Origin of the sequence: Modestobacter sp. VKM Ac-2977 (assembly GCF_026968045.1) — a bacterium.
In the GTDB taxonomy this organism is placed as follows: Bacteria; Actinomycetota; Actinomycetes; order Mycobacteriales; family Geodermatophilaceae; genus Modestobacter.
On the sequence record NZ_JAPVBQ010000002.1, the window covers coordinates 221516 to 277311 of the forward strand.

General features: G+C 74.3%; 56 protein-coding genes and 1 riboswitch (2 of these 57 running past the window's edge). Of the genes, 27 read left to right on the plus strand and 29 right to left on the minus strand.

Annotated elements, in window-relative coordinates:
* From ggt to O2V63_RS08680, 3 genes are all read right to left on the minus strand, one after another.
* Window positions 1-1342, minus strand: partial view of a gamma-glutamyltransferase gene (gene ggt, locus O2V63_RS08670; RefSeq protein WP_269167137.1) — the 5' portion only. Its footprint begins 518 nt before the window's first position; only the first 1342 of its 1860 coding nucleotides appear in the window; it begins with the start codon at window positions 1340-1342; the stop codon falls past the left edge of the window.
* Between the two features lie 130 nt (window positions 1343-1472).
* Window positions 1473-2123, minus strand: coding sequence for a response regulator (locus tag O2V63_RS08675; protein WP_269167138.1), 651 nt, complete (start codon window positions 2121-2123; stop codon window positions 1473-1475).
* Complete coding sequence (locus tag O2V63_RS08680; protein WP_269167139.1) at window positions 2120-3400, minus strand: sensor histidine kinase; 1281 nt, start codon at window positions 3398-3400, stop codon at window positions 2120-2122. The genes O2V63_RS08675 and O2V63_RS08680 overlap by 4 nt, the downstream gene beginning before the upstream one ends.
* A 189-nt stretch (window positions 3401-3589) precedes the next feature.
* Here O2V63_RS08680 and O2V63_RS08685 point away from each other — a divergent pair, with 189 nt between their 5' ends.
* Together O2V63_RS08685 and O2V63_RS08690 are read left to right on the plus strand one after the other, a co-directional pair.
* Window positions 3590-4555 (plus strand): ABC transporter ATP-binding protein, encoded by a 966-nt coding sequence (locus O2V63_RS08685; protein ID WP_269167140.1) that lies wholly within the window; start codon window positions 3590-3592, stop codon window positions 4553-4555.
* Window positions 4552-5337, plus strand: a complete 786-nt coding sequence (locus tag O2V63_RS08690) for a hypothetical protein (RefSeq protein WP_269167141.1) — start codon at window positions 4552-4554, stop codon at window positions 5335-5337. The genes O2V63_RS08685 and O2V63_RS08690 overlap by 4 nt, the downstream gene beginning before the upstream one ends.
* Before the next feature lie 69 nt (window positions 5338-5406).
* On the opposite strand, the gene O2V63_RS08695 is transcribed toward O2V63_RS08690, so the two are convergent.
* From O2V63_RS08695 to O2V63_RS08725, 7 genes are all read right to left on the minus strand, one after another.
* Window positions 5407-5925, minus strand: a complete 519-nt coding sequence (locus O2V63_RS08695; protein WP_269167142.1) for a hypothetical protein — start codon at window positions 5923-5925, stop codon at window positions 5407-5409.
* Window positions 5926-6074: 149 nt separating this feature from the next.
* Window positions 6075-7064, minus strand: coding sequence for a Brp/Blh family beta-carotene 15,15'-dioxygenase (locus tag O2V63_RS08700; protein ID WP_269167143.1), 990 nt, complete (start codon window positions 7062-7064; stop codon window positions 6075-6077).
* 16 nt (window positions 7065-7080) lie between these two features.
* On the minus strand, window positions 7081-7920 hold the full coding sequence (locus tag O2V63_RS08705; RefSeq protein WP_269167144.1) for a bacteriorhodopsin: 840 nt from the start codon (window positions 7918-7920) through the stop codon (window positions 7081-7083).
* A 109-nt stretch (window positions 7921-8029) separates the two neighbouring features.
* On the minus strand, window positions 8030-8662 hold the full coding sequence (locus tag O2V63_RS08710) for a response regulator (RefSeq protein WP_036336101.1): 633 nt from the start codon (window positions 8660-8662) through the stop codon (window positions 8030-8032).
* Complete coding sequence (locus O2V63_RS08715; RefSeq protein ID WP_269167145.1) at window positions 8655-9914, minus strand: sensor histidine kinase; 1260 nt, start codon at window positions 9912-9914, stop codon at window positions 8655-8657. Before O2V63_RS08715 ends, O2V63_RS08710 begins: the two co-directional genes overlap by 8 nt.
* Before the next feature lie 48 nt (window positions 9915-9962).
* Entirely contained in the window at window positions 9963-10736 is a 774-nt protein-coding gene (locus tag O2V63_RS08720; protein ID WP_269167146.1) for an ABC transporter permease, read from the minus strand.
* On the minus strand, window positions 10733-11692 hold the full coding sequence (locus tag O2V63_RS08725) for an ABC transporter ATP-binding protein (RefSeq protein WP_269167147.1): 960 nt from the start codon (window positions 11690-11692) through the stop codon (window positions 10733-10735). The genes O2V63_RS08720 and O2V63_RS08725 overlap by 4 nt, the downstream gene beginning before the upstream one ends.
* Before the next feature lie 152 nt (window positions 11693-11844).
* On the opposite strand from O2V63_RS08725, the gene O2V63_RS08730 reads away from it, so the two are divergent.
* Window positions 11845-12576 (plus strand): hypothetical protein, encoded by a 732-nt coding sequence (locus O2V63_RS08730; protein ID WP_269167148.1) that lies wholly within the window; start codon window positions 11845-11847, stop codon window positions 12574-12576.
* A gap of 39 nt (window positions 12577-12615) precedes the next feature.
* Here the strand turns inward: O2V63_RS08730 and O2V63_RS08735 are convergent, their stop codons facing one another.
* Entirely contained in the window at window positions 12616-13050 is a 435-nt protein-coding gene (locus O2V63_RS08735; RefSeq protein WP_269167149.1) for a MarR family winged helix-turn-helix transcriptional regulator, read from the minus strand.
* 87 nt (window positions 13051-13137) lie between these two features.
* On the opposite strand from O2V63_RS08735, the gene O2V63_RS08740 reads away from it, so the two are divergent.
* Entirely contained in the window at window positions 13138-14007 is an 870-nt protein-coding gene (locus tag O2V63_RS08740; RefSeq protein WP_269167150.1) for a nucleoside-diphosphate sugar epimerase, read from the plus strand.
* 130 nt (window positions 14008-14137) lie between these two features.
* Window positions 14138-14809 (plus strand): class I SAM-dependent methyltransferase, encoded by a 672-nt coding sequence (locus O2V63_RS08745; RefSeq protein WP_269167151.1) that lies wholly within the window; start codon window positions 14138-14140, stop codon window positions 14807-14809.
* Between the two features lie 294 nt (window positions 14810-15103).
* Here the strand turns inward: O2V63_RS08745 and O2V63_RS08750 are convergent, their stop codons facing one another.
* Window positions 15104-16678 carry a phospholipase D-like domain-containing protein gene (locus O2V63_RS08750; protein ID WP_269167152.1) on the minus strand — a complete coding sequence of 525 codons (1575 nt, stop codon included), beginning with the start codon at window positions 16676-16678 and terminating at the stop codon, window positions 15104-15106.
* Window positions 16679-16868: 190 nt separating this feature from the next.
* On the opposite strand from O2V63_RS08750, the gene O2V63_RS08755 reads away from it, so the two are divergent.
* Window positions 16869-17258, plus strand: a complete 390-nt coding sequence (locus O2V63_RS08755) for a hypothetical protein (protein WP_269167153.1) — start codon at window positions 16869-16871, stop codon at window positions 17256-17258.
* 160 nt (window positions 17259-17418) lie between these two features.
* Here O2V63_RS08755 and O2V63_RS08760 read toward each other — a convergent pair whose 3' ends face one another.
* Window positions 17419-17997, minus strand: a complete 579-nt coding sequence (locus O2V63_RS08760) for a helix-turn-helix domain-containing protein (RefSeq protein WP_269167154.1) — start codon at window positions 17995-17997, stop codon at window positions 17419-17421.
* A 105-nt stretch (window positions 17998-18102) separates the two neighbouring features.
* On the opposite strand from O2V63_RS08760, the gene O2V63_RS08765 reads away from it, so the two are divergent.
* The 4 genes from O2V63_RS08765 (at window position 18103) to O2V63_RS08780 (ending at window position 23193) form a co-directional block, all read left to right on the plus strand.
* Window positions 18103-18750 (plus strand): trimeric intracellular cation channel family protein, encoded by a 648-nt coding sequence (locus O2V63_RS08765; RefSeq protein WP_269167155.1) that lies wholly within the window; start codon window positions 18103-18105, stop codon window positions 18748-18750.
* Window positions 18751-19027: 277 nt separating this feature from the next.
* Window positions 19028-20989, plus strand: a complete 1962-nt coding sequence (locus O2V63_RS08770; protein ID WP_269167156.1) for a primary-amine oxidase — start codon at window positions 19028-19030, stop codon at window positions 20987-20989.
* A complete protein-coding gene (locus tag O2V63_RS08775) occupies window positions 20982-22553 on the plus strand; it encodes an APC family permease (protein WP_269167157.1) in 1572 nt (523 codons plus the stop codon). Before O2V63_RS08770 ends, O2V63_RS08775 begins: the two co-directional genes overlap by 8 nt.
* A 40-nt stretch (window positions 22554-22593) precedes the next feature.
* Window positions 22594-23193, plus strand: a complete 600-nt coding sequence (locus O2V63_RS08780) for a TetR/AcrR family transcriptional regulator (protein WP_269163204.1) — start codon at window positions 22594-22596, stop codon at window positions 23191-23193.
* Window positions 23194-23229: 36 nt separating this feature from the next.
* On the opposite strand, the gene O2V63_RS08785 is transcribed toward O2V63_RS08780, so the two are convergent.
* Window positions 23230-23526, minus strand: coding sequence for a winged helix-turn-helix domain-containing protein (locus O2V63_RS08785; RefSeq protein WP_269167158.1), 297 nt, complete (start codon window positions 23524-23526; stop codon window positions 23230-23232).
* Window positions 23523-24563: a TerC family protein gene (locus tag O2V63_RS08790; RefSeq protein WP_269167159.1), complete on the minus strand. Its 1041-nt coding sequence runs from the start codon at window positions 24561-24563 to the stop codon at window positions 23523-23525. The genes O2V63_RS08785 and O2V63_RS08790 overlap by 4 nt, the downstream gene beginning before the upstream one ends.
* 313 nt (window positions 24564-24876) lie before the next feature.
* Here O2V63_RS08790 and O2V63_RS08795 point away from each other — a divergent pair, with 313 nt between their 5' ends.
* Window positions 24877-25512: a CBS domain-containing protein gene (locus O2V63_RS08795; protein WP_269167160.1), complete on the plus strand. Its 636-nt coding sequence runs from the start codon at window positions 24877-24879 to the stop codon at window positions 25510-25512.
* Window positions 25513-25637: 125 nt separating this feature from the next.
* On the opposite strand, the gene O2V63_RS08800 is transcribed toward O2V63_RS08795, so the two are convergent.
* Both O2V63_RS08800 and O2V63_RS08805 read right to left on the minus strand, forming a co-directional pair.
* Complete coding sequence (locus tag O2V63_RS08800) at window positions 25638-28229, minus strand: SpoIIE family protein phosphatase (RefSeq protein WP_269167161.1); 2592 nt, start codon at window positions 28227-28229, stop codon at window positions 25638-25640.
* A gap of 262 nt (window positions 28230-28491) precedes the next feature.
* Complete coding sequence (locus O2V63_RS08805; RefSeq protein WP_269167162.1) at window positions 28492-28941, minus strand: ATP-binding protein; 450 nt, start codon at window positions 28939-28941, stop codon at window positions 28492-28494.
* A 195-nt stretch (window positions 28942-29136) separates the two neighbouring features.
* On the opposite strand from O2V63_RS08805, the gene O2V63_RS08810 reads away from it, so the two are divergent.
* Window positions 29137-29301, plus strand: coding sequence for a hypothetical protein (locus tag O2V63_RS08810; protein WP_269167163.1), 165 nt, complete (start codon window positions 29137-29139; stop codon window positions 29299-29301).
* Between the two features lie 126 nt (window positions 29302-29427).
* Complete coding sequence (locus O2V63_RS08815; RefSeq protein WP_269167164.1) at window positions 29428-29985, plus strand: flavodoxin domain-containing protein; 558 nt, start codon at window positions 29428-29430, stop codon at window positions 29983-29985.
* Between the two features lie 101 nt (window positions 29986-30086).
* On the opposite strand, the gene O2V63_RS08820 is transcribed toward O2V63_RS08815, so the two are convergent.
* On the minus strand, window positions 30087-30761 hold the full coding sequence (locus tag O2V63_RS08820; RefSeq protein ID WP_269167165.1) for a universal stress protein: 675 nt from the start codon (window positions 30759-30761) through the stop codon (window positions 30087-30089).
* A gap of 189 nt (window positions 30762-30950) precedes the next feature.
* Here O2V63_RS08820 and adhP point away from each other — a divergent pair, with 189 nt between their 5' ends.
* A complete protein-coding gene (adhP, locus tag O2V63_RS08825; protein WP_269167166.1) occupies window positions 30951-31961 on the plus strand; it encodes an alcohol dehydrogenase AdhP in 1011 nt (336 codons plus the stop codon).
* A 48-nt stretch (window positions 31962-32009) separates the two neighbouring features.
* Here the strand turns inward: adhP and O2V63_RS08830 are convergent, their stop codons facing one another.
* Window positions 32010-32534, minus strand: a complete 525-nt coding sequence (locus O2V63_RS08830) for a helix-hairpin-helix domain-containing protein (protein WP_269167167.1) — start codon at window positions 32532-32534, stop codon at window positions 32010-32012.
* Between the two features lie 99 nt (window positions 32535-32633).
* Between O2V63_RS08830 and O2V63_RS08835 the strand changes: the two genes are divergently transcribed.
* Entirely contained in the window at window positions 32634-33341 is a 708-nt protein-coding gene (locus tag O2V63_RS08835; RefSeq protein WP_269167168.1) for a class I SAM-dependent methyltransferase, read from the plus strand.
* A 12-nt stretch (window positions 33342-33353) separates the two neighbouring features.
* On the opposite strand, the gene O2V63_RS08840 is transcribed toward O2V63_RS08835, so the two are convergent.
* Window positions 33354-34478 (minus strand): NAD(P)/FAD-dependent oxidoreductase, encoded by a 1125-nt coding sequence (locus O2V63_RS08840; RefSeq protein WP_269167169.1) that lies wholly within the window; start codon window positions 34476-34478, stop codon window positions 33354-33356.
* 67 nt (window positions 34479-34545) lie between these two features.
* Here O2V63_RS08840 and O2V63_RS08845 point away from each other — a divergent pair, with 67 nt between their 5' ends.
* The 8 genes from O2V63_RS08845 to O2V63_RS08880 all read left to right on the plus strand — a co-directional run bounded on the left by O2V63_RS08845 (window position 34546) and on the right by O2V63_RS08880 (window position 42075).
* Window positions 34546-35718 (plus strand): MFS transporter, encoded by a 1173-nt coding sequence (locus O2V63_RS08845; RefSeq protein ID WP_269167170.1) that lies wholly within the window; start codon window positions 34546-34548, stop codon window positions 35716-35718.
* Window positions 35719-35760: 42 nt separating this feature from the next.
* Window positions 35761-36519, plus strand: coding sequence for an alpha/beta fold hydrolase (locus tag O2V63_RS08850; protein WP_269167171.1), 759 nt, complete (start codon window positions 35761-35763; stop codon window positions 36517-36519).
* Window positions 36516-37820: a cytochrome P450 gene (locus O2V63_RS08855; RefSeq protein ID WP_269167172.1), complete on the plus strand. Its 1305-nt coding sequence runs from the start codon at window positions 36516-36518 to the stop codon at window positions 37818-37820. The genes O2V63_RS08850 and O2V63_RS08855 overlap by 4 nt, the downstream gene beginning before the upstream one ends.
* 150 nt (window positions 37821-37970) lie before the next feature.
* Window positions 37971-38489 (plus strand): sigma-70 family RNA polymerase sigma factor, encoded by a 519-nt coding sequence (locus O2V63_RS08860; RefSeq protein WP_269167173.1) that lies wholly within the window; start codon window positions 37971-37973, stop codon window positions 38487-38489.
* Entirely contained in the window at window positions 38473-39552 is a 1080-nt protein-coding gene (locus O2V63_RS08865; protein WP_269167174.1) for a hypothetical protein, read from the plus strand. The genes O2V63_RS08860 and O2V63_RS08865 overlap by 17 nt, the downstream gene beginning before the upstream one ends.
* Before the next feature lie 2 nt (window positions 39553-39554).
* Window positions 39555-40547 (plus strand): ABC transporter ATP-binding protein, encoded by a 993-nt coding sequence (locus O2V63_RS08870; RefSeq protein ID WP_269167175.1) that lies wholly within the window; start codon window positions 39555-39557, stop codon window positions 40545-40547.
* Window positions 40544-41398: an ABC transporter permease subunit gene (locus O2V63_RS08875; protein ID WP_269167176.1), complete on the plus strand. Its 855-nt coding sequence runs from the start codon at window positions 40544-40546 to the stop codon at window positions 41396-41398. Before O2V63_RS08870 ends, O2V63_RS08875 begins: the two co-directional genes overlap by 4 nt.
* On the plus strand, window positions 41398-42075 hold the full coding sequence (locus tag O2V63_RS08880; RefSeq protein ID WP_269167177.1) for a M23 family metallopeptidase: 678 nt from the start codon (window positions 41398-41400) through the stop codon (window positions 42073-42075). Before O2V63_RS08875 ends, O2V63_RS08880 begins: the two co-directional genes overlap by 1 nt.
* Window positions 42076-42082: 7 nt before the next feature.
* Here O2V63_RS08880 and O2V63_RS08885 read toward each other — a convergent pair whose 3' ends face one another.
* The gene (locus O2V63_RS08885) at window positions 42083-43852 is read right to left on the minus strand and encodes a DUF2207 domain-containing protein (protein WP_269167178.1); all 1770 of its coding nucleotides are present in this window, start codon (window positions 43850-43852) and stop codon (window positions 42083-42085) included.
* A 174-nt stretch (window positions 43853-44026) separates the two neighbouring features.
* On the opposite strand from O2V63_RS08885, the gene O2V63_RS08890 reads away from it, so the two are divergent.
* Entirely contained in the window at window positions 44027-44896 is an 870-nt protein-coding gene (locus O2V63_RS08890; RefSeq protein WP_269167179.1) for an NmrA family NAD(P)-binding protein, read from the plus strand.
* Between the two features lie 52 nt (window positions 44897-44948).
* Complete coding sequence (locus O2V63_RS08895) at window positions 44949-46421, plus strand: protein adenylyltransferase SelO (RefSeq protein WP_269167180.1); 1473 nt, start codon at window positions 44949-44951, stop codon at window positions 46419-46421.
* Window positions 46422-46453: 32 nt separating this feature from the next.
* On the opposite strand, the gene O2V63_RS08900 is transcribed toward O2V63_RS08895, so the two are convergent.
* The gene (locus O2V63_RS08900) at window positions 46454-47281 is read right to left on the minus strand and encodes an alpha/beta hydrolase (RefSeq protein WP_269167181.1); all 828 of its coding nucleotides are present in this window, start codon (window positions 47279-47281) and stop codon (window positions 46454-46456) included.
* 174 nt (window positions 47282-47455) lie between these two features.
* Window positions 47456-47941 carry a PH domain-containing protein gene (locus tag O2V63_RS08905; RefSeq protein ID WP_269167182.1) on the minus strand — a complete coding sequence of 162 codons (486 nt, stop codon included), beginning with the start codon at window positions 47939-47941 and terminating at the stop codon, window positions 47456-47458.
* 151 nt (window positions 47942-48092) lie between these two features.
* Here O2V63_RS08905 and O2V63_RS08910 point away from each other — a divergent pair, with 151 nt between their 5' ends.
* Window positions 48093-48710, plus strand: a complete 618-nt coding sequence (locus O2V63_RS08910) for a nucleotidyltransferase domain-containing protein (RefSeq protein ID WP_269167183.1) — start codon at window positions 48093-48095, stop codon at window positions 48708-48710.
* 35 nt (window positions 48711-48745) lie between these two features.
* Here O2V63_RS08910 and O2V63_RS08915 read toward each other — a convergent pair whose 3' ends face one another.
* From O2V63_RS08915 to O2V63_RS08940, 6 genes are all read right to left on the minus strand, one after another.
* Complete coding sequence (locus tag O2V63_RS08915; RefSeq protein ID WP_269167184.1) at window positions 48746-49648, minus strand: hypothetical protein; 903 nt, start codon at window positions 49646-49648, stop codon at window positions 48746-48748.
* Between the two features lie 21 nt (window positions 49649-49669).
* Window positions 49670-49821: riboswitch (cyclic di-AMP (ydaO/yuaA leader) on the minus strand.
* Window positions 49822-49978: 157 nt separating this feature from the next.
* Window positions 49979-50953: a quinone oxidoreductase family protein gene (locus O2V63_RS08920; protein WP_269167185.1), complete on the minus strand. Its 975-nt coding sequence runs from the start codon at window positions 50951-50953 to the stop codon at window positions 49979-49981.
* A gap of 4 nt (window positions 50954-50957) precedes the next feature.
* Entirely contained in the window at window positions 50958-51317 is a 360-nt protein-coding gene (locus O2V63_RS08925; RefSeq protein WP_269167186.1) for a hypothetical protein, read from the minus strand.
* Window positions 51314-52195 carry an extradiol ring-cleavage dioxygenase gene (locus O2V63_RS08930; RefSeq protein ID WP_269167187.1) on the minus strand — a complete coding sequence of 294 codons (882 nt, stop codon included), beginning with the start codon at window positions 52193-52195 and terminating at the stop codon, window positions 51314-51316. Before O2V63_RS08930 ends, O2V63_RS08925 begins: the two co-directional genes overlap by 4 nt.
* Window positions 52188-53012, minus strand: coding sequence for a citryl-CoA lyase (locus O2V63_RS08935; protein ID WP_269167188.1), 825 nt, complete (start codon window positions 53010-53012; stop codon window positions 52188-52190). The genes O2V63_RS08930 and O2V63_RS08935 overlap by 8 nt, the downstream gene beginning before the upstream one ends.
* Window positions 53009-54196: a CaiB/BaiF CoA transferase family protein gene (locus O2V63_RS08940; protein WP_269167189.1), complete on the minus strand. Its 1188-nt coding sequence runs from the start codon at window positions 54194-54196 to the stop codon at window positions 53009-53011. The genes O2V63_RS08935 and O2V63_RS08940 overlap by 4 nt, the downstream gene beginning before the upstream one ends.
* Window positions 54197-54416: 220 nt before the next feature.
* Between O2V63_RS08940 and O2V63_RS08945 the strand changes: the two genes are divergently transcribed.
* Window positions 54417-55796, plus strand: partial view of an amidohydrolase family protein gene (locus O2V63_RS08945; RefSeq protein WP_269167190.1) — the 5' portion only. 123 nt of this gene lie beyond the right edge of the window; only the first 1380 of its 1503 coding nucleotides appear in the window; its start codon is at window positions 54417-54419; its stop codon lies beyond the right edge, outside the window.

The following is a 55796-nucleotide window of genomic DNA, read 5'->3' on the forward strand; positions in this document are numbered from 1 at the left end:
TGAGCAGGAACCCGCGGTCGGGCACCGTGATCCCGCTGCCACCGGTCTGCTCGATCGTCAGCGTGTAGCTGGCGATGTTGCCCTCGGCGTCGCCGACCGTGAGGTGCGTGGTGGAGGGGCCTTCCGTGCCCTCCCCCACCGTGACCCCGTCCGCTGCCGGGCACGGGCCGTACTCGCCGTCCGGGTCGCCCGCCGTCGTCGGCTTCTCCAGCGCCGCGGCCGGGTCGATGGCGCAGGCCCGCTCCGCGGCGAAGTCGTCGGAGAGCAGCTCGGCCAGCGGCACCTGGGTGTACGCCGGGTCGCCGACGTAGGCGTTGCGGTCCGCGAAGGCCAGCGCACTGGCCTCCAGGTAGTGGTGCAGTACCGGCACGGCGGGCAGCTGACCGAGGTCGAACGGCTCCAGGATGTCCAGTGCCTCGCCGACGGTCGACCCACCGCTCGACGGCGGGGCCATCCCGTAGACCTCGAGCCCCCGGTACTCGACCATGGTCGGCTCCCGCAGCGGGGCGTCGTACTGCGCCAGGTCGACGTCCTCGAGCAGCCCCGCGCGGACGTCCTCGACGCCCGCCGCCTCGGGCGGGTCCTGCGCCGTCCGCACGATCTCCCCGGCCAGCTCCCCCGAGTAGAACGGCTCCACGCCCTCCTCCGCCAGCAGCCGGTAGGTCTCCGCGAGGTCGGGGTTGGCGAACAACGACCCCACCTCGGGCAGGGCCCCGCCCGGCAGGAACAGCTCGGCGCTCGGCTCGAACGTGCGGAACTTCTCCTCGTTCTCCGCGGTCTGCTGCCGGAACGTCTCGTCGACGACGAAGCCCTCGTCGGCCAGCCGGATCCCGCCCTGCAGCGCGTCCGCGAGCGACCACGTGCCGAACTCCGCCAGGGCCGTCGCCCAGGTCTGCGGCGTGCCGGGCGTGCCCACCGACAACCCGCTCGCCACCGCCTCGGCGAACGGCAGGGGCTCACCCGCCTCGTCGAGGAAGGCGCCGGCGCCCATCGCCAGCGGCGCGGTCTCCCGGCCGTCGATCGTGGTGACCGCTCCGGTGTCGGCGTCGTAGTAGAGGAAGAAGCCGCCGCCACCGACCCCCGCCGAGTAGGGCTCCGTCACGCCCAGCGCGGCTGCGGCGGCGACAGCGGCGTCCGCGGCGTTGCCACCGGCGGCCAGGACCTCCAGGCCGACCCGGGTGGCGTCGGCGTCGACGGTGGCGACCGCGCCCCCGGTGCCGACTGCCCACGGACGCTTCTCCGGCAACGGGTCGACCGGCGTGGCGCTCGCCGGCCCGCCGGCAGCGAGGACGCCGGCAGTCAGCGCGGTGAGGGCGACCAGGGTGGTACGCGGACGCAGCATGGAGACTCCCCGGGCGTCATCGATGCGCAGGAACACATCGGACACCCTCCGGGCTCATCGCGCCACCCCTCCGGTGCACGACCGTCTGCCGCCCGGAGCCCGCGCGCGCCCGGGGCCGCGGACCCGGCGGTCAGCCGGTCATGAAGCCGCTCTCGTACGCGGCGATGACCGCCTGGGTGCGATCCCGCGCGCCCAGCTTGAGCAGCACGCTGCTGACGTGCGTCTTCACCGTCTCGCGGCTGAGGTACAGCTCGGTGGCGATCTCGGCGTTGGACAGCCCGCCCGCCACCAGCCGCAGCACGTCGGCCTCGCGGCCGGTCAGCTCCGGCAGTGCGGCCGCCCCTCGGGCGCGGGAGGGCGCGTGCGAGGCGATGAGCCGGCGGGTCAGGTCCGGGAGCACCAGGGACGTCCCGCGGGCGACGACCCGGATGGCGTCGACGAGCGAGTCCAGGTCCGACCGCTTCAGTGCGAAGCCGCTCGCCCCGGCCTGCAGCGAACGGAACAGGTAGTCGTCGTCCTCGAACGTGGTCAGGACCAGCACGCGGGGGCGCTGCGGGTCACGGGCGACCAGCTCCGCGGTCGCCGCGATGCCGTCCATGTCGGGCATCCGGACGTCCATGAGGACAACGTCGGGATCGGTGTCGGCCGCGACCGCCAGCGCCTCCCGGCCGGTGCCGGCATCGCCCACCACGGTGAGGTCGGGCTCGCTCTCCAGGATCACCCGCAGCCCGGAGCGGACGAGCACGTCGTCGTCCACGAGCAGCAGCCGCAGGGCGGTCACGCCGCCCCCGACAGCGGCAGGGTGACGCACAGGTCGAACCCACCCGAGGGCGTCCGCTCGGCGGTGAGCGTGCCGCCGGCGGCGGTCGCCCGCTCCCGGAGGCCGGCCAGCCCGCGACCGCCGCCGGGGCCCGGGCGGCCGTCCTGCTGGGCGACCGGCTCGTTGCACACGCGGACGACGAGGGTGTCCCCGCTGCGGGCGACCTGGGCGACCGTCAGCGGGGTGCCGGCGTGCCGCAGCACGTTCGTCGTCCCCTCCTGGACCACCCGGTACGCCAGCTCCTGGGCACCGGCGGGCACGTCGTCGACGTCGCCGTCCACCACGAGCTCGACGGGCAGGCCGCCGTCGCGGAGTCCGGCGAGCAGGTCCTCGAGGTCGTCCAGCGACGGCGCGGCGAACGGGACCGGGTCGCGGCCGCCGTCCTCGGCCCGGAGCACGGTGAGCACCCGGTCGAGCTCCGCGAGCGCCGTCCGGGTGTTGGTCTCGATGTGCCCGAGCGCCTGCCGGGCGAAGTCCGGCTGCAGCGGCCGGTCGTCCGCCGGCGTCAGCGTGCGGCGGGCAGCGGTGGCCTGCAGCAGGCTGGCGGTCAGCGCGTGGCCGATGGTGTCGTGCAGGTCGCGGGCCAGCCTGTTCCGGTCGGCCAGCCGCCGGGTGCTCTGCTGCAGCGCGGCGATCCGCTGCTCGGGCGCGGTGCCGAGCAACCGGGGCGCCACGGACGCGGACAGCCGCACCAGCAGGTCGACCACGGCCAGGGTGAGGACGACGTCGAGCACCATGAACGCCAGCAGCGGCAGCGCGTTGAGCGGGTTCCACTCGGTGTCCCAGCCCAGCACCACGAAGAGGGCGGCACCGAAGAGGACGGCGGCGGACGTGGCGACGCCGAAGAGCAGGCGGGCGCCCAGCCAGCCCAGGGCACGCCAGGTGTCGGGCGCGAGGACCAGCCGCCGGAGCTTGCGGACGACGCCGCGCTGGTCGCGGACCCGCTCACCCTCGGGGACGTCGACACCGAGCAGTCGGCGGGCCAGCCGGCGCTCCATGCCGGCCAGCCCGCGGGTCACCGCCAGCACCAAGAGGATGAGCAGGACGCCGACGCCGTAGACCAGGGCCACCACCGAACCGATCAGCCCCAGGTACAGCCCCAGGTACAGCACACCCAGGGGCAGGCTCGCCAGCGCGTAGAGGGCCCGACCGCGCCACCCCGGGCGGGCGGCGACCAGCACCGCCCGCAGCCGGGCGGCGAGCCCGGTCGCCGTGAGCTGGGAGGTCGTCGGGGGCACGGCTCGATCCTGGCCCACCGCCGCGCCCGGCGACTCCCCCTTCGGCGCCCCGCTCCCCTCCCCCACGTGGGGGACGCTGCTCGGCACCGTGGGGTGATCCGCCCGGGCCGGCCGGCCCGACAGGCTCCGTGTCATGACTGCACCCCTCCCGTGGCGGCGACGCCGTCACGCCACCGACGGGCCGCGCGCGTGATCCAGGTGCGCGGGCTGACCAAGGAGTACGGCACCACGTCCAGGCTGCGTGGGCCCGGCACCGTCCGGGCCGTCGACGACCTGACCTTCGACGTCCAGCCGGGCAAGGTGACCGGCTTCCTCGGTCCGAACGGCGCGGGCAAGTCGACCACGATGCGCATGGTCCTCGGCCTCGACCGGCCCACCGCCGGCTCCGCGCTGGTGGCCGGCCGGCCCTTCGCCACGCTGGCCGAGCCGCTCCGGACGGCCGGTGCCCTGCTCGACGCGGGCGCCGTCCACCCCGGGCGCAGCGGCCGCGACCACCTGCGGGTCGCCGCCCGCACGCACGGCATCCCGCTGCGCCGGGTGGACGACGTCGTCGACCAGGTCGGGCTCGGCCCCGCGGCCCGTCGGCGGGTGCGTGGCTACTCCCTGGGCATGCGCCAGCGGCTCGGCATCGCGACCGCGCTGCTCGGTGACCCCGCCGTCCTGCTGTTCGACGAGCCGATGAACGGCCTGGACCTGGACGGCGTCCGGTGGATCCGCCGGCTGGTGCGCGAGCTGGCCGACGAGGGGCGGACGGTGCTGCTGTCCAGCCACCTGATGAGCGAGATGGAGCAGACCGCCGACCACCTGGTGATCATCGGCCGCGGCCGGCTGATCGCCGACGCGTCGATGCAGGAGGTCATGCGCGGCCAGGGTGCGCAGCGGTCGGTCCGGGTGCGGACCCCCTCGCCCGACGCCCTGGTCGGCGCCCTGCGCCGCCGACGGCTGCAGGTGCACCCCACCGAGGACGGCGACCTGCTGGTCGAGGGCGCGACGGCGGAGACCGTCGGCGACGTCGCGCTGGAGACCGGTGTCGCGGTGCACCGGCTGGCCGAGGAGCACTCCTCGCTGGAGCAGGTCTACCTCGACCTCACCGGCGACAGCGTCCAGTACCGGGTCGCCGTCGCACCCGAGCCGGCCGGACTGGTGCAGCGATGAGCGCGGCGGAGGTCGCCACCCCGACGACCGGGACGGCGACCGTCTTCCGGCGCGCCGCCGGCGCCGAGTGGCTGCGACTGCGCACGGTGCGGACGACGTGGTGGTGCCTGCTGGCTGCTGCGGTGACCATCGTGGGCATCGGCGCCACCGCGGCCTTCGACGAGGCGACCGGACCGGCCGACCCGTTGACCGGCCTGCCGGCGACGTTCGCCGGTGAGTTCGGCGTCCTGCTGGGCCAGTTCGCGCTGCTGGTGCTGGCCCTGCTCGCGGTCACCCCGGAGTACGCCACCGGGTCGATCGGCCCGACGCTGCAGTGGACGCCGCGCCGCGGCGTGCTGCTGGCCGCGCGGGTCACCGTGCCGGTCGTCGTCGCCACCGTGGCCGGGGTGCTGCTCGCGCTGGTCGCGGACGTGGCCGCCTGGCTCATCGCGCCCGACCTGACCCTGACCCTGGCCGACCTGGCCGACAGCCTCGGCCGGGTCGCCGCGGTACTGGCCGCCGGGAGCGTGCTGGCCGTCGGCGTCGGCCTGCTGCTGCGCAGCACCGCCGGGGCACTGGCCACGGTCTTCCTGCTCCAGCTGGTGCTGCCCGCCCTGCTGCCCGGGTTCGGCGTCGAGTGGATGGCCGACCTCGGGGAGCTGCTGCCGGGCACCGGTGCCGTCTGGTTGCTGCTCGGCGAGCCGGACATGACGGCAGCCGCGGCGGCGACGCTGCTGGTCGGCTGGTCCGGGGCGGCGCTCGCCGCCGGCGGCTGGTCACTGCTGCGCCGGGACGCCTCGTAGCCCGTGCGGTCCCGGCTACGACACGGGCGGCGGCCAGGGCTCACCCGGCCGCCGCCCGCGAGTCGTGCCTCAGACCGAGGTGGCCAGGCTGCGCACGCTGCTGGTCGTCGTGAGGGCGAGCCGGCGGCTGATCCGCAGCCCCTGGTCGGCCAGGGCGAACGTCGCCTCGATGACGTCCTCGGGCCGTACCAGCGCCGCCGGCACGATGCCGCGGACGATGGTCGTGATGCTCTGGACGACCCCGGCGACGGCGTCCTCGCCACTGGCGGCGGCCTCCTGCAGCTGCCGCCGGGCGCGCTCCTGCTCCTGGTCGCGCAGCTCGGCGAGCAGGCCGGCGCGGGCCTGCTCGAGCACACGCTCCACCTGCGGGCGCTCCGCCGTGCCGTCGGGCCCGGACGCCACCAGCTCGCCCGCGACCAGCCGCCGGGCACGCTGCGCCACGTCCTCCTGGGTCCGGGCCAGCTCCCGGAGCTCGACGTCGGAGCCGGTGGACGCCTCCGGGGCGACCCGCTCCTCGGCCGCGGGTGCAGCGCTGGACTGGTCCTTGGTCGCCTGGCTGGACTTCGTCGTGCTCGTCGGTCCGGTCATGAGGTGCTCCTCCTGTGCTCGGTCCATCGGGACCCCCAGGCTCGGCTCGGCAGGTGAACGTCCGGGGGGCCGTGTACGGACAACCGGCGAGTCCGCTCCGAACTCGGGCGCAGCCCAGGCGTGTCGTCCGGTGTGTCGACGGCCGGCGCTCAGCCGGCCGACGGGGCCACCCGCTCGGGCTGGTGCCGGAGCCCGGCCGCCGTCCGCCGGTCGAGCAGCGCCACCACCGCCATGTGCGGGACGGTGAGGCCGAGGAGGACGGCCAGCGCGCCGGCCGTCCAGTCGGGTCGTTGCGCACTGAGGACGAGGAGTGCGATGCCGGCGAGGGCCACCCCGGTGGGGACTGCGGCCGCTGTGGCGTAGCGGAGCAGCGGGGCGCCGAGCCGGCCGGCCGCCAGGTCCTCGCCGTTGCGGGGGTCGAGCACGAGCAGGCGCCCGATGTGGCGGACGGCGTGCCAGCCACCGAAGTACGCCCCGAACGCCGCCGCCGGCGGAGCGAGGGTGAACAGCGCCGCCAGCAGGCCGGCCTCGGCCGCCCATCCGGGCCGGCCGCGGGCCAGCGCACCGAGCACGGTGCCGAGAAGGGCCACGCCGACGACGGCGAGCGCAGCCTGCCGGACGCCGGGTGCCAGCACCCCCGGCAGCTCCGGGGACAGCGCTGCCAGCACCCGGTCGGCCTCCTCGGGCCACCGGGCGAGCGGGACGGCGATGGGCACCCCGCCCAGGCCCACGACGGGCGCGACGTCCCGCAGCGCGGGCCGCCACGGGGTCCCCGACCGCTCGGCGTCGAACGCCACCTCACCCATGCCGAAGTGCACCGCGGAGACGGCGAACAACAGCAGCAGGCTCACCACCGGGGCCACCAGCAGGGCGCCCAGTGCGGCCAGCGCGGTGACGGCGTAGCCGACCAGGACGCCCGGGCGCAGCATCCGCCCCGGTCGCCCGGCGACCCAGTCCGGGACCAGGTGGTCGACCGCACCGTGCGGCAACCCGACCAGCACCCCGGCGGCCAGGACGCCCACCCCCCACGCCGAGAGCTGGTCGGGCAGCAGCACGGCCGCCCCGACGACCGCGCCGACGACCCCGGCCGACAGCCGGGTCGTCAGCGCGGTCACCCGCAGCGGCGCCTCTGCCGTCACGATGCGATCCGGGAGGTCAGGCGGCCCGGCCGGGCGCGGCCACCTCGGTGATGCCACCGCGGGGCAGGGTGACGTCAGCCGCGACGGCCGCGTCGTGGCCCTCGTGCTTGCTCACCTTCTGGGCGATGATCGCCAGCAGGATGCCGTAGACGACCTTGGAGGTGACGTCGGCGACGGTGTAGGTGATCTGCCGGGCGACCACGCCGTCGGCGGAGTCCCAGATCGCCGGCATCAGGTAGGCGCCGGGGTAGAGCATCCAGGAGACCAGCAGCAGCCACCACACGGCCTTGACCAGCGGGCGGACCTCCGCGGGCAGCCGGCCGACGTTGCCGTACACGGTGCGGTACACCAGCGCCAGGATCACCAGGAAGAACACCGTGCTGATCGATCCCCAGATCCAGAACGGCGCGCTGCGCTCGACCTCGTAGAACTGGCCGGCGTAGCCGGTGTAGATCATCCCCAGCCCGGCGACGGTGAAGACGATCCAGCCACGGCGGAACGCGGCGCCGGTCACCCCCAGGACGATCAGCATCTGGAGCAGCAGCACCGGGACGTCGATCGTCCAGTTCATGTACCGGTAGCCGTTGGAGAACAGCGTGCCGGTCGGGCTGAACGCCTCGCCGTCCCAGCTGAAGGCGCTGTCCCACTTCTGGGAGGTGACCAGCAGCTCCAGGAACGCCGACAGCATCACGACCGCGGACAAGGTGGAGGACAGCTGGTACCGGGGCAGCGAGTTCTTGCTGGTCAGCAGGAAGTAGACCAAGCCCGCCGCCATCGCGGCGTAGCCGAGGGTGAAGACGTGGGACACGATGGTGAACTGGAAGAAGTCGTAGCTGAAGGTGTTCTCGACGTTCACGTCGTCTCCTGATCCGGAAGGCGGTGTCGTCGCTCTTCCGTCGTCGGCGGCGCGGCGGATGCAGGCCGGCAGCCCAGCGCCGGGCGCCGAGCCCGCCCGGCCCCGTGCGTCAGACGGGCAGGATGCCGCGCTCGTACGCGGCGGCGACGGCGGCTGCCCGGTCGGTCACGCCCAGCTTGGTGAACACGTGCACCAGGTGCGTCTTCACCGTGGCCTCGCTGACGAACAGGCTCGCGGCGATCGCCCGGTTGGGCGTGCCCTGGGCGACCAGCCGCAGGACCGCCACCTCCCGCTCGGTCAGTTCCGTCCCGGACGTGCCGCGCATCCGGGTGACCACCTGCGTGGCCACCGCCGGGGACAGCACCGACTCCCCGTCGGCCGCGGCGTGGACGGCGGCGACCAGCTGGTCGCGGGGGGCGTCCTTGAGCACGTAGCCGGTGGCCCCGGCCTCGAGCGCCGCGCGCACGTCCCGGGCGGTGGCGAAGGTGGAGAGGACCAGCACCCGCACCGGGTCCTCGCGCAGCGCGACGATCGCGTCCAGCCCGTCACCCCGGGGCATCCGCAGGTCCAGCAGCAGGACGTCCGGCCGGAGGGCACGCACCAGGGCGACCGCCGCCACCCCGTCCCCGACCTCGCCGACCACCTCGACGTCCGGCACCGCGGCGAGCATGCCGCGCAGGCCGTCGCGCACCACCGGGTGGTCGTCGGCCAGCACCACCCGGACGGTGCGCCGCTCAGCCACGGGCCACCGGCAGTCGCAGCGAGACCGCCGTCCCACCACCCGGCTCGGACTCCACCAGCACCTCGCCGCCGACCCGCTCGGCTCGCTGCCGCATGCCGCGCAGGCCGAACCGGGCCCCCGCCGTCCCCGCGCCGACGGACCCGGTCGCCGGGAAGCCCACCCCGTCGTCCCGGACGTCCAGGAGGACCTCATCGTCGAGGAAGGACAGCGTGACCCCGACGCGGGAGGCCCGGGCGTGCCGGGTGACGTTCGCCAGCGACTCCCCCGCCACCCGCAGCAGGACGGCCTCGGCGTCGTCGGGCAGGGGCCGGGCGGCGCCGGTGACGACCAGCTCGGCGCGCGCGCCGGTGCGGGTCACCCAGTCCCGCACCAGCCGGTCCAGCGCGGCCGGCGCGTCGGCGTCATCCAGCTGGGACGGCAACAGCCCCTCCACGGACCGCCGGGCCTCCACCAGGGCGGCGCGGGCGAGCTCGGTCGCCGCGTCCACCCGCTGCGCGACGGCTGCGGGGGCGGCGTCGCCGGTGACCGCCTGCAGCTGGGTGACCACCCCCACCAGGCTCTGCGCGATGGTGTCGTGGATCTCCAGGGCCAGCCGCTCCCGCTCCTCGTGCCGGCCCGCCTCCCGGGCGCGCTGCAGCAGCGCCGCGTGCAGGTCGGCGTTCTCGGCCAGCGCATCGGCCAGCCGGGCGTTGGTCCGCTCCAGCTCGTCGATGGTGGCGACCCGCGCCGCGGCGAGCGCGTGCTCGTCACGCTCCATCCGGACGAAGAACAGCACGAGCCCCGCGTTGAGCGCGAACAGCCCCAGGAACGCTGCGGCCTGGGTCCGGTCGGCCGGTGGCAGGCCGCCGGACTGCGCACCGGCCAGGGTGAGCGCGGTGAGGAGCACCAGCGGGGTCACCAGCCGGCGCGGCGCGTGCTCGACCGTGTCGAAGTAGCCGACGAAGGCGAAGGCCCCGAAGAACGGGTTGATCAGGACCAGGACGAAGGCGGCGACGGTGCGAGCGGAGACGTAGACCGCACTGAGCCGGTCCGGGCCGCCCGGACGGCGGTCCCACCGGCGGTCGACCACCCAGGCGTGCCCGGCCGCGATCGCGCCGACCAGCAGGGCCGCGGTCGTCCACGCTGCCGGCCCCCGGTCGAACAGGTGCATCGACGCGGCGGCGAGCGCGGTGGCCAGGGCGAGGACCAGGTAGGGGCCGCGCCGGAGCAGGAAGCGCCACCGCACCTCGACGGCGGCCGCCGGACCGGTCACCGGCCCCTCCCCTCCACGGAGCTACTGCCAGAGCTCACTGCCCAGACCTCACTGCCAGCGGAAGCATCGCACCGCCAGGACCGACAGCACGACGGCCCAGCCGGCGACGACCAGCACCTGCAGCAGGGTCGGCAGCTCTCCGGCCTGGGCCCGGTCCAACGCCAGCGCTGCGGCACCGGTCGGCGTCGCGGCCACGACGTCGCGGACCAGCCCGCTCATCGCGCTCACCGGGTACCAGACACCGGCGGTGAACATGAGCGGGAAGAAGACGACGGTGCCCACGGTGGAGGCGGCCCGGGAGGAGGGCGCCGTCCCGGACACCAGCGCCCCGATGCCGAGGACGGCGACCAGGGCGAGCAGGTAGGCCAGCGCCCAGGCCGGCAGGGCGGCGGGCAGCGGGACGCCGAACGCCAGCCGGCCGACGGCGAGCACGAGGACCACCGACACCAGCACCGCGGCCGCGTGCAGGGCGACCTGCGCACCGAGCACGTGCGCGGCCCGGGCCGGGGTGGTGGCGATCCGGCGCAGCACCTGGCGTTCCCGGTAGGCGCTGATCACCGCCGGCATCGCCGTGACCCCGGCCATGATCGCGGCCAGCAGGCAGGACACCGGCACGTAGGCGGCCACGAAGCTGACCCCGCCGAACTCCGCGGACGGCTCGTCGAACCCCGGGACGAGGCCGAGCACGACCAGCAGCAGGGTGGGGAACAGCAGGATCCAGAACAGCGAGCCGGGCTCGCGCAGGAACAGCCGGGCCTCGGTGGCCAGGACGGCCCGGCCCGGGCGGGCCCGACGGCTGCTGGTGGTCCGGGTGGCGGTCACGCGGACTCCTGCAGGGTGGGCGCGGCATCTCGGCGGGGCAGGGCGGGGGCGACATCGGGACGGCGGACGAGGTCGAGGTAGGCGTCGTCGAGGGTGGTGGCGGAGACCCGCAGGCCGACCGGCTCCACACCGCGGGCCTGCAGTGCGTGGAGCACCGCGAGGACGCCGTCGTCGGTGCCGACGACCTCGAGCCGGTCACCGCGCCGTTCGACCCCACCGACGCCGGGCAACCCGGACAGCGCCGCCGCGGGGAGGACGTCGGCGGGAGCGGTGAAGGACATGAGCGTCGAGTTCGCCGAGCGGGCGACCACCTGCTCGGGCGTCCCCTCGGCGACGACGCGGCCGGCGGCCATGACGGCGATCCGGTCGCAGAGCTGCTGGGCCTCCTCCATCAGGTGGGTGACCAGCACGACGGTGGTGCCGCCGTCGCGGACCTCGCGCACCAGCTGCCAGGTGTCCCGGCGGGCCTCCGGGTCCAGCCCGGTGGTCAGCTCGTCGAGCAGCACCACCCGGGGCCGGCCGACGAGGGCGGTGGCGATCGCCAGGCGCTGCTGCTGGCCACCGGAGAGGTGGGCGTACCGGGTGTCCGCGACCTGCCGCAGGCCGAGGCGCTCGAGGAGCTCGCCCGGATCAGCGGGGTCGTCGTGGAAGGCGGCCACCATGGCCACCGCCTCACCGGCGGTGAGCTTGGCCTGCAGCCCGGAGCTCTGCAGCTGCACGCCCAGCACGCGGGTGACGGCGCGACGGTCCTGCCAGGGCACGTGCCCGGCCACGCGGACCGTGCCGTGGTCGGGACGGGTGAGCCCGGCCATGCACTCGACCGTCGTCGTCTTGCCGGCGCCGTTGGGCCCGAGCACGCCGACGATCTCGCCGTCGTGCACGTCGAGGTCCACCTGCTCGACGGCCACGGCGGAGCGGTACGTCTTGCGGAGGTCGCGGACCTCGATCAGTGGCATGGCACGACACTGGCAACGGCGCCGCGCCGTGCCATCGACCGACCGGCTGGACCCACCTCCACCGATCGGCGCCGGTGGACGGTCCGGGAACCGGCGGGCGCCGTGGGGACGTTGTCCCGGGAGCCGGCACACCGCCCTGGACGAGGAGCGCCATGACCACCCCGCTGCCGACCGGCCCCGCCGAAGCCCTGGACGTGCGGGCCGACGAGGAGCTGACCTGGCTGCTCTCGCTGGACCCCACGGTGATCGCCGTCCTCGGTGGCGTGCTGCTGACGTTCCTGCTGATCGCCGTCCTCGCCGGGTGGCTGGTCGTCCGGCGGGTCCGGCGCAGCCCACTGGTGGCCCGGAGCCGCGAGATCGCCGCACGCAGCCGTGAGCTGGGCATGCAGGGCGCCACCGCCGTCGCGGCCCGCCGCCTGCCCCCGGGGCAGCGGCGCTCCTGTGCGGAACTGCAGCTCGAGGTCTGCCGCGCCCGGGATCGGCTGCGTCGCCAGGTGGCGACCGCGCAGGCCGCCGGCGCCCACCTCGGCGAGATACCGGACCTGCTGCCGTCGCTGGAGGCCGAGGGCAGTCGGTTGGAGCAGCGCCTGCGGCAACGGGCGCTGGTGCCCGAGCCGACCGCCCGGGACGACCTGGAGCCGGAGGCCCGGGCCTACCTGGACACGCTCGCCGACGTCTGCGACGCGGTCCAGCAGGCGGAGCGGGTGGCCTCCGCGGCCAGGCGGCCGACCAGCGAGGTCGCCGATGCGGTCACCGCGCTGCGGGCGCACACCACCGCCTACGAGGAGCTCACCGCCCCGCCGGTGGCGCCTCCGCTTCCTCAGCCACCGGCCGGAGCGCCCACCCAGGACCAGCCGCTGCGTACGGAGGACCGGGCTCGCTGAGTCTGCGGATCAGCGTCCTCGGTCCGGGTCGGCCGGTGCTCAGCTCCCGGCACCGCCGTCTCCAGGCGGCGCCGACATCGTGGCCAGCAGCGCGGACAACTGCCGCTGCTCCTCTCCCGTCAGGCGGCCGAGCCGGTCGGCGGGGAAGTCGAAGGACCGCCGGACGGCGCGGTGCTCGCGGCGCCCGGCCGGGGTGATCGAGACCTGCTTGACGCGCCGGTCCGCCGGGTCGGGCACCCGGGTCACCAGTCCGCGGGCCTCCAGCCGGGCGACGAGCTGGGTGACGTTGGACGGGTCGCAGAGCAGCTCGACGGCGAGCTCCCCCATCGACCGCTCCCCCGTGGTCAGCTGGCCGAGCAGGCAGGCCTGCGCAGCGCTCAACCCGACCGCCTGCGCCGCGCGGTCGTACGCCGCGTCGTAGGCGTACACGAAGTCCCACATCTGCTGCTGCAGCGTGCTCGCGTCGTCTGCCACGGCGCCCAGGTTACTTGATGGACTGAAGTAGTCGTGCCACCATGACGGCAGGAACTTGAGTGACTCAAGCAATTGGAGGAGATCCCCATGTCGGTCGAACACGCAGGCACGACGACGACCCGCGTCCTCGTCACCGGGGTGCGCGGGAAGACCGGCGCCCCGCTGGCGGAGCTGCTCGTCGCCCGGCCGGGCGTCGAGGTGCTCGGCGGCAGCAGCGCCCCGGAGACGGTGGACGTCGCCGGGGTCCGGCCGACCGAGTTCTCCTGGGACCGGCCGGACGGCTGGCCCGCGGCGACCGACGGCGTCGACGCGCTCTACGTCGTCCGGCCCGATCGTGCGGACGCGCCGGAGCTGATCGGGGCGCTCCTCGAGGTGACGCCACCCCGGGCGCACGTCGTCCTGCTGTCGGAGCAGGATGCCGACTCCACCGGGCCGGCCGGGTGGGCGCCGGCGGCCGAACGCGCGGTGCGCACCGGCGGCCACAACTGGACGGTGCTGCGGCCGAGCTGGTTCATGCAAGTGCTCACCGACCCACGCTTCTACCTCGACCAGCTCACCGACACCGGCGAGCTGCCGTTCGCCAGTGGGGGCGCGAGCCTTGCGTGGATCGACGCCCGGGACATCGCCGCCGTGGCCGAGCGTGCCCTGCTCGGCGAGGGGCACGCCGGCCAGGTGTACGAGCTCACCGGTCCGGCGGCGCTCTCGCTGCCCCGCACCGCAGAGCTGATCTCCCGGGCCACCGGGCGTCCCATGGCCCACCGGGAGATCACCATCGACGAGGCGCTGGCCGGGACCGAGGGCTTCGAGCGGGAGATCACCGCGGTGACGTTCGAGCGCGTGCAGGCCGGCAGCTTCGCCGTCGTGACCGATGCCGTCCAGCGCGTGACGGGGCGTCCGGCCCGAACGCTGGAGACCTTCCTCGCCGACGCAGTACCCGTCCTGCGGCGCGCCACCTGACCCCGACCCGAACCGCTGCCCCGCTCGAACGCGCCCACACCGATCCATTGCTGTTTCGGCAAGGGTCTTTGCGTCCTTGTCCGATCTGGGGCCATCGTGGCCAGGGCACACCGACGGGGAGGACCTGGACATGTCCGATCAGGCCGTACGACGAGAGGGCGGCGACCAAGCCGGCCACGACTTCGACGAGGCGTACTGGGAACAGCACTGGCAGGACCCGGCGGCCGGGCCCGGGGCGACGAGCAGCATCCCGCCGAACCCGCACCTGGCCCGCGAGGCCGGCGGCCTGGTGCCGGGGACGGCCCTGGACGCGGGCTGCGGCGCGGGTGCCGAGGCGCTGTGGCTCGCCGCGCACGGCTGGCAGGTCACCGCCGCCGACATCTCGACCGCGGCCCTGGCCCGCGCCGCTGACCGGGCGGCATCGAGCGGGGTAGCCCAGCGCGTGCGGTGGCTGCAGGCCGACCTGAGCACCTGGGCGCCGGACACGCAGTTCGACCTGGTCACGACCTCCTACGCCCACCCGGCGATGCCACAGCTGGAGTTCTACGACCGGATCGCCGGATGGGTGGCCCCCGGCGGCACCCTGCTCATCGTCGGGCACCTGCACGCCCACGCCGCCCACGTGGAGGGCCACCATCCCCCCGCGGAGGCATCGGTCACTGCCGCCGTCGTCGCCGCGCGGCTCGGCGACACCGCGTGGGACGTCGTCACCGCCGAGGAGCTGCACCGCACGCTCACCGCACCCGACGGCCGTGAGGTCGGGCTCCACGACGTCGTCGTCCGCGCCACCCGGCGCGCCTGACCAGTTCCCGGAAGCGGGGGCACCCCGCGGACGACTCAGCCCCCACGGCAGGCACGCCGTGGGGGCTGGGTCACGTCAGACCGGCGGAGCCGGTCGAGTCGCTCAGTTCGTGCGACGGCGGCCGGTGAGACGGCCGAGGAGTCGCTTGAGCAGGTTCGCCTTGATCAGTCCGGACACGATCCCCATGTCGGTTCCTCCTCTGGGTCGAGTGGACCAGGCACTACCCAGCATCGGCCCCGTCCATGTCCCGGCCTGCGCAGACGTCGGCCGGCGCGGTCGACGCCGGCCGCACGGTCAGGCGCGCACGCGGCTGCGCGGCCGACGGCGGCGGGCGAAGAACCGCTCGACCCGGCGCCACCGGTTCGGCGTCTTCTCCCGGTCCATCACCTCGGACTCGGCGAGCACGCGGTCGACCGCACCGAGCTCCGGCGGCTCGAACACCACCAGCGAGCGGCCGGTCGGCCGGCGCAGCCGCTCGATGCCGCGCACGAGCGAGCCGGTGTCGGTGATCGCGGCGGCGACCTCGTCGGGCGTGCACCCCAGGTGCTCGGCCAGCAGCCGGTGCCGGAAGTCGATGATGGTCGCGGCCACCCGGTCGGCCCCCGGCTGTCCCTCCACCGCCTCGATCGCGAGGTCGCACTCGGTGTCCAGGCCCATCGACCGGTTGTTCAGGTTGCTGGAACCCAGCCGCAGCAGGCGGTCGTCGATGACGGCCACCTTGGCGTGCACGTAGATGGGCTCGCGCTGCTCGGTCACCGGACAGTAGAGCCGGAACCGGTCGTGGACGTCCGCTTCGCGGATCAGCTCCAGCAGCCGGGCGCGCGCCGTGCCCATCGCCTTCTCCGAGAGCCAGCCGTCGGCGGTCCACGGGTTGAGCACGACGACGTCGGGGCCGTCGGGTTCGCGCAACCGCTCGGCGATCGCCTCGGCGATCCGGCGGCTGGCGAAGTACTGGCTCTCCACGTAGATCGAACGACGGGCCGCGGCGATGCCGGCGAGCCACAGCAGCTCGATCTCGTGGACGAGGTCCGCGCCGTCGTGCTCCGGGCGGGTGCGGGAGATCGCGACGTCGACGTCGGTGAGCAGCGGCTCGACCTCCTCGGGCCAGCACTCCCGCCTCTCCGGCAGCGGCTCGAGCCGCTCCCCGGTGCCGCTCTCCCACCGCGTGCGGGCGAGCTCGGCGACGGCGCGAGCGGCGGGCCCGGTCAGCATGCTGGTCGCGTCGTGCCACGGCCCGGCGAGCCGGCCCTCCGCGCGTCCGGCGGCCGGCGACCGTCGGTGCGGGTTGGTGTCGGCGTGGTCGGAGGTGTCCCAGCGGTCGGCGGTGACGTCGATGCCGCCGGTGAAGGCCAGGCAGTCGTCGACGACCACGATCTTCTGGTGGTGCGCGCCCCCGACCGGGTGGTGGGTGTCGATGGCCAGGGTGAGGCGGTCGGAGGTGCGCCGGTCCAGCAGCACGATCGGCTGCAGCCCCCGGCCGAGCGCGCGCAGCATGCCCAGGTCCCACTGGAGGACCCCGATCTCCAGCTGCGGGTTCTGCTCCACCGCCTGCTCGAGCACGGCCCCGAGCCGGTCGTCCTTCGGCCGGCCACCGGCCAGCGGGTCCAGGCGGATCCGCGGGTCGAAGTCCCAGCCGATGAACAGCACCCGCCGCTCGGCGCGCAGCACGGCCCCCTTGAGGGTGGCGAAGTACTCGGCCGCGTCGACGAAGACGGCGAAGCGGGTGGCCCGCTCGATCCGCCAGCAGGTCTCCCCGGGGATCAGCAGGGGCGCGCCCTGCTCCGGCGGTCCGGCGTCCCCGCCACGAGGGGCGGGGAGCCCGACGCCAGGGTCGGTGTCGGGGTCGGTCGTCGCCTGGCCGTCGTCCATCACGTCGGGAGTGTGCCCGTCGTCCCGCACGGCACCAAGGACCGACTCCCTCGAACCGGGGACACGGCTGCGCTGCGAACCCGTCCCCCGGCAGCGGAACTCAGCTGCTGATCGGCCCGTCGGCTGGGAGGGTGCTCCCGACCGGATGCGGCGGAACCGTGGACCACACCGGGAGAGTCAGGGAGGACCGATGGACGGGAAGACCGGCTCCACGGACGACGCCCGGTCGCTGCGCGCAGCCCTGCGCACGGAGCTCGTGGCCGCGATGAAGGCCCGCCGGGCCGACGCCGTCGCCGCGCTCCGCAGTGCCCGGGCCGCGATCGACAACGCCGAGGCCGTCGTCGCGCCAGGGACCGCGACCGGGTCCACGAGCGCACACCTCGCCGGCAGCCGGACCGGGGTCGGTTCGACCGAGGCCGACCGCCGCGCCCTGTCCCTCGGGGACGTCCGCGCCCTGCTGCGCGCGGAGATCACGGAGCGGCGGACCGAGGCCGACCGCTACGACGCCCTCGGTCAGCACGAGGCCGCCGGCCGGCTCCGGCGCGAGGCCGAGGTGCTCGACCACCACGCCGACGGATGACCGCACGTCTCCGTGTCGCCGCCGGGGTCAGCCGGCGGCGGCGCGCACGACGACGTGACCGGCCGGCTGAGCGGCCAGCTGGGTCGCCGAGACTGCCAGGATCGTCGATCGCTGCACCATGCCTCCGCACGGTGGGGCGACCGGGCGGTCCAGCGACGGCTCAGCTCAGCTGGTTGATCCGGATCCGGTTGCCCGTCGGATCGCGGAAGGCGCAGTCCCGGACGCCGTAGTCCTGGTCCGTCGGCTCCTGGAGCACCTCGGCGCCACTCGCCTCGATCTTGCCGAAGGTGCCGTCGAGGTCGTCGGTGCCCAGGGTGAGGGCGGCGTAGTTCCCCTTGGCGATCAGCTCCAGGACGGTGCGGCGCTCGTCGTCGGTGATGGTGGGGTCGGCGGCCGGCGGGTGCAGGACGACGGAGGTCTGCGGCTGTCCGGGCGGGCCGACGGTGATCCAGCGCATGTCCTCGTAGCCGACGGCGAAGCAGACCTCGGTCACGCTGAGGTCGCCCCGCCGCAGCAGGGTCATGCCCCGCTCGATCCGCCGGGTCATCAGGTAGGCGTAGGGCGACTCGCCGTAGGCCCGCTTGAACTCCCGGCTCAGGTGCCCGGCCGACACGTGCACCCCGCGGGCGAGCGCGTCGACGTCGAGTGGCTGGGCGTACTCGCGGTCGATCCGGTCCCGGACCCGGCGCAGCAGCACCAGGTCCGCCAGACGCTGCTCGGAGACGGGGCCACCGGCCATGACCAAGATCGTAGGGACGTGCCGGGACGGCACAAGCCCCCCGGCACAGGAGGTCGCGGTGGCCCCACCGCAGCGGGTCGGGCGGGTGTTGGTAGAAAGCGGCCGGTGAGCACCGAGGCGACGCTGTTGCTCACCCTCGACCTCGTCGGGACGTTCGCCTTCGCGCTGAACGGTGCGCTGACCGCACTGCGGGTGACCCGGCTCGACATCGTCGGCGTCGTCACGCTGGGGATGACCACGGCCCTCGGCGGCGGGATCATCCGGGACGTCCTGCTCGGCAGCCTGCCGCCGGCGACGTTCAGCGACTGGCGCTACCTGGCGGTGGCCGCCGTCGGCGGGCTGGTGGCCTTCGTCTTCGGGCCCGGGCTGGACCGGCTGAACACCCCGATCACGGTCCTGGACGCCGCAGGGCTGAGTCTCTTCGCGGTCACCGGCGCCGCCAAGGCCCTCGCCCTGGGGCTCGGCCCGGCGCAGGCGGTGCTGCTCGGTGCCCTCACCGGGGTGGGTGGCGGCACGCTGCGCGACGTCCTGATCGGGCAGGTGCCGTCGGTGTTCCGCAGCGGGCTGTACGCGATCCCGGCGCTGCTCGGGGCGACGGCCACCGTGGTGGTCATCCGGCTCGACGCGTACGGGGTGGCCACCGCCGTCGGCGCGGCGGTCCTCTGCTTCACCGTCCGGATGCTCGGCGTCCGGTTCGGGTGGAACGCCCCGATGCCCCGGACGCCACGCGCGCAGCGCCCGCTCGGCGACTGACCACGCGGGGCCCGCCACCGCAGGGGTCCCGCGGCTGGACGAGGTCCGGAGCCGCAGCGCTGTCGCGCGGGACGTCACCGTGACACGACACCGTGGCACGACACCCCGGCACCGGAGCGCCCCACGAGGGCCGGCGGGGACGACTTGACGAGAACGTCACACCCAGGGTCTTCCGAGGAAACGTGACCTGGGGCACTCTGTCCGCCACACCGCGCGGCCACTCCCCTCGTCGCGCACCCGCATTCGTCAACATCCGTAGACGTTCCGAGGTGCAGCCATGACCACCACCCAGCTCCAGCTGACCCATCCGCTGGACCCCGTCCAGTCCGAGGAGATCGAGGAGGTCCGGCGGGTCACCGCCGCGGCCGGCCTGGTCGCCGACAGCACCCGGTTCGTGTACGTCGGCCTGCAGGAACCGCCCAAGCAGGAGGTGCTGGCGCACCGTCCCGGGCAGCCGGTCGCCCGGTGCTTCCGGGTCCTGCTGCTGGACCTGGCCTCCCAGGTCTCCCAGGACGTCGTCGTCGACACGACCGCCGGCGAGGTCGTCTCGGCCGTCGAGCTGGACACCGCCACTTCCGGCCAGCTCCCGGTGCTGGACGAGGAGTTCGAGCTGGTCGAGCAGCTGCTGTCCACCGACGAGCGGTGGCTGGCCGCCCTGGCGGCCCGGGACCTGGACGTCGCCCACGTGCGGGTGGCCCCCCTGTCGGCCGGCGCCTACGCGGAGTACCCGGACGAAGCGGGGCGGCGGGTGCTGCGCGGCCTGGCGTTCCTGCAGGAGACGCCGACGGACTCCGCCTGGGCACACCCGATCGACGGGCTGGTGGCCTACGTCGACACGATCAACCGGGTCGTCGACCAGGTGATCGACACCGGCGCCGTCCCGGTGCCCACCGGCTCGGGCAACTACGACGACCCGGCGGTCAGCGGCCCGCCGCGGACCACGCAGAAGCCGATCGAGATCACCCAGCCCCAGGGGTCCAGCCTGACCCTGGAGGGCAACCTGCTCACCTGGGAGAAGTGGTCGCTGCGCGTCGGCTTCGACACCCGCGAGGGCCTGGTGCTGCACCAGATCGGGTTCGACGAGGGCACCGGCGTGCGGCCCGTCGTCTACCGGGCCTCGATCGCCGAGATGGTCGTCCCCTACGCCGACCCCTCCCCCGTGCGCTCCTGGCAGAACTACTTCGACACCGGCGAGTACCTGGTCGGCCGCTACGCCAACGCCCTCGAGCTCGGTTGCGACTGCCTCGGCGACATCACGTACCTCGACGCCGTCATCGCCGACGAGCAGGGCAACCCCCGCACGCTGCCCAACGCGGTCTGCATCCACGAGGAGGACTTCGGGATCCTGTGGAAGCACACCGACCTGTGGAGCGGCTCGCAGCAGACCCGGCGCCAGCGGCGGCTGGTCGTCTCCTTCTTCACCACCGTGGGCAACTACGACTACGGCTTCTACTGGTACCTCTACCTCGACGGCACGATCGAGTTCGAGGCCAAGGCCACCGGCGTCGTCTTCACCTCCGCGCACGCCGGCGGCGACTACGCGTACGCCTCGCAGGTCGCCCCGGGGCTGGGTGCCCCGCTGCACCAGCACCTGTTCAGCGCCCGGCTGGACATGACGGTCGACGGCATCGCCAACCGGGTCGACGAGGTGGACGTCGTCCGGCTGCCGATGGGGCCGGACAACCAGCGCGGCAACGCGTTCACCACCTCCTGCACCACCCTGGCCACCGAGTCCGCGGCCCAGCGCGATGCGTCCCCGGCCACCAACCGGGTGTGGCACATCGTCAACCCCGAGCGGCTCAACCACGTCGGCCAGCCCGTCGGGTACGCCCTGTTCCCGGAGGGCCTGCCGACGCTGCTGTCGGACCCGGACTCCTCGATCGCCCGGCGGGCGGCGTTCGCCACCCGACACCTGTGGGTCACCCGCTACGACCCCGCCGAGCGCTACTCGGCCGGGGACTTCGTCAACCAGCACAGCGGGGGCTCCGGGCTGCCGGAGTACGCCGCGGCCGACCGGGACATCGACGGCCAGGACCTGGTGGTCTGGCACACCTTCGGGCTCACCCACGTGCCCCGGACGGAGGACTGGCCGATCATGCCGGTCGACTACACCGGGTTCCGGCTCAAGCCGTTCGGCTTCTTCGACCGCAACCCCACGCTCGACGTGCCGGCCTCGACCTCCGCGCACTGCGCGGGCGGCGCCGCCTCCTGCTCGACCACGGAGGCCTCCGGTGAGTGAGCGCCCGACCACCTCGAACGGCGCGACCGCGCTGACCTCCCCCGGTGAGCCGGCCGGGCGGGGCCGCGACGGCGAGCAGCTGAAGTCCGGCCGGCTCGGCGTCCTCGGCATCGTCTTCTTCGTCGTCGCCGCCGCGGCCCCGCTGGTCGGCATGACCGGCGCCGTGCCGGTGGCCATCGCGGCCGGCAACGGCGCCGGCGCCCCGGGCGCCTACGTCGCCGTCGGGATCGTGCTCATGGTGTTCGCCTCCGCCTTCTCGGCGATGAGCCGGGTGGTGACCAACACCGGGGCGTTCTTCGCCTACGTCGGCCGCGGCCTGGGCCTGTCCGCCGGCGTCGGCTCGGCGTTCGTCTCCGTGTTCGCCTACCTGACCATCCAGCTGGCGGTCTACGGGTTCTTCGGCGGTCTGATGGCCGGGCAGATGGACGCCACCTTCGGCATCGACGCCCCCTGGTGGCTGTGGACGCTCGCCGCCTGGGCGCTGGTGCTCGCCCTCTCGGTGGTCAGCGTCGACGTGGGCGCCAAGGTCCTCGGCACGCTGATGGTGCTCGAGCTGCTCAGCCTGGCCGTCGTCGCCGTCGCCGTCATGCTCGAGGGCGGCGGCCCCGACGGGGCGAACCTGGTCGAGTCCTTCGCCCCGCAGAACGTCTTCGTCGGCGGCCTGGCCGGGTCGGCCGGCATCGCGCTCGCTTTCGCGTTCGCCTCCTACATCGGCTTCGAGGCCACCGCGATCTACGGCGAGGAGAGCAAGGACCCCGAGCGCACCGTGCCGCGGGCCACCTACGCCGCGGTCGGGCTGATCACCGTCATCTTCGCGGCCGCCTCCTGGGCCGTGGTGAGCGGACTGGGCACCGACGACGTCGTCGCCCGGGTGCTCGAGGAGTCCTCGGTGGACGGCGTGCCGCTGGCCGACCCGGCCGCGGTGCTGTTCTCCGTCGCCGCCAGCTACGTCGGCGACTGGCTGTCCACGGTGATGAGCTGGCTGGTCCTCTCCAGCCTGTTCGCCGGGCTGCTGGCCTTCCAGAACTGCAGCGCCCGCTACTTCTTCTCCCTGGGCCGGGCCGGGGTCTTCCCCGGGGCGCTGCAGAGCACCAACCGGCACGGCGCCCCCGGCATCGGGGCGATCGTGACCAGCGTCCTCACCGGCGCGGTCATCGTGGTCTTCGCCCTCGCCGGCCTGGACCCGGTGCTCAACCTCTTCTACTGGTCCTCCGGGATGGCGGTCATCTCCGTCGTGCTGGTGGAGATCCTCGTCTGCCTGGCCGTCCTGGTGCACTTCCGCGGGACGGGGCGCGGGGGCCACTGGTGGTCGACGCTGGCCGCGCCCGTGCTCGCCGCCCTCGGCCTGGCCACCGGGCTCTACCTGCTGATCGGCCGGTTCGGCCTGCTGGCCGGCACCGTCCCCGAGGGAGTCGACCCGGCCGTGACGGCCTGGCAGCTCAGCGCCACCGGCTGGACGCTGGTGCTGCTGCCGTTCGTGCTGTTCCTGGTCGGGCTGGTGGTCGGTGCGGTGCTCTCCCGGAACGCCGACCAGCGCCCGGCGCTCCGCGACGTCGTGGGGTGACCGATGCTCCTCTGAGCACCCCCCGTCCCCGAGGAGCCCCATGCCGAAGATCGTCGACCACGCCGCCCGCCGCACCGAGATCATCGAGGCGGTGTGGTCGCTGATCGTCCGCAAGGGGTTCATCGCGGTCACCATGCGGGAGCTGGCCGCGGAGGCCGGGTACGCCAACGGTGCGCTTGCCCGGTACTTCCCGGACAAGGACGCCGTGCTCCGGGCGGCGTTCCAGCGGGCGTTCGACGCCACGAACGAGCGGGCCCGTGCCGCGATCGGTGACGGCGGCGGGCTCACCGCGTTCCGGCTGCTGTGCCTGGAGATCATGCCGCTGGACGAGGTCCGGCTCGCCGAGGCCCGGGTGGTGATCGGCTTCTGGGACTACGCCGCCGGCCAGCCGGAGCTCGTGGAGTTCTACGACAGCGCCATGGAGACCTGGCGCGAGGAGATGCGGATGTACCTGGGCCAGGCCCGGGCCGCCGGCGAACTGGTACCGGGCCGGCCGCACGACCGGATCGTCGACGCGGTGCTCGCGCTGACCATGGGGATGCAGATCAACGCCTGCTTCTCCCCCCGCCACAACACCCCGGAACGCCAGACGGCCGTGCTCGAGGACTTCCTCGCCACGATCAGCCGCCCGGCGTCCTGAGCCGCCGCCCCAGCACCCGCGTGGGTGCTGGGGCGGTCAGCTCGACGGCGGTGGGCCGCCGAAGATGGCCAGCAGTTCGTCCACCTCGTGCGCCGCAGCCGCCGGGTGCCGGAACGGCTGGTGCGGCTGCACGGTGTAGTGCGTGCGGCGGCCGACCCGCGTCCGCCGCACGTACCCGGTGTCCTCCAGGTCGCGGAGGATCGCCAGCGCAGCGCGGGGCGAGATGCCCACCTGCGCGGCGATCTCCGCGACCCGCAGGTCGGGGGCGCCGGCGACGGCCAGCAGGACGTGCCCGTGGTTGGTCAGGAACGTCCACCGCCGCTCACCGGTCATCGCCCGCCGTGCCCCTCTCCCGTCGCGTCCACCCGCCGCCGCCAGGTCGGCTCCAGCGCCGCCGTCTCCTCGGCCGAGGCGACCCGGAAGGGCGCAGCGGCCCCGGATGCCACCGGCGTCCGGCCCTGACCACGCGTCGCCCGCAGGCTGGCCACGACCGACACCCCGATGATCGTGGCGACGACGGCCAGCGAGATCGTCGTCGGCACGTAGAACAGGTCGACCTTCAGCATCATCTTGACCCCGACCCAGACCAGCACCAGCGCCAGCCCGGCCTTGAGGTACACGAACCGGTGCATCAGGTCGGCGAGCAGGAAGTACATCGCACGCAGACCCAGGACGGCGAAGGCGTTGGCGGTGAACACCAGGAACGGCTCGTCGGTGACCGCGAAGATCGCCGGGATCGAGTCGACCGCGAAGACGACGTCGGTGACCTCGATGACCACCAGCACGGCGAGCAGCGGCGTGGCGACCAGTCGGCCGCCCATCCGCACCACGAGGCGCTGGCCGTGGTACGCGTCGGTCATCGGCACGAAGCGGCGGAAGGCGCGCAGCGCCCGCGACCGCTCCGGGTCCAGGTGCTCGTTGCGCTGCCGGGCCATCCGGACGCCGGTGACCAGCAGGAACGCCGCGAAGACGTACAGCACCCAGCTGAAGCTGGCGATGAGCACCGAGCCGGCGGCGATGAAGATGCCGCGGAACACCAGGGCACCGAGGACGCCGAGGAAGAGCACCCGGTGCTGGTACTCCCGGGGCACGGCGAAGTACGTCAGCACGATCGCCCAGACGAACACGTTGTCCACGGCGAGCGACTTCTCGATCAGGTAGCCGGCGAAGTACTGCTGGCCGTACTCACTTCCGGCCTGCCACCAGACGACGGCGCCGAACGCGACGCCGAGCACCACCCAGACGGCCGACCAGCCGGCGGCCTCCCGCACGCCGATCACGTGGGCGTTCCGGTGGGCGAAGAGGTCGACGGCGAGCATGACGAGGATGACCGCCAGCACGGCGAGCCAGATCCAGAGGGGGACGTCCACAGGGCACCTTCCGGTCAGGTTGCGACCGGAGGTCTCCCCCGCTCCCGGACACCCGCCCAGGAGCTCCATCCCGCCGGGCCACGAGGGCCGTGCTGACGACGAGGTGGCGTCGGGGTACTCCCCTCCACGACGAGGACAAGTGAAGCAGAATTCACCTGTTGGCGCCAGCGCGGAGTGCCCGGCAGCTGGGCGAGCACGTCCCCGGTCGGGCCCGAGGACCCTGCCGGGACGCCGCCGACGGCTCTACCGTCGGGGACGCACCACCGAAGGACGCCGCTGGGGAACTGGAGGAGCCGTGCAGGTCAGGGACGTGATGACACACGAGGTGGTCACCGTGGGGCCGGACACCTCGGCGAAGTACGCGGCCGAGGTCATGGCCGAGCGGGGCTTCGCCGCCCTGCCAGTGGTCGGCGAGGACGGCGCCGTGGTCGGGATCGTCGCCGAGGCCGACGTCCTCCGGGACCGGCTGCCGCCCGACCCACGGCTCCACCTCCGCCGGTCACCCGTGCCCGACGCGCCACCGGCCCTGCTCGTGCGCGGGGTGATGACGACGTCGGTCCGCACGGTGCCGGTGACCGCGGACGTGTCCGACGTGGCGCGGTTGTTCGTCGACGCCCGACTGCGCAGCGTGCCGGTGCTGGACGGGGAACGGCTGGCCGGCATCGTCAGCCGCCGGGACCTGCTGCGCCCGCTGGCCCGCCCGGACGAGGAGATCCGCGCCGACGTGCTCCGGCTGGTGGAGAGCTACACGCACGAGACCGGCAGCTGGGCGGTGGAGGTCGCCGAGGGCATCGCGACCGTCCGACGGTCCCGCGGCGCCCCGGAGTCCGACGGCGAGCGGACCACCGTCGAGACCCTCGCCCGGACCGTCCCGGGCGTCGTGGCCGCGCGCGTGCTCACCGACGTCCTCGGCTCCGACACCGACCCAGGCAGCGCCACACCGCAGTGATCTCCGGGGGGGGGGCCCCGATGCGACGCCGAGCCCCGCACCTCCCGAGCAACGCGACTCCACGCGCTGAGACCGATGAGATCTCGCTCATCACCCACCAGTCCTGACGCCGCAAGGCGGCTGGGTCACTCGGCGGGGACGTTGGGCGGGATCCGGTGCGGCCCGGCCTCGGCCGGCCGCGGCCGGTCCTGTGGGTGCAGCCGGACGGCGATGAGAGCCACGTCGTCGTCCGGTGTGCCCGGGAGCATGCGCGCGAGGACCGTGTCGCACAGCTCGTCGAGGTCTGAGCCGGCGTGTTCGACCAGGACTGCCTGCAGCTGTGCGGTGCCCGTGTCGAGGTCCTGGTCTCGACGCTCGACCAGCCCGTCGGTGTACAGCAGGAGGATGCTGTCCCGCCCGACCTCGACCTGCGACTCCCGTCGCGCGGTGGACGGGTCGACGCCCAGCATCAGGTCAGCGCGGTCGTGGGCCAGGGTCTCCACGCGCCCATCTGGATGGATCACCATCGGTGGCGGATGCCCGGCGTTGGACCAGCGCACCCGGGTGGTGCCAGCTGCCCGTTCCTCGTCGGTCTGCTCCAGCCGGGCCACCGCGGCGGTGGCCAGGATGTGTGACTGCAGGGTCTCCATCACCTGGTCGGCCTGGCTCAGCACCGCGGCAGGTCCGTCGTGGTCATGGGCGCCCAGGGTGCGCACGATGGTGCGCAGCTGCCCCATCGCGGCGGCCGCTTCGGTGTCATGGCCGGCGACGTCCCCGATGGCGAGCACCACCGCCCCGTTGGGTTGGAGGAACGCGTCATAGAAGTCCCCACCGACCTGCGCGGCCAGGGAAGCCGGCACGTAACGCACCACGATCTGCCCGTGGTCGGGCTGCGGGGGTGCGGTGAGCAGGGACCGCTGCAGTCCCTCGGCCACGTCACGCTGCTGCCGGTACAGCCGGGCGTTGTCCAGCACCAGACCGGCGCGGTCGGCGATGTTCCGCGCGGTGACCAGGTCCTCGGGGGCGAACGCGCCACGGGCGGTGCCGTTGGCCAGGGTGAGCAGCCCCACCGGGCCGTCGCGCCCGGGCAATGGCAGGACGGCGACGGCCTCGGGGGCCAGGTCGGCGAGCAGGTCACGCACCGGGCCGGCAGTGATCATCGGCAGCACCTGCGCGGTCGCGCCGGAGTCGACGAGCTGCATCTGCCCGCTGGTCAGCGCGCGGACGAGGATGGAGTCGTCATCCAGCGAGCTCAGCCACGCCTCGGCGTAGGCGGAGGTGGTGTCCCGACGATCGGGGTCGGTGTGCCAGCACGCCGCCGTGCGCATCCCGCGACGGGAGCCGGCGGCCCGGTCGTCCTCGCTGCTGGTCACGATGCACCAGTCGGCGACCGCTGGGACGACCAACTGCGCCAGCCGCTGCGCGGCTTCATCGCCGTCCAGGGTCGCCGACAGGTCCTCGGTGATGCGGGACAGCAGCTGCTCCCGGGCAGCCACCTGCTCGGCCTGCTGCTGGGCCACCACGCGGGAGGTGATGTCGACGAAGTGCAGCACCAGACCCGACGGGCTGGGCACCGCTCTCACCTCCACCCAGATGTTCAGAGGTCTGGGGTAGTAGGCATCGAAGACGACCGGCTGTCCGGTGGCCGCGGCGGTCCGGTAGTTCCGATCGAAGACGCTCCCCACCCCGGCGGGGAACACCTCCCACATGTTCTGACCGAGCATCTGCCACCGCGGGAGGCCGAGGATGCGCTCGGCCTCACGGTTGACGTGGGTCATCACCCAGTCGGTGTCCAGTGCTATGAACCCGACAGCCATCTGGTCCACGATCTGCGCCGCCCGCTCCTGCGGCTCGCGGGTCGAGGTGCTGTCGTGCACGACGCCGACCAGCCGCCGACCCGACCCGCGGTCATCACCGAGCACCTCACCGCGGGCGGCGATCCACCGGTGCGAGCCGTCGGCCAGGGCGATGCGGTACTCCGCTTCGTAGGTGCCGCCGGCCTCGATGGCGTGCTGCACCCGGGCGACGACGTCGTCGACGTCGTCGGGGTGGACGTGGGCGTAGACGTCGTCGGGGCGACCGGAGAAGGAGGCCCGGTCCATCCCCGACAGCTCCAGCAGGCGGTCGTCGACGGTCAGTGCACCGACACCCAGGTCCAAGGCGAAGGTGCCCACCTGACCGGCGTCCAGAGCCAGCGTCCACACCGACCGGTCGGCGTCCTGCTCCGCCCGGAGCTCCCGCGCCTCGGCCGCGGCCACCGCGGTGCGGTGCTGGGCTTGGCGCAGCTGCAGCTCCGAGCTGCACGCCCCGGCCAGGTCGGTGAGCACCGCCAGGTCCTCGTCCGTCCACGTACGCGGCTCGCTGTCGATGGCGCACAACGACCCCACGACCACACCGTCGGCGTCGGTCAGCGGGATCCCGCCGTAGGCGACGACGTGGAGGTCGGGGATCGCCAGGTTGTCCGCGACCAGCGGGTCGATGCGAGCGTCGCCGATCACCAGCGGCTCGCCCGATCGGACCACGTGCTGGCAGAACGAGTGGCTCAGCGGAGTGCATCGCGTCGATTGCCAGGGTTCGGGCAGCCCGATCGCTCCGGGGAACACCTGCTCGTGCGCCGACACCATCGTGACCAGCGAGACCGGCACGCCCAGCTGCCGGCGGACCAGGCGGGCGAACCGCTCGAACGCCGGATCAGATGCCGCGGGTAGGGAGGAGATCAGAGGCAGCGAGCCGGTCACGCATCCCCTTCGCGGGCGGACACCCATCAGCCGACGTCCCGTCCAGTGGGCTTTGATGTTACCGGCACGATCAAGCCGCTGGACCGTCGGTCAGCAGGCCCGAAGGCCAGACCGCGCTTCCAGAAGGGCCCCACCGTCATCCAGGACGCCGCACCGGTGGTACTTGAGCAGGGGGGCTGGCCGAGAGCTCCGTGGTCCTGGGTGGCGGCCGTTACGCGTTCCGGCCTCATGGACGGCGGTGCTGAGCCCGCCGTCCATGACCTCAGGCGGCGGTGTCCACGTTCACGTAGGCCCACACGTGCTTGCGGTCTGCCGTGACCGACCAGCCGTAGTCACCGCACAGCCGAGAGATGAGGTGCAGGCCGAGGCCACCGAAGGCCGGATCCCGGTCCATCGCCGGGGCCGGCGCATGGTCAGGCGCGGCGTCGGTGACGTCGATCAGCCAGCCGTTGCCTGCGGCAGTGACCGCTGCCTGGACCGGCGGCTGCCCGTGTCTGAAGCCATTGGACGCGAGTTCCTCGTAGGCCAGCAGCAGACACTCGATGTCCTCGGCGATGTCACCCGGTGGCACGCCCGCGCCCAGGACATTGGCTCGAAGGTCCAACCGCGAGCGGGTCAAGTCGGCGGCCTGGTGCAGATCCCAGGCCCACGGCGGTAGTTGATCTCGCAATGGCTCCGGGAGTGCTCGTTCCGACCAGAGGGGTGCGTCCATGTGTTCGCGCGCTCCAGATCCCACGACGTGGTGGGAGTTCATCCGACGAGAGAGCCAGTCCAAGCTTCCCGAGCCGTAGGCTTGACTCATCGGCTGCTCGCCGTCGGTAGTTGCGACGTTACGCTAGCGAGCAAGCAGCACCGGCAGAGTCCGCTGCGCTGCCACTCCGACACGCAGGAGACCGGCGGCTGGGCGGTGGAGGTCGCCGAGGGCATCGCGACCGTCCGACGGTCCCGCGGCGCCCCGGAGTCCGACGGCGAGCGGGCCACCGTCGAGACCCTCGCCCGGACCGTCCCTGGCGTCGTGGCCGCGCACGTGCTGCCCGACGACCCGGGACCGGGCAGCCGCCCCCCGGGCTGACTGCCCGCCGCGGCCACGGGTCGAAGGTCCCGGGCAGCCGGGACCCGGGACCCCGGCGCGCAACCCCCCGGTGGGCCGACGCTCGCAGGAGCACGCCCGTCCGGTCCGCTGCCGAGAGGAGCGACGATGAGCACACACCCGCCGCGGGTCCTGGTGACCGTCGCGAGCCGGCACGGCTCCACCGCCGAGATCGCCGCCGCGGTCGTCCGGCACCTGCAGGAGTCGCCGGCCGGTCGTCGCTGCGGGCTCCGCGCGGTCGCCGTCCCGGTGGAGCGCCGCCCCGACCCCTCGTCCTACGACGCCGTCGTGCTGGGCAGTGCGGTCTACGCCGGCCGGTGGCTGGAGCCCGCCCGGCACTACGCCGCCGAACACGCCACCGCACTGCGGGGCCGACCGGTCTGGCTGCTGAGCAGCGGTCCGATCGGCGCACCGCCCTTCCCACCGGACGAGCCGCACGACGCCGAGCCGATCGGCTCGTCCGTGGGCGCTCGTGGACACCGAGTGCTGCCCGGGCGACTGGACCGGGCCCTGCTGGGGATCGGCGAGCTGGCCATGGTGACCGCGCTGCGCGCCCCGGTCGGCGACTTCCGCGACTGGGCGGCCACGCAGGCGTGGGCGGAGGAGATCGCCGAGGCGCTCGCCGGCGCGGTGAGCTCCTCGGCGCCGCCCTCCCCACCGTCCTGAGGCCAGCTCCGTCGCCGTCCTGAGGCCAGCTCCGTCGCCGTCCTGAGGCCAGCTCCGTCGCCGCCCTGAAGCCAGCTCCGTCGCCGTCCTGAGGCAGCCGGTCAGGAGCGGTGGACCGGGCGCGTGGCCTGGCCGGTGGTCCGGTCGACGGGCTGGTGGCCCGCGGCGGCGGGCGGGAACACCACCGGGACGCCGGCCTCGTGCGCCAGCCGCTCGGCGACGCTGCCCAGCAGCCGGCGGGAGAAGCCCCGTCCGCGGCGCCCGAGCACGAGGACGTCGGCGGCCTCGGCCCGGGCGATCTCCAGCAGCACCCGGGCGGGCTGTCCGCAGCCGATCTCCAGCACGGCACCCTCGGGCAGCCAGCCCGCCCGGTCGGTGAGCAGGTCGTGGGCGGCCCGCCGCCGGGGGTCGTCCGGGAACTCGGCCACATCGGGGTCGAGCACGCTCACCAGGACGAAGGCCGCCCCACCGCCGGCGAACAGCCGCCCCGCCTCCCGTACCGCCTGGTCGGATTCCGTAGAGCCGTCCACCCCCACGACGACCGTCAACCGACCCGGGTCGCCGTTGCTGGGGCTGCCGTCGCCGCGTTCCAGCACCGCGACGTCCCGCCGGGCACGCTCCGCGGCGATCGGGATGAACAGCGGGCCCAGGACGGCGCCCATCAGGTACCACCCCCAGTCGCGGTAGCCCTGCCGGGCGAGCAGCACCACCACGGCGGCGAGCCCGGCCAGGACCCAGAGGGCGATCACGACGGCGACGTAGGCGACGGTGTCCACGAGGAGCTCCGTTCCAGTGCGACGAATCGGTCGCGGGTGCGGTGCCGCCCGCACCCTCCAGGCTCTCCGCGCCGGACACCGGGCGCAGGAGGCCCTCGTCCCGCCCGGCGGGGACGTTGGCCCCTGCCGGTCGGCTCCCCGCTCCGAGATCGTCGACGCCACAGCCCCACCGTCGAAACGGAGATCACCATGAAGGCCGCCGTCGTCACCGAGCTCGGTGCCCCCCTCCAGGTCCGGGACGTGCCCGTCCCCCAGCCGGGGCCAGGTCAGGTGCTGGTCCGGATGGAGGCCAGCGGCCTGTGCCACACCGACATCCACGCTGCGCGCGGCGACTGGCCGGTCAAGCCCACTCCCCCGTTCGTGCCCGGGCACGAGGGCATCGGCGTCGTCGAGGAGCTGGGCGAGGGCGTGACCTCCCGGGCGATCGGTGACCGCGTCGCGATCGCCTGGCTGGGGTCGGCCTGCGGGGAGTGCCGGCACTGCATCGGCGGCTGGGAGACCCTGTGCGAGTCCCAGCAGAACTCCGGCTACTCCGTCGACGGGGCCCTGGCCGAGTACGCCGTCGTCGCCGCCGACTTCGCCACCCCGGTCCCCGCGGGGGTCTCCAGCTCCGACGCCGCCCCGCTGACCTGCGCCGGGGTCACCACCTACAAGGCGATCAAGGTGGCCGGCGTGGCCCCGGCCGAGACGGTCGCCGTCTTCGGCATCGGCGGGCTCGGGCACCTGGCCCTGCAGTACGCCCGGATCGCCGGTGGCTTCGTCATCGCCGTCGACGTCCAGGACGACAAGCTGCAGATGGCCCGCGAGCTCGGTGCCGACGAGGTGGTCAACGCGGCCACCACCGACCCGGTCGCCGCGATCCAGGCCCTCGGCGGCGCAGACGTCGCGGTAGCGCTCGCCGCCGCACCGGCGTCGTTCGACCAGGCCTACCGGTCGCTGCGCCGCGGCGGGCGGCTGGTCTGCGTGGCCCTGCCCGCCGACGGCACGATGCAGCTGCCGATCTTCGACACCGTGCTGTCCGGCAAGTCCGTGATCGGCTCGATCGTCGGCACCCGCAACGACCTCGCCGACGTCTTCGCCCTGCACGCCGCCGGCCGCACGAAGGTGATCACGGTCGACCGCGAGCTCGACGACGTCAACGAGGCGATGGCCGACGTGCTCGCCGGACACGTTCCCGCCCGCATCGTCTTCCAGTTCTGACCGGTGCGGCGACTGATCGGCGCGGCACCGGGCCGCGTCGGGTGCCGGTCAGTCGCCGAGCAGCCGGCGCAGCGACGTCCGGACCGACCACCGGGCCACCCGCAGCGGGACACCCGCCGCCGCGATCGCCAGGTGCGCACCCCACCGCAGCAGGTCGCTGTACTCCGCCGGAGGCGCATGCCCCACCGGTGCGGGCCGGGGATCAGGCGCCGGCTCGGCTGCGGTTGCAGCCGGCGGTGGCGCGGGGGCGAGCACGTCGAAGGCCGTGCGCCGCCGCGGGTCCCGGAGCGAGTCGAACGACGGGATCGCCGGCGCATCCGGCGATTCCTCCTCGACCGGCTCCGGCTCCATGGCACGCGCGGAGCCGGTGGACGGCTCGGGCACCACGGCGCGGATCGCGGCGATCGACCCCGGGCCCAGCCCGGCGATCCCGGCCAGCTCCGCCCGGGTGAGCGCCGCCAGCTCGGCCACGCTGTCGACCCCCGCGCGGTTCAGCACGGTCACCGTCCGCGGCGGCAGGCCCAGCTCGCGGAGGGTCGCTCCGGGCACACCGCTCGGCGTCCTGTTCGACATGGGGCCAACGTAACGCCGCCGGGCGCCACCTGGACGCGCGCCCCGGCCCGCCGACGACGTCGGATCGCCGTCCGGGCAGGGTCCTGTCACGCTGACCGCGTGACCGGGGTCCAGCGCCAGACCATCCAGCGGACAGCGAGCGACCGGTCCTACGCCGGTCACTCCGTGCACGCCGCCCCGGGGGTGCACGAGTACGCGGTCGCTCTGGTGCAGGCGGCCCTACCGGACGGCGGGCGGGTGCTGGAGGTGGGCGCCGGGTGCGGCGCGCTGGCGCTGCGACTGCGGGACGCCGGCTTCGAGGTGGTGCCGACCGACCTCGAGCCGCCGCACGACTGGATCGCCCGGCTCGACCTGGACCACCCCGAACTGACCGACGAGACCCGGGGCCCCTTCGACATCGTCGTCTGCGTGGAGACCCTGGAGCACGTGGAGAACCCGCGGCAGGTGCTGCGGTCCATCCGGTCGATGCTGCGGGTCGGTGACCGCCTGCTGGTGAGCACCCCGAACGTCACCCACCCGCACTCGCTGCTGAAGACGGCGCTGCGGGGCGCCCCGGTGTTCTTCGGACCCGGGCACTACTACCAGCCCGGGCACATCACGCTGCTCCCCGACTGGATGCTGACCGAGCACGTCCGGCAGGCCGGGTTCGACCAGCTGGAGGTCCGGACCGCCGGCTCGATGGAGTACTACGGGCTCCGCCGCCTGGTCCACCGGGTGGAGCTCCGGCTGCTCCGGCTCATCGGGCTACGGGCACACCCCGCGGACGGCGAGGGGATCTGCGTGTTCGTCACCGCCGTCGCTGTCTGACCACCGGGCGGGTCAGCCGGGCGCGGGGAAGGACCGGTCGCCGAAGAGGATGCGCCGCGCCGCGGCCTGCCCCACTGGGGTGCGCAGCGCGGTGAAGGCCGCGGTCGCCATGGCCGGGGTGCGCACCTGGGCCAGCCCCCGGCGCAGCAGGAGCCGCCCGCGGAAGCTGGCGCGCAGCGCCGCGCCGTCGTACCGGTCGATCGCCGCCGGCCGCCCGGTCCGCAGGGCCTCGTCGAGCACGTCGGCGGCGTGCTCGGACAGTCGCAGGCAGGGGTCGAGGCCGCCGGCGGTGAGCGGGGAGACCGCGCCCGCGGCGTCGCCCACGAGCAGCCCGTCGGTGCAGCCGATCCGACGGAGCAGCCCACCGACCGGGATCGGGCCCCCGCGCAACTCGACGTCGTCCGGCCGCGACACCCCGGACAGGCCGGGCGCGCTGGCGCCGAACCGCTGCACCGCCCGGCGGAGGCCGTCGGGGAAGCGGTCGGCGTAGCCGGCCACCCCCACGTGGGCGTGCTCGCCGTCGTTGACCACCCAGGCCAGGTAGCCCGGCGCCAGGGAGGGGTCGAGCACGCAGTGGAAGGCCGGCGGCTCCGCGCTGCCGGGCACGGCGAAGACCTCCTCGGCGCCGACCAGCAGGTGCCGGTTGCGGTCCAGGCCCAGGTCCCGCGCGACCCGGGAGCGGGCTCCGTCGGCACCGACCACGAACCGGGCGCGCACCCGGACCGGGCCGTCCGGGCCGGTCAGCAGCGAGTGGTCCTCCCCTCGACCGGAGTACCGCGTGCCGAGCGCCAGCCGCACGCCGGCGTCGGTCGCGGCACGGGCGGCGGCCCGGTACAGCTCGCCCATGTCGCCCACCCGGTACTCGTCGCGGCCGCTGTCCAGCGTCACCGGGCGGCGCAGTGACGGCGGGTGGAGCACCACCCGCCGGATCGGCGGCCCGAGGCAGTCGGGCGGCAGGGGGAAGTCGTCGAGGGTCTTGCGGACGAAGATCCCGGTAGTCCGGATCGCGCCGCCGAGGCCGGGACGCCGCTCGGCCAGCAGCACGTCGTGGCCGCGCCGGGCGAGCAGGGTGGCGGCGTGCAGCCCGGCCAGCCCGGCGCCGACGACCAGCACGTCCGCGCGCTCATGGGGTCCCATGGATCGATCCTCGATGCCGAGCTATCGAAAGTCAATCGACTCGCCGCATCCCGGTAGCGTCCCGGGGATGCCGGCGGACACCCTCCAGCGGGACCCTGCGCGGCGACGGCTGGACGCGTTGACCTTCGGGCTGTTCACCGTCGCCCTGGGCACCAACATCCCCACCCCGCTGCTGCTGGTCTACCGGCGCACGCTGGACCTCTCCGATGCCGACGTCACTGCCGTCTTCGGCTGCTACGCGATCGGCCTCATCGCCGCGCTGACCCTGTCGGGGCCCGCCTCGGACCGGTTCGGCCGGCGGGCGCTGGTCCTGCCGTTCGCCGTGCTCGCCGGCCTGGTCTCCCTGCTGTTCCTGCCTGCCGTCGACCACCTGCCGCTGCTCTACGTCGGGCGGCTGCTGCAGGGCGTCGTCTCCGGGGTGGTCTTCTCCGTGGCCAACGCCTGGCTGCAGGAGCTGGCCGGCCCGGACGGCCAGCAGTCGGCGGCCACCCGGGGCGCGGTGTCCACGTCGCTGGGCTTCGCCGTCGCACCGGCGATGAGCGGGCTGCTCGCCCAGTACGGCCCGGCCCCGACGACGCTGCCGTACCTGGTGCACGTCGCCGTCCTGGTCGTCGGGCTGGGTGCGCTGGTCACCGTGCCGGAGACCGTGCAGGCCCGCGACGGCGGCAAGCTGATGACGCTGGGCCTGCCCCCGGAGGCCCGTCGCCCCTTCTGGGCGGTGCTGGCCCCCACCGCCGTCGGGGTGTTCGCCTTCCCGACGATCGCGGCGACGCTGCTGCCGCTGCTGGTGGTCCCCGACGGGGTGGGCGTCGCCTACGCCGGGCTGGTCGCGGGGCTGGCGCTGGGCGCGAGTGCGGTCGCCGCCCGGCTCGGCCGGCGCGCGGCTCGGGGCGCGGCACCGCTGGGGATGGTGCTCGCCGCGGCCGGGCACGCCCTCGGCGTCGCGGCGATCGTCACCGGGTCCGAGGCGCTGCTGCTCCCCTCGGCGGCGCTGCTCGGCGGCGCGGGTGGGCTCTGCCTCACCGCCGGGCTGACCCTCACCGCCCGGCTGGCGCCACCGCAGGCACGCGGCGCGATGAACAGCGCCTTCTACGCCTTCGCCTACGCCGGGTTCGGCACCCCGCTGCTGCTGGCCTGGTTGGGCTCGACCTTCGGCACCGTGCCGGCGATGACCGCCTTCCTCGCCGTGCCGGTCGCGCTGGCCGGCTGGCTGTGGCTGGAGCTCCGGCGTCGCGGCTGACGGCCCTTGCCTCCCCACCGTGTGGCCCACGACACTCCCGGGATGGCGAACGCACCGCTCGTGGTCGGCACCGGCCCCCGGAAGGTCCTGGCACTGCACGGCTGGTTCGGCTCGGCGACCGGGTGGGGCCCCTTCGCCGACCTGATCGACGAGGAGCGGTACAGCGTCCTGTTCCTGGACTACCGCGGGTACGGCGCACGCCGCGCGGAGGGCGGCGAGCACACGCTGGCCGAGATCTCCGCCGACGCCCTGGCCGCCGTCGACGCGCAGGGGTGGTCGTCGTTCGCCGTCCTGGGGCACTCGATGGGCGGCAGCGCGATGCAGCGGGTGCTCGTCGACGCCGGCGGCCGGGTCACCGGCCTGATCGGGGTGAGCCCGGTCCCGTCCACCGGCGTCCCCTTCGACGAGCAGGCCGAGCAGCTCTTCCGGGGCGCCGCGGGCGACCGGGGCAACCGCTACGCGATCCTCGACCTCACCACCGGTGGCCGGCTGAGCCGCACCTGGCTCGACCGGATGGTGCAGTTCTCCCTCGACCAGTCCGACCCCGCCGCCTTCGGCGCGTACCTGGACGCCTGGGCGGGCACCGACTTCTCCGCCGAGGTGCAGGGCAACCCGGTGCCGGTCCGGGTCGTGGTGGGCGAGCACGACCCGGCGCTGAGCGCCGCGGTGATGGAGCAGACCTTCCTGCAGCAGTACCCGAACGCCTCCCTCGAGGTGCTGACCAACGCCGGCCACTACGCGATGTTCGAGACGCCCGTCGCGCTGCTGACCACCGTGGAGCGCTTCCTGGACGACCTGTGACCCAGCCGCAGGAGACCGCCCACCTGCTGGACCCGGCCACCTACGAGACGGGCCCACCGCTGGCGGAGCTGGCCCGGCTGCGCGCCGCGGGTCCGGTCACCTGGGTCGAGGAGCCGGCCGGACCCGGCTGCTGGCTGGTCCTCCGGCACGCCGAGGTCGAGCAGGTGCTGAAGGACCCGGCCACCTTCTCCTCCTGGCTCGGGGCCACCCAGGTCCAGGACGCCGGGGACCTGCCCTGGGTCCGCCGGATGATGCTGAACATGGACCCGCCGGACCACTCCCGGCTGCGCCGCCTGCTGACCCGGTCGTTCACCCCGCGCGCGGTGGCTGCGCTGACCGCCTCGATCGAGGCCACCGCGGCGGCGCTGGTCGACCGGATGATCGCCGGTGCCAGCGAGGGCCGGTGCGACTTCGCCAGGGACGTCGCCGCCGACCTGCCGCTGGTCACCCTCGCCGACGTGCTCGGGGTCCCGGCCGAGGACCGCTGGCTGATGTTCGACTGGTCGAACCGGGTGATCGGCTGGCAGGACCCCGACTACGCCTCCTCGGCGGCGTTCGACGCCAGCCGGGGCACCGACCTGGCTCGGCAGGCGGTGGCGCTGCGCCCGGTGCCCGACGCCGACGGGCGGCTGCCCGACCCACGCACCCGCGAGGGCATGCCGGACCTCTACGCCTACGCGCGGCTGCTGGCCGAGGAGAAGCGCCGCGCGCCGGGACGCGACGTCATGTCGATCCTGCTGGCCCAGGCCGACGGGGACGACCCGCCGGTCAGCGACGCCGAGTTCGAGAACATGTTCTGGCTGTTCGCGGTGGCCGGCAACGAGACGCTGCGCAACGGGCTGCCCGGCGGGCTCATCGCGCTGCTGTCCCACCCGGAGACGCTGGCCCAGCTGCGGGCCGACCCGGGGCTGCTGCCCGGCGCGGTCGAGGAGATGCTGCGCTGGTGGACGCCGGTGATGGTGTTCCGGCGGACGGCGACCCGCGACGTCACGATCGGTGACACCCGGGTGCGGGCCGGGGACAAGGTGGTCGTCTCCTTCACCTCGGCCAACCGGGACGAGCGGGTCTTCGCCGAGCCGGAGCGCTTCGACGTCCACCGGGCGCCCAACCCGCAGCTGTCCTTCGGCCACGGGCCGCACTTCTGCCTGGGCGCCCAGCTGGCCCGGGTGCAGATGCGCGCACTGTTCGCCGAGCTGCTGCGGCGCACCAGCGTGCTGGAGCCGGCCGGGCCGCCGGCGCTGCTCCGGTCCAGCTTCCAGCGCGGGGTGAAGCGGCTGCCGATCCGCTGGGTCGCCGCCTGAGCCGGGCAGACTCGCAGCGACCGGGTGTCACATCTGGGCTCGCGGCGGTGCTGTAGAGACATGGACCTCGTTCGGTACGGAGCCCCGGCGGCGGTACGGCTGCCGATGCCGGGGCGCACAGCAGGTCGGGTCGAGAGGGAGGACAGGACGGTGGCGGGTGCCGTGTCCGGTGCCGTGCGGTCCGACCTCGGCGAGGTGTTCCGGCGCGACTACCCGCAGGTCGTGGCCGTGGCCGCCCGGGTGCTCGGCTCGCGGGACGAGGCCGAGGACGTCGCCCAGGAGGTGTTCATGGCCTTCGGCCGGTCCACCGTGCCGGCCGCGGAGGCGCCCGGCTGGTTGTCCGTCGCCGCCGTCCACACCGCACTCAACCTGATCCGTTCCGGACGCCGCCGCGCGTCCCGGGAGGAGACCGTTCACCGCCTCGGCGACGTCGTCACCCCCGACGTGGCCGAGGCGGTGCTCACCCGCGAGGACCGCAGCCGCGTCCGGGCCGCGCTCGGCGGGCTGCCCCGCAAGCAGGCCGTGGCCCTCGTGCTCCGGCACAGCGGCCTCAGCTACGCCGAGGTCGCCACGGCACTCGACATGTCCCCCGGCAGCGTCGGCACCACCGTCCGACGCGCCGAATCCGCACTGCGCAAGGAGCTGACCCGTCATGCGTCATCCGACTGAAGGCACGCTGCGCCGCCTGCTCGACGAGCCGGCCGGCGTCCCCGATCCCGACCGGGCGCACGTCGCCGGGTGCCCGCAGTGCCTGGCCACACTGGCCGCCACCCGCCGGGACGCCGACCTCGTCGGCGCCGCGCTGGCGACCGAGGGCAGCCCCGACGTCGACGCCGGCTGGCGGCGGCTCACCGCGGCCCTGCCCGCTGCCGCGCCGGCCGCTCGTCCCGAGCGCGTCCGGCCGAGCCGGTCCCGCGGGTTCCTGCGCCGGCCGGCCGCGGCGGTGCTCGCGTTCGGCGTCGTCCTGGCCGGTGCCGGGACGGCGGCCGCCAACGACTGGCTGCAGGTCTTCCGCACCGAGGAGATCGCCCCGCTGAGCCTCACCACCAACGACCTGGTCGCGCTGCCGGACCTGAGCGCCTACGGCGATGTCGAGCTCACCGGCGACCCGGACGTGCACGAGGTCCCCGACGCAGCAACCGCCGCGGAGGAGTCCGGGCTGGACGTGCCCGAGGTGGCCACCCTGCCCCGCGGGGTCACCGGCGAGCCGATGATCTCGGTGGGCGGCCAGCTCAGCGCCACCTTCACCTACTCGGCCGACCGCGCCGCGCAGGCCGCCGCCGCAGCCGGTGAGGTGCTGCCCCCGCCGCCGCCCGGCCTGGACGGGAGCTCGGTGCGGCTGGTCGCCGGGCCGGGCGTCGCGCAGGTCTGGTCCTCCGAGTCCGGACTCCCCGCACTCGTCGTGGGCCGCGCCGTCGCCCCGTCGGCGTACTCCTCCGGCGTCCCGTTCGAGACGGTCCGCGACCACCTGCTGTCGCTGCCCGGTCTGCCCGACGACGTCGCCGCGCAGCTGCGGACCTTCACCGCCGACGGCTCGACCCTCCCGCTGCCCGTCCCCGCCGAGCTGGCCACCACCTCGACGGCGGAGGTGGACGGCGAGGAGGCCACGGTGCTGACCGGCAACGACGGCGCGATGGCGGCCGTGGTCTGGGTCTCCGACGGCGTGGTGACCGCGGTGGCCGGTTCGCTGGACACCGACGAGCTGCTGTCCGTCGCCCGGGACCTGCGCTGAGCATGAGCACGGTGGACAGCGGTGCCGGGGTGCAGGCCGCCGCCGACCTGGTGGCCGGCCTGCCCCCGGCACCGGCGGCCTGGTGCACCGGGCTGCGCAAGCAGTACCGCAAGCACCTGGCCGTCGAGGACGTGTCGCTGCAGGTGGGCCGGGGCGAGATCGTCGGGCTGCTCGGGCCCAACGGTGCGGGCAAGACCACCGTGATCAAGATGCTGCTCGGCCTGGTCCGCCCGGACGCCGGGGAGGCGATGCTGCTCGGGCAGCGGTCCGCCGACCCGGCCGCCCGCGCCCGGGTCGGCTATCTGCCCGAGCTCTTCCGCTACCAGCCCTGGCTGACCGCGGCCGAGGTGCTGGCGCTGCACGCCCGGCTCTCCGGTGCCGGGGTGCCCGCCGCCGAGCAGCGCGACTGCCTGGCGCTGGTGGGGCTGTCCGGCCGGGGCGACGACCGGGTGGGCGGGTTCTCCAAGGGCATGCAGCAACGGCTGGGGCTGGCGGTCGCGCTGGTGGGCCGGCCGGAGTTCGTGGTGCTGGACGAGCCGACCAGCGCCCTGGACCCGCTGGGCCGGGCCGACGTGCGCGACATCGTGCTGGAGCTGCGGTCCCGCGGGGTCGCGGTGCTGCTCAACTCGCACCTGATCGGGGAGGTCGAGCGGGTCTGCGACCGGGTCGTCGTCCTGGACCGTGGTCGGGTCGCCGCCTCCGGCACGCTCGCCGAGCTGCTCGGCCAGCGCGAGGTGCGGCTGCACCTGACCGACCTCTCCCCCGCCGCGCAGCAGCGGCTCGCCGCCCTCGGCCGGGTCGACCGGGAGGGCGAGTGGTCCACCGTCGCGCTGTCCGCCGACGACGACGGGACGGCGGTGCCCGACCTGGTGCGCGACCTGGTCTCCCTCGGGGCCCGGGTGCACGCGGTCGAGCCGGTGCGGATCAGCCTGGAGGAGCGCCTGCTCGGCATCCTGCGGGACGGCGCCGCGAGCCGTGCGGCGGGCCCGTCGTGAGCACGGCCCGGACGGTGCTGACCATCGCCGCGCTCACCCTGCGCGAGGCCTCCCGCCGGCGGGTGCTGTTCGCCCTCGCCGCGCTGACCGTCGTCCTGCTCGGGCTGAGCAGCTGGGGCTTCTCCCGGCTGGCGGCCGAGTCGCTGACCAGCGGTGAGGCCCGGCTGACCGCGTCGATCCTGCTGAACCTGGTGATGTTCGGCTACAGCCTGGTCGCCGCCCTGGGCACCGCGTTCCTGGCCGGCCCGACGCTGTCCGGGGAGACCGAGTCGGGCATCGCGCTGTCCATGCTCGCCCGGCCGATCCGTCGCTCGGCGTTCCTGCTGGGCAAGTGGCTGGGGCTGGTCGCGTTCGGCAGCGGATTCGTCGTCCTGGCCGGGCTGGCTCAGATCCTGGTCGTCCGGCTGACCGTCGACTACTGGCCGCCGGCGCCGGCGACCGCGCTGGCCCTGCTCGCCGCCCAGACCGTCGTGCTGCTGACCCTCACCGTGCTGCTCGCGACCGTCATCTCGCCGATGGCGTCGGGCGTGGTGGCGGTCGGCCTGTTCTGCACCACCTGGGTGGCCGGGGTGGTCGGCGCGATCGGCGAGGCACTGGGCAACGACGCCGTCGGCCGGGTCGGGAGCGTGTCGCGGGTGCTGTTGCCCACCGACGGGCTCTGGCGCGGGGCGATGAACGCCTTCCAGGACCCGTCGGCGATCGTCCAGTTCGGCGGGGCCGACGAGGGTGCCGGGGCCTTCCCGTTCCTCAGCACGGCACCGCTGACCCTCACCTACCTGGGCTGGGCGGTGCTGTGGGTGGCGATGGTGTGGGCGCTGGCCGCGATGTCCTTCGTCCGCCGCGACCTCTGATGACCGACCCCGGCGAGGTGGTGCTGCAGCTGCCGTTCCGGGGCACCTGGCGGGTGGAGAACAGCCCGGCGCGTCGCGTGCCGAGCCACGGCACGCACCTGTTCGCCACCACGTATGCCATCGACTTCACCGCCGTGCGGGGACGGCGGACGGCGACCACCCGGGACTGGCGGTCGCTGCTGAGCACCGAGCCGGTGGACCGGTTCGTCGCCTTCGGGCAGCCGGTGCTGGCCCCGGCGGCCGGGCGGGTGGTGTCGGTGCACGACGGCGAACCGGACGGCGTGGCGCGCCGCTCGCAGGCCGCCCGGGTGCCCTACGCCCTCACCCAAGCGGGCCGGGCCCGCGGCGGCGCCGGCGCCCTGGCCGGCAACCACGTGGTCCTCGAGCTCGAGTCCGGGGGCGCCCACGTCGTGCTGGCCCACCTGCGCGAGGGGTCGCTCCAGGTGCGTCCCGGCGACCCGGTGACGGCCGGTCAGCAGCTGGCCGAGTGCGGCAACTCGGGCAACTCCACCCAGCCGCACGTGCACGTCCAGGCGATGGACTCCGCCGACCCGTTCACCGCGCGCGGGCTTCCGCTGGCCTTCCGCGACCACCGGGCCTGGCCCCGGGACGGGGGTCCGCCGGTCGTCGTCCCGCTGGGCGTCCCCGCGGAGGGCGCGGTCGTCGAGCCGGTGTGACGCCGGGTCACCAGCTGCCGCCGCCCCCTCCCCCGGCTGCGCCGCCCACGTAGGTCGAGCCGGTCCCGCTGCCCGCGGTCGCCGGCGGGGAGAGCGCCGGGTTGTCCGGGGCGGAGAACGCCAGCAGCGCCGGCCACACGCCGACGTACCCGGCACCGTGCGCGGGCACGTACCAGGCGGGGGTGGCCCCGGGGCCGTCCGCCTGCACCGTGGTGGTCCACTCCTCCGCCACCCCCAGGGCCACCGCGTGCGGCAGGTACCGGACCCGGAGGTCGGTGCGCGCCGCGTCGGCGAGGTCGGCCAGCTGGTCCGCGTCGGCGGACCACGCCCCGTCGGAGGTGGCGAGCTGGTCGCGGAACGCGGCCGCCCGCTCGTGCACCTGGGCGCCCTCCGGGGTGCGCTGCGGCATCCGCCCGGCCAGCCCCAGCAGGACCAGCCCGGCCAGGACGACGCCGGTGCCGGCCAGCGCCCAGGTGCTGGTGACGGCCAGGACGACGGTCAGCACGACGCCGGCGACGAGCACCCCGGTGCCGAGGGCGTACCAGCGACGCCGGACCGCGGCCGGGTCGGCGCGGAACCAGCCCAGCTCCACCACGTCGCGGTACATCGCCGCGCAGGCCCGGCCCGCGATGGCCGGGAACCGTGACTGCAGGTCCGACAGGAGGACGACCTCGCCGTCGGCGAAGACGTCGTCGAGCAGCAGCTGCTCGTAGGGGCGCAGCCCCCGCTGGTCGACCGGCGTGCGGACCAGCCGCCAGTCCGGGGCGACGTCGGTGTCCGGCTCGTCGTCGGCGGGGTCGACGGCGACCTCCTCGATCCGCAGCTGGCCGCGGACGGCCAGGTCCAGCAGGGTGGCGAGGACCTCGTGCCGCTGGGCGCGGCCGTCGAGCACGGTGCCGAGCTGGGCCGGCCGGGCGTCTTGTGGCGGGGTGAGCTGCGGCGCCCGCGGCCCGGCTCCGGCCGGGCGGCTCCGCCGGGCCCGCAGCAGCGGCGGGACGACGAGGAGCAGCAGCCCGCCGACGGCCAGCCCCGCGGTCGCCGGGGTGAGGCGGAAGGCCTGCGCCGGGCTGAACGTCTCCTCGAGCACCGGCTCCGCGCCGGCGAAGGTGCCCGCCGGGTAGGTGGCGCTGACCGTCACGCCCTCCCCCGGGTCGAGCCCGGTGGCCTCCGCGCGCAGCGCACCGACGGCCTCGATGTCCATGGGGCAGGCGATCAGGGCGTCGTCCGTACCGACCACGCAGTCCCCCGCGACCGGCGCCGCGCCCGACGGGCCGGTCAGCCGGACGTCGACCTGCTCGATCGGCACCTCCCAGCCGGTCCCGACCGCGTTCCAGGCCAACCGGTCGCCGTCGTCTCCCGGGTCGGCGACCCCCTCGACCCGGTAGCTGAGCACGTAGGTGTGCTCGCCGGTGACCTCGGTGTCCGGGTCGCCGACCCGGACGGTCAGCACGCCGTCCTCGCTGGTGACCTCGGTGTCCGTGGGCGCACCCGTGGGGCTCTGCACGACGACGTCGCTGATCGGGTAGAGCCGGTCGCGGGTCTGCTCGAAGGGCGCCCGCTCGGGGATCAGCCGCTCGATCCCGTGCCGCTCCTCGTCGCCGAAGTCGTAGGCGATCGTCTCCTCGACCTCCAGCGAGCCGTCGGCGTCGGCCACCAGGTCGACCTCGTAGGAGCGGATGGCCTCGGCCTGGCCGTCGTCCGTGCACCCCGCCAGCAGCAGGGCCGGGAAGACCAGCCCGGCCACCGTGGCCGCTGTCCGTCGTCCGTCCGCGCTCATCTCGCACCGTCCTCGTCTCGACCGCCGTGCCCAGGTGACGGCGGGCAGAGTCTTCCGGACGTCCGGGGTGTCCGGGGACGAGGCGCGGCCGCGCGCTCGCCGGAGAACTGTCGGCACCCCGTGCTGGCATGGCCGGGTACGGCACAGCACACACGCATCCACCGGAGGCTGTCGATGAGGATCGTCGTCACCACCCCGACCGGGCACGTGGGCTCCCGCGTGGTCCGATTGCTCCTGCAGGCCGGGTTGCGGCCCACCCTGCTGCTGCGCTCCCCGGAGAAGCTGGACCCGCAGACGCGGGAGCGGGTCGACCTCGTGGTCGGTGACCAGGGCGACCTGGACACCGTGCTGCGGGCGACCGAGGGCGCGGACGCCCTCTACTGGGTCGACCCGCCGACGCTGGACGACGACCCGGTCGCCACGTCCACCCGGATGGGCGCGGTCGCCGCCCGCGCGGTGCGGGAGAACCAGGTGTCCCGGGTCGTGTTCCAGAGCAGCGTCGGCGCTGAGAAGCGCAGCGGCGTCGGGATGATCGACGGGCTCGCGCGCACCGAGGAGCAGCTGGAGGAGACCGGCGCCGCGGTGCTCCACCTGCGGTGCGGGTACTTCTTCAGCAACCTGCTGTCCGACCTCGACGGGCTGCGGGAGGGCGTGCTGCGCACCACCATGCCGATCGACCGGCCGATGCCCTGGGTCGACCCCCGGGACATCGGGGAGGTGGCGGTGGCCAACCTGCTGTCCCCGGGCTGGTCCGGCCGACGGGTGCTCGCCGTGCACGGGCCGGAGGACCTGAGCTTCGAGGGAGTGGCCGGGATCGTCGCCGCCACCACCGGCCGGGCGGTCCGCGCCGAGCAGATCGGTGACGACGACCTGCGCGCGGGCCTCCGGGCGGCGTGGCTGACCGAGGCCCAGGTCGAGGGGTTCGTCGGGATGTCCCGCGGCCTGCGGGAGGACTTCGTGCCCGCCGACCCGCGCTCGGTGCTCAGCACGACGCCCACCACGCTGCGCTCCTGGGCCGTCGAGCACCTCGCGCCGCGGCTCTGAGCCGACGCTGCGGCGACTGGCCGCTCCCGGGATCCGACGTAGCCTCGGTGGGGTGAGTCTCGCACCGGCACCGACCCTCAGCCTGGACCACCGCTTCGCCCGGGAGCTGCCGGAGCTGGCCGTCGCCTGGCAGGCCGACGACGCCCCGGATCCCCGGCTGCTCCTGCTCAACGAGCCGTTGGCCGCCGAGCTCGGGCTCGACCCCGCCGCGCTGCGGACCGCCGACGGGCTGCGCCTGCTGGTCGGCACCGCCGTCCCGGCCGGGGCCACCCCCGTCGCCCAGGGCTACGCCGGGCACCAGTTCGGTGGCTTCGTCCCGCGGCTGGGCGACGGCCGGGCGCTGCTGCTCGGCGAGCTGACCGACGTGGAGGGCCGGCTGCGCGACCTGCACCTCAAGGGCTCCGGGCGCACCCCGTTCGCCCGCGGCGGCGACGGGCTGGCCGCGGTCGGTCCGATGCTGCGCGAGTACGTGATCAGCGAGGCGATGCACGCCCTCGGCATCCCCACCACGCGCTCCCTGGCCGTGGTCGCGACCGGGCGCTCGGTGCGCCGGGAGACGCTGCTGCCCGGCGCCGTCCTGGCCCGGGTGGCGAGCAGCCACCTGCGGGTGGGCAGCTTCCAGTACGCCCGGGTCAGCGGGGACGCCGAGCTGCTGCGCCGGCTGGCCGACCACGCGATCAGCCGGCACCACCCGGACGCCGCGCAGGCCGAGAACCCGTACCTGGCGCTCTTCGCCGCGGTGGTCACCGCCCAGGCCGAGCTGGTGGCCCGGTGGATGCAGGTGGGGTTCGTGCACGGGGTGATGAACACCGACAACGTGACCATCTCCGGCGAGACGATCGACTACGGCCCGTGCGCCTTCCTGGAGGCCCACGACCCGGCCACGGTGTACAGCTCGATCGACCACGGCGGGCGCTACGCCTACGGCAACCAGCCGATCGTGGCCGAGTGGGACCTCGCCCGGCTCGCCGAGGCGATGCTGCCGCTGTTCGCCGAGGAGCAGGAGCAGGAGCGGGCGATCGAGCTCGCGGTGGCGGCCCTGGGTGAGTTCCGGCCGCAGTACGACGCCGCCTGGTCGGCAGGGATGCGGGCCAAGCTGGGCCTGCCGGAGGGGCTGGACGACGCGGTGGCCGCGCCGCTGGTCGAGGAGTTCCTGACCCTGCTGCAGGCCGGCCACGTCGACCACACGTCCGCGTTCCGGCTGCTCGGCGCTGCCGCCCGCGGCGACGTCGACCCGGTCCGCAACCTCTTCCTCGACCTGGCCTCGTTCGACGCGTGGTCGGAGCGCTGGCGCGCACTGGCCCCGGACGCCGACGCCATGGATCGGGTGAACCCGCTCTACATCCCGCGCAACCACCTCGTCGAGGAGGCGCTCACCGCAGCGACCGCAGGCGACCTGGCCCCGCTCGGTCCCCTGCTCGACGCCGTGACCCACCCGTACGCGGAGCGGCCGGGCCTGGAGCGGTACGCCACCCCCGCCCCCGCCGACTTCGGCGCCACCTACCAGACCTTCTGCGGCACCTGACCCGCGACGACAGAAATGGCCATTTCTGTCGGTCAGGGGTCGGTGGTCAGGTTCGCGAGTTCGACGACGGCGGTGACCAGTTGGTCGCCGTCCAGCAGGACGGCGTCGTTGTGGTCGGCGCCGGGCACCTCGACCGTGCGGTGCAGCTGCCCGGCGGCAGCGGCCACCGCTCTGCTCTGCTCCGGCGGCACGATCGAGTCGGCGGTGCCGAGGACGACGGTGGTGGGCACCTCGACCCGGGCGACGTGCTCGGCCACCGGGTAACTGTCGCGCAGCAGCAGCCGGACCGGCAGGAACGGGTAGTGCTCGCGGCCGACGGAGGCCAGGTCGACGAACGGGGAGCGCAGCACGAGCCCGGCCGGCGGGTGGTCGACGGCCAGCTCGGTGACGACGCCGGCGCCCAGGCTCTCCCCGTAGTAGAGGAGCCGCTCGGCCGGGACCCCGCCGTCGGCCAGCAGCCAGTCGCGCGCCGCGCGGACGTCGAGGGCCAACCCGGCCTCGGTCGGGCTGCCCGGGTTGCCGCCGTACCCGCGGTAGTCGAACAGCAGCACCGCCAGCCCGGCTGACGACAGCGCCCGGGCCAGCGGCGCCCGGACCCCGCGGTGGCCGCCGTTGCCGTTGGCCACGAGCACGGCCGGTGCGTCGGCCGTCGGGCCGGGCACGAACCACGCGCCGAGGGTCAGCCCGTCGGCGGTGGTCAGCTCGACGTCCCGGCCACCGGGGACGGCCTCGGCAGCGGGCGGCACCGGGCCGGCGTCGGGCAGGTACACCAGCCGGCGCTGGAACGTCCACAGCAGGCCGACTACCACGACCAGCACGATCGCACCGATCAGCGCGGCCCGGAGCAGCGACCGCAGCACACCCACATCGTGGCGCTGCGGTGCCGGACCCGCCAGCACCGGCGCCCGCAGCCGGCCGTGCTTCCAAGCCCCAGGACCCCTGACGCCAGACCCGCCGATACAGACCGGGCAGTGGTGCCGGAGTGTCCCTGAGCGGCCCACTCCGGGACACCGATGGACACGACGGCCCAGCATCTACTGGGAGCGGTGGTCGCGCAGCCAGTGCAGCAGTTCCGCCGACTGTTCCTCCAGCGCCCGACGCTGCCCGGGTAGCGGCAGACTTTCGGTCGCTGCAAGGGGCACGGTGGCTCCGTCCTTCAGGTGCACCACGAGTCGGCGGTTGGACCCAACCCCCATCGTCCAAGCCAAGGACACTCGCTCGATGTCCGCGCGCTGCAATCGGCGGGTGCTCAGCCGGTTCCGGACCTCCAGCCAACCGTCAGCCAGCGCGGAGGCGTGGCTCAGAGTTCCGACTGCGGCGTACGCGCCGCCCCCCACCGCCACGGCGACCAACGCGGCCGCAAACCACACCGGAAGGTCGGCGGTGAGGGCGAGAGGTATGAGGAGGATGGCCGCCACCAGAGCAATGCCACTCACTGCACGCGCGAGCGGAAGGGGGCGTAGCTCTACGACGACATCCCGGCTGGTCACAACGGCCAGCCTGGCAGCGGCGTCTGCCACCGGCACTGATCGTCACCCATCAGTGAACGAACCCAAGCGGCCAGCCACCGCCGTGTCCCGTGAGCCGCCCTGTGGGCGGTGTCCCTGAACGGCCCACGGGGGGCACCACGGCGACAGCCCGCAGACGGCGGTCGTCGGCTAGCGTGCGGCCGTGCCAGGCGACATCGAGAGTTGGAGTCCCCTGTCCATCCCTGCGGTGGTGGATGTACTGGGCGGGCTGTCGGTGCCGTGGTGGATCGCCGGGGGCTGGGCGCTGGATCTGTTTCTAGGTCGGTGCACCCGCCCTCACGCCGACACCGACGTGCTGGTTCTGCGGCGCGACCTTCCCGAGGTTCGTGAGGTGTTGCGTGGCTGGGACGTTCACGCAGCTGACCCGCCCGGCATGCTGCGTCCGTGGCCGATCGGCACGACTCTGCCTGCGTCGGTGCACGACATCTGGTGCCGGCCAGAGCCGGCTGCGCCTTGGGCACTGCAGCTGATGGTCGATGACACCGACGGTGAGGAATGGATCTACCGGCGGGACCCCCGTATCCGCCGGGCAGTGTCGGAGCTCGCTGGGCCCACCTCCACCGACGAGCTGCTCATCCTCGGCCCCGAGGTCCAACTGCTGCACAAGAGCCACAAGCCACGACGCAAGGACCTCGATGACTTCCACGCGGTCGTCGACGTCCTGGACGGCCGCCAGCGTCACTGGCTGCGGAGCGCACTGATGCTCGTCGCGCCGCAACACGCCTGGCACAGCGAACTGGAAGCTGCCCAACAGCCCTGAGGCCGCCCTGTGGGCGGCCGTTGCCGACCGTGTCCCTAGCGGTAGTTGACGTGCGGGTGGTCGAAGTGGTTCGCCGTCACGCTGCCCCGGTCCTCCATCTGCTTCCAGGAGCCACCGGGCGAGGAGAGCATCCGCTGCTCCCAGATGATGTAGTCGACGCCGAGCTCGGCCCAGTTGGCCACGTGGTAGGCGACGATCGCGTCACCGAGGGCGGCGTTGGACATGACCATGTAGTCCACCGCCAGCCCCGACGGGTGACCGTGCGGGTCGGCAGCGCTGGGCCGGGTGCCGCCCAGGGTGATCGAGCCGGCGCCGGGCACGTTGCTGACCACGGCGTTCGCGGCAGCTTGCGCCTGCGGCTTGATCGGTCCGGCGGAGTTGTTGATCTTCGCGGTCGCAGTCACCGCGGTGCCGGGGGTCGCGGCCGCCGCGGCGGCGGGCTTGGCCGCGGTCCCGGCCCGTGCCGGAGCAGCGGCGGCTGCCTGCGCCTCGGCCTCGGCCTCGGCGGCAGCGGCGGCCTCGGCGGCGACCCGAGCGGCCTCGGCCTCCGCGGCAGCCGCGGCCTCGGCGGCGAGGCGTGCTGCTTCCGCCTCCGCTGCCTGCTGGTCGAGCACTGCCTGGTCGGCCGCGGCCTGGGCCTGCTGGGCGGCGGTCTGCTCGGCCTCCCGGGTGGCCCGGCTGGCTGCCAGCTCCTCGAGCGGCCGGAGGTCCTCGGTCCCGTCGACGGCGCCGGACTGGGCGGCCAGCCCCAGCTGCTCGGCGACGCTCACCGGCTGGGAGGCCACGGGGTCGGCCTGGGCCGCTGGGCCGACGCCGACGACGACGTTGACCAGGACGGCCCCGGCCGCCGCGATGCCCAGGTACAGCCCGGGGCGGCGGATGCCGGCCGGCGGACGGCGTCGGCCGGTGGCGGCAGAGGTGGTGGTGCGGGCGCGCATGGGCAGGAGTGCTCCGTACAGGTGTCTTCCGTGTGCCGCCTACCAGGTCAGCTGACGGGTTCGGGCGGGAAGCAGCCCTACCCTGCCCGGACGGTCGTCCGGGCGCGGGATTCACCCCAGTGGTGCGGTGGGTCCCCGGCTCGCCCCGGAGGGCGACTCGGCGGCGTCCGGTCGGGCTCCCCGGGTGGGGACGTGGCGACCGACTGGACCCGGCAAACCTAACGGCGTGATCTGATCGTGACAATCCGTTGCGCGCATTTCATCGGGTGACGGTGGTCGCGTCACTCTCCGGGCACACGCGTCCCATCCGTCACCACCGGCGGTGTCCGGTCAGCGCGCCGACAGCTCGATGACGGACCGGCTCCCGCCCCCGGCGGCGGTGGCCGCCCAGGCCTCCTCGACCCGCGCCAGCGGGAGGACGGCGTGCTCCACCCGGAGCTGCCCGGCCGCGGCGTGCCGCAGCACCGCGGTCAGCGCGGCGGCCCGCTGCTCGCCGGTGAGCGCGTTGTTGGTGTAGCCGAGCACGTCGATGCTCCGGCTGCGCAGCACGGCGGAGGAGAACTCGGCGGCGTCCCCGGCCGCGCCACCCAGGTTGACCAGCCGCCCGCCGGGCGCCAGCACCGAGCACGCGGCCGCCGCCACGGCGCCGAACACCGGGTCGACGACGAGGTCGACGTCCGAGCCGACCGTCTGCCGGATCCGCGCAGCCAGGTCGCCGCCGTCCCCGGTGAGGACGACGTCCTCGGCGCCGGCCCGGCGAGCACGGTCGGCCGCGGACGGCGAGCGACAGACCCCGACCACCCGCCCGGCCCCCAGCGCGCGGGCGGCCCCCAGCGCGGCCTGGCCGACCGCGCCTCCGGCACCGAGAACCAGAACCCGCTCCCCGGGCTGCAGCCGGCCGCGCCAGGTCAGCGCCATCCAGCCGGCGACCGCCGACAGGCCCAGCGCCGCCACGACCGGGTCGGGCAGGTCCCCGGCGAGCCGGACGACGTCGGCGTCCGGCACGGCGCAGAACTCACCCAGGCTGCCGTCGCCGGGGCTCATCCCCGCCGAGGTGGCGAACCAGACCCGGGTGCCGGGTGTCAGCGCCGCCGACGACACCACGACCCCCACCCCCTGCACGCCGGGCACGTAGGGCACGGCCGGGCGGCCGAAGTACGACGTCCCGGAGGCGCAGAGCAGGTCCAGCGGCACGACCGGGGCGGCGGTCACCCGAACGAGGGTCCGGCCCTCGCCGGGCACCGGGTCCGGGTGCTCGGCGAGGGCGGGCGGCTCGCCCGGCCGGTTCAGGACGGCAGCGCGCACCGGCTCAGGTCGCGATGTCGGGGTAGGGCATGGAGATGTGCTCCATCGCCTTCCCGTAGGCGCGCTGGTACTCCATCGGCCCGTGGTCGCGCTCGAACAGCGCGATGAACAGCGTGAGCGTCAGGAACGGGTGCGCGCCCATCTCGAACAGTGCGACGTGGTCGTGCTCGGCCAGCGCCCGCCGCTCCTCGTCGGTGAAGGCCAGCCAGGTGGTCTTCTCGGCGGGGATGCAGTTGAGGACGGTGTTGGCCATCTCGGCCTCCCACCAGGTCACCGTGCCGGCCGGGTCCTCCCGGTAGCGCTCGGTCAGCTCGGGGTCGCGGTCGACGGTGAACAGGAACTTGTCCAGCAGGTACTTGCTCATGCCGACACCCCGCCCGTGCTCGGTACCCCGTTGGGGTACCAGGTGAAGTACGCCTCCATGGTGTGGAACAGGTCCAGGGTGTCGACGTGGTCGGCCTTCGCGCCCTCGCCGGCCACGCCCATCATCAGCATGAAGTCCATGAACCCGTGGGTGGCGTTGCCCGGGTGGTGCAGGGACTCCAGGGAGACCTCGGCCAGGCACCCCTCGATGTCCCCGCTGGCGATCCACTCGACGGCCTTGCGGTCGAACTCGGGGTCCGGCCCGTGCTCGCCGAACTGCCGCGGCCCGCCCAGCTCCAGGGACAGGTGCCCGGTGCCGATCACCGCCACCCGCTTGTCGCTCTCCCAGGACTCGACCATCTCCCGGATCGCCCGGCCCAGCTGGACGAAGCGCTTCGGCTGCGGCAGCGGCGGGGCGAAGATGTTGGTGTAGACCGGCACGATCGGCAGGTCGGCCTGCGGGCGCAGCGTGATGATCGGGCAGGTGATGCTGTGGTCGATCCGCAGCTCGTTGCTGAACGCCAGGTCGAAGTCCCGGTCCAGCCCGTCCCGCAGCAGGTGCGCCGCCAGGTCCTCCTCGCCGCGCAGCGTCATCTTCGGCAGCCCGAACTCGCGCTCCTCGTTGTGGAAGTTGGCGTCGAAGAACGGCGCCTTGCCCACCAGGAACTGCGGCATGTTGTCCAGCCAGAGCTGGTGGAAGTGGTCGCTGCCGACCATCACCAGGACGTCGGGCTCCGCGCGGGTGAGCGTCTCGCGGAACGCCTCGATCTTCGCCACCCACTCGTCGGCGAACGGCGGCCGGTCGGCGCCGGTGGCGGTGCTGGCCCGGTAGTAGAAGGGGTGGTGGGTGGACGCGATCACCGCGGCCAGTTCAGCCATGACTGTCTCCGTTGAGGTCAGGGAGGTACGGGTCGGGGGCGACGGACCGGTTGTTGAGGTCCACGGACAGGAAGACGTCGTTGGCGACCGGGTGCCGCAGCTCCTCGGCCAGCTGCCCGATCAGCCCGGCCGTGCGGGCGAGCAGGGCGAAGCCGCGGAGCAGCTCCAGCGGCAGGCCCAGGTCGGCCAGCGCCGCACCGCACACCCCGGCCCCGTTGAGCGGCAGTGTCTTGCCGAGCACCTGGGGGTGGACCCGGCCAATCGCGGCGAACAGCGACAGGTGCGGGCCGAACAGCCCCTCCTCGGTCGCGATCTCGAACAGCCGGGGGGTGCGCGGGTCGCCGTCCTTGTGCACGTGGTGGCCGAGCCCGGGGACGAAGCGTCGTGCCGCCCGCTGGGCGGTCACCGTCTCCAGGGCCAGGGCGTCCCAGCCGGCGTCGTCGGTCGGCAGCGCGCCGTCCACGCCGGTCAGCACGTCGTCCAGGAAGCGGCCGGAGTCCTCCGTGACCCCGAGGAACCGGGAACCACCGCCGAGCAGGCCGGCGGCGAGCGCCCCCTGCACCGAGTCCGGCGCCGACAGGTAGGTGAGCCGGGTGACGATCGCGGTGGGGGTGAAGCCGTGGTCGGCGAGCGCGGCCAGCACCGCCTCGAAGACCCGGGTCTCCCCCGGCGTGGGCCGCCGCTGGGTGGCCAGCCAGAAGGCCAGCTCGCCGAAGCCGACGGTGCCCATGACGTCGCGGGCGAGGTCGGTGCCCAGCAGCGTGATCGACTCGCGGCTGGAGGCGCCCAGCGCCGTCGGGTACTCGGGGGTGGTCACGCGTCCTCCTCGGTGGCCAGCCACCGTCGCAGCTCGGCACCGTGTTCGTCCAGGGCCGGCGGCGGCAGCCGGTAGTCGGCCGGGGTCTCGGAGAAGGTGATCGGGTGGCGGACCGAGGGGACGCCCGCCTCGCCCTCCCCCACGGTCACCACCGGGTCCAGGCCGATCGACTCGGCGAAGGCCACCCCCTGGTCGACGGTGTTGATCGGCCCGCAGGGCACGCCCGCGGCGATGATGTCGTCGAACCAGTCCCGCTTGGACCGGGTGCTCAGCCGCTCGACCAGCAGCGGGCGCAGCTCGTCCCGGTTGGCCGTCCGGTCCTCGTTGCGGGCGAACCGCGGGTCGTCGGCGAGCTCGGGCACGCCGAGCACCTCGACCAGCCGGCGGAACTGGCCGTTGTTGCCGGCGGTGATGATCAGGTCGCCGTCGGCGCACGGGAGCGGCTCGTAGGGGAACAGGCTCGGGTGGCTGTTGCCCATCCGGTACGGGACGACGCCACCGGCGACGACGGCGCTGGCGTGGTTGACCAGCCCGGACAGCGCCGAGGACAGCAGGTTGACCTCGACGTGCTGGCCGCGGCCGGTCTCGTGCCGGACGTTCAGCGCCGAGAGCACGCCGATGGTGGCGTGCAGCCCGGCCATCACGTCGAAGACGGAGATGCCGGCCCGGAACGGCTCGCCCTTGGGGTCGCCGGTGAGGCTCATCAGGCCGGAGATCGCCTGCACGATCAGGTCGTACCCGGGCAGCGGCGCACCGGCCGGGCCGCTGCCGAAGCCGGTGATCGAGGCGTAGATCACGCCGGGGTTGGTCGCGCTGACGCTCGCGTAGTCCAGGCCGAAGCGGCCCAGGCCGCCGGTCTTGAAGTTCTCGATCACGATGTCGGCGCGGCGGGCCAGCTCCTGCGCGGCGGCGGCGTCGGCGGGGTCCTTGAGGTCCAGGGCTATGGAGCGCTTGTTGCGGTTCACGCCCAGGTAGTAGGTCGACACCCCCTCGCGCACCGGCGGCGCCCAGCTGCGGGTGTCGTCGCCGCCGGGGCTCTCCACCTTGACCACCTCGGCCCCCATGTCGGCCAGCAGCATGGTGGCGTAGGGCCCGGCCAGGACCCGGGAGAAGTCGGCCACCAGCAGGCCGGAGAGCGGCCCCCGGCCCGGCGAGCTGCCGGGCGGCAGTGGGTGTTCGGTCATCGGGTGTGGCCCCTCGAGCGGTGCAGCGCCGTCAAGCGGACGGGCGTCCGGAGTGACGCCGAGTCTCGACACGTCCGACAGCCGCTGTCAACCGGAAGTCGTCACAGCTCCGTTCGCCTTGACATGTGGTCGCAGTCACCCTGACAGTGGGCTGGTCGCCAGGCTGACCGTTGTGCGGACATTCGTCCGCGACAGTCCGGTGACGGCCTGGAGGTAGACGATGTCCCAGCCCGACACCGACGTCGCGGGGCAGGCGACCGACCGCCCGGTCGTGCTGCGCAACGGCACCGTGCTGACCATGGACGACGCGCACACCGTGCTGCCCGACGCCGACGTGCTCGTCGTGGACGGGAAGATCGCCGCCGTCGGCCCGCAGCTCGACGTCCCGGCCGGGACGCTGGAGATCGACGCGCAGGGCGGCGTCGTGATGCCCGGCATGATCGACACCCACCGGCACATGTGGCAGACCGCGATGCGCGGCTACGGCGCCGACTGGACGCTCACCCAGTACTTCGTCTGGTACTACCTCGAGCACGGCAAGGCCTTCCGCCCCGAGGACGTGTACGCCGGCAACCTGCTGTCGGCCTGGGACGCCGTCGAGGCCGGGGTGACCACCACGGTCGACTGGTCGCACGGGTTGCAGACCGTCGACCACGCCGAGGCCGCCGCCGACGCCCTGCTCGCGGTGCCCGGCCGGTTCCTGCTGGCCTACGGCAACATCCAGGCCGGTCCCTGGGAGTGGGCCACCGACCCGGCCGTGCAGGCGTTCCTGAAGCGCCGCCAGGACGAGGGCAAGCTCGGCCTGCAGCTGGCCTTCGACGTCACCGGCGACCCGGCGTTCCCGGAGAAGCCGGCGTTCGAGGTGGCGCGTGAGCTCGGCCTGCCGGTCACCACGCACGCCGGTGTCTGGGGGGCCACCGGCGACGAGGGCATCCGGCTGATGCACGAGAACGGCTTCATGACCCCCGAGACGGTCTACGTGCACGCGGCCACGCTGACCACCGACTCCTACCACCGGATCGCCGCGACCGGCGGCTCGATCTCGGTGTCCACGGAGTCCGAGCAGAGCGCCGGGCAGGGCTACCCGCCCACCTGGCAGGTGCGCAGGCACGGGATCCCGGTCTCGCTGTCCATGGACACCAGCGTGTGGTGGAGCAGCGACCTGTTCTCCGCGATGCGCAGCACGCTGGGCGCCGACCGGTCGCGGGAGCACCTGGAGGCGCACGCCCAGGGGCAGACGGTCACCCAGGTGCACCTGCGGGCCGAGCAGGTCGTCGACTGGGCCACCCGCGGCGGCGCGCTGGCGCTGGGCCGGGACGACCTGGGCAGCCTGGAGCCGGGCAAGCAGGGCGACGTCGTGCTGATCAAGAACGACCGGTCGCCGGTCTCCTTCCCGCTGCTGAACCCCTACGGGCACGTGGCCTTTCAGGCCCAGCGCGGCGACGTGCACACCGTGCTCGTCGGCGGCCGGGTCGTGAAGCACGAGCACCAGCTGGTCGGCGCCGACCTGGCCGCGGTGCGGCGGACCGTCGACGCGACGGTCGAGCACCTGCAGTCGACCCTCGGCCCGGAGGCGTGGGCGGCGGGCATGAACCCGGCG

Excerpts from the sequence above, each read along its gene's own strand:
- O2V63_RS08890 (WP_269167179.1), top strand. The coding sequence starts at position 44,027 with ATGAGGATCGTCGTCACCACCCCGACCGGGCACGTGGGCTCCCGCGTG.
- O2V63_RS08870 (WP_269167175.1), top strand. The coding sequence starts at position 39,555 with ATGAGCACGGTGGACAGCGGTGCCGGGGTGCAGGCCGCCGCCGACCTG.
- O2V63_RS08925 (WP_269167186.1), bottom strand. The coding sequence starts at position 51,317 with ATGAGCAAGTACCTGCTGGACAAGTTCCTGTTCACCGTCGACCGCGAC.
- O2V63_RS08850 (WP_269167171.1), top strand. The coding sequence starts at position 35,761 with ATGGCGAACGCACCGCTCGTGGTCGGCACCGGCCCCCGGAAGGTCCTG.
- O2V63_RS08840 (WP_269167169.1), bottom strand. The coding sequence starts at position 34,478 with ATGGGACCCCATGAGCGCGCGGACGTGCTGGTCGTCGGCGCCGGGCTG.
- O2V63_RS08740 (WP_269167150.1), top strand. The coding sequence starts at position 13,138 with ATGTCGGTCGAACACGCAGGCACGACGACGACCCGCGTCCTCGTCACC.
- O2V63_RS08690 (WP_269167141.1), top strand. The coding sequence starts at position 4,552 with ATGAGCGCGGCGGAGGTCGCCACCCCGACGACCGGGACGGCGACCGTC.
- O2V63_RS08880 (WP_269167177.1), top strand. The coding sequence starts at position 41,398 with ATGACCGACCCCGGCGAGGTGGTGCTGCAGCTGCCGTTCCGGGGCACC.
- O2V63_RS08730 (WP_269167148.1), top strand. The coding sequence starts at position 11,845 with ATGACCACCCCGCTGCCGACCGGCCCCGCCGAAGCCCTGGACGTGCGG.
- O2V63_RS08815 (WP_269167164.1), top strand. The coding sequence starts at position 29,428 with ATGAGCACACACCCGCCGCGGGTCCTGGTGACCGTCGCGAGCCGGCAC.
- O2V63_RS08755 (WP_269167153.1), top strand. The coding sequence starts at position 16,869 with ATGGACGGGAAGACCGGCTCCACGGACGACGCCCGGTCGCTGCGCGCA.
- O2V63_RS08795 (WP_269167160.1), top strand. The coding sequence starts at position 24,877 with ATGACACACGAGGTGGTCACCGTGGGGCCGGACACCTCGGCGAAGTAC.
- O2V63_RS08845 (WP_269167170.1), top strand. The coding sequence starts at position 34,546 with ATGCCGGCGGACACCCTCCAGCGGGACCCTGCGCGGCGACGGCTGGAC.
- O2V63_RS08745 (WP_269167151.1), top strand. The coding sequence starts at position 14,138 with ATGTCCGATCAGGCCGTACGACGAGAGGGCGGCGACCAAGCCGGCCAC.
- O2V63_RS08940 (WP_269167189.1), bottom strand. The coding sequence starts at position 54,196 with ATGACCGAACACCCACTGCCGCCCGGCAGCTCGCCGGGCCGGGGGCCG.
- O2V63_RS08865 (WP_269167174.1), top strand. The coding sequence starts at position 38,473 with ATGCGTCATCCGACTGAAGGCACGCTGCGCCGCCTGCTCGACGAGCCG.
- O2V63_RS08915 (WP_269167184.1), bottom strand. The coding sequence starts at position 49,648 with ATGCGCGCCCGCACCACCACCTCTGCCGCCACCGGCCGACGCCGTCCG.
- O2V63_RS08725 (WP_269167147.1), bottom strand. The coding sequence starts at position 11,692 with ATGCCACTGATCGAGGTCCGCGACCTCCGCAAGACGTACCGCTCCGCC.
- adhP (WP_269167166.1), top strand. The coding sequence starts at position 30,951 with ATGAAGGCCGCCGTCGTCACCGAGCTCGGTGCCCCCCTCCAGGTCCGG.
- O2V63_RS08785 (WP_269167158.1), bottom strand. The coding sequence starts at position 23,526 with ATGACCGGTGAGCGGCGGTGGACGTTCCTGACCAACCACGGGCACGTC.
- O2V63_RS08830 (WP_269167167.1), bottom strand. The coding sequence starts at position 32,534 with ATGTCGAACAGGACGCCGAGCGGTGTGCCCGGAGCGACCCTCCGCGAG.
- O2V63_RS08750 (WP_269167152.1), bottom strand. The coding sequence starts at position 16,678 with ATGGACGACGGCCAGGCGACGACCGACCCCGACACCGACCCTGGCGTC.
- O2V63_RS08770 (WP_269167156.1), top strand. The coding sequence starts at position 19,028 with ATGACCACCACCCAGCTCCAGCTGACCCATCCGCTGGACCCCGTCCAG.
- O2V63_RS08885 (WP_269167178.1), bottom strand. The coding sequence starts at position 43,852 with ATGAGCGCGGACGGACGACGGACAGCGGCCACGGTGGCCGGGCTGGTC.
- O2V63_RS08805 (WP_269167162.1), bottom strand. The coding sequence starts at position 28,941 with ATGGACGCACCCCTCTGGTCGGAACGAGCACTCCCGGAGCCATTGCGA.
- O2V63_RS08695 (WP_269167142.1), bottom strand. The coding sequence starts at position 5,925 with ATGACCGGACCGACGAGCACGACGAAGTCCAGCCAGGCGACCAAGGAC.
- O2V63_RS08930 (WP_269167187.1), bottom strand. The coding sequence starts at position 52,195 with ATGGCTGAACTGGCCGCGGTGATCGCGTCCACCCACCACCCCTTCTAC.
- O2V63_RS08760 (WP_269167154.1), bottom strand. The coding sequence starts at position 17,997 with ATGGCCGGTGGCCCCGTCTCCGAGCAGCGTCTGGCGGACCTGGTGCTG.
- O2V63_RS08780 (WP_269163204.1), top strand. The coding sequence starts at position 22,594 with ATGCCGAAGATCGTCGACCACGCCGCCCGCCGCACCGAGATCATCGAG.